We start from the raw sequence: 50,375 nt of genomic DNA on the forward strand, positions 1-50,375 counted from the left end.
GTGCGCTGACATGGCTCTCCCACATTCGGCCGTGCAGATCGCCGAACATGCCGCCGTCCTCGATCAGGATGTCCGGTGATTCCAGGTAGTACGGCAGGTGGAAGCGTTTGTTCAGGCTCCTTTCCTTCTCTTGCAGCACCTTGCGCGCTGCGCTGAAGGCGCGTGAGAGCAGCATGTCGGGCGGGCCGGTCAGGATGACGGGGCGGGACGAGACGAAAGCGCCGCCGCTTCGCACGACGACCCGCACGCTGCCTTCCTGTTCGGCGGGGCTCAGGTCGTCGCGCGGTCCGGCCGGGAACTGGATCTGCACGCCGTCCAGTTCGGTTTTCATTGAGGTGACGGTCGTCCGTCTGCGTTCGGCCCGTTCGGAAACGGCGTTCAGGAGCGCGGTCACGGCGTGCAGGGGGGTACGGGCCGGCGCCGTGCCGGTGGCGGTGAAGCGTGTCAGCGAGGGGGCCTGCTTGGTCCGTGCGCCCAGTCCGGCCGCCCGCAGGCGCGCCCAGTCCTGCGGGTCGAATTCCGCCTCGGTGCTCATGGTGAGGCTCTCCAGGCCGCCCGTGACGAGCAGGGCCAGGTCCGAGTTGAAACTGTTGATCGTGTGCTGCACGTACGACAGCCAGTCGGGGTAGAGCGCAAGGCCGTACTCCTGGCCCAGTTCGCCCATGACCAGGGCGTACAGTTGCGCGGGTGTGCCGTCCGGCGCGGTCCAGCTGGCCCGCAGCAGCCGGTTCGGTGGGAACGTCTGCCAGGGTGCGGCTGCCATGAAGCGCGCCCCGGCCTGCTGGAAGGCCCTCACGGTCGCGTCGTCGGTGTCTGTCAGGAAGGCGCGTGGGGCGTAGGCGGCCTGCTGGTCTATCAGTCCGGCCGAGACCTGCGCGGTCATCTCTGCGAACATTTCGTCGATTTCCGGCATGGCCTGCCGGTTCACCTGGATGTCCAGGTCGGTCAGGATGTCCGCCAGGACCGGGGCGAGCGCCGCGTCAGGCGTGATGATCAGGCGGGGCCGGGCGGGCGCGCTGGCGCTGGTGCCGTCCAGTATGGCGTCCAGCACCACGTCCAGCACGTCTTCCGGGGTGGCGTCGGGAATGAGTTCGGTGGTCAGGATCTGCCCGGTGACGGCGTTCAGGATCAGCGTGACGCTGGGCAGCCCCTCCTCGGGTGGCAGCAGGCCCGGTAACTCGCGGCTGGCCACGATCCACACGAGGTTAGGGTCCAGCGGGAGGGCGCGCAGGGCGTCGGGGTCGAAGGCCTCGTCTTCGAAGTTGCTGTTATCGATGTCCCTATCGTCAGCGTCGAAGAATGAGGCGACGCGCGGCGAGTCGATCCGGATGAGCGCGTCGCCCGTATCCGGATCGACGGACACGCGGGAGCCGTCCCGGTCCGGTCGTCCCTTGGCGGGCGTCCCGGTGCCTGACGCCCGCGTCTTCTTCGGGGTGGCCTTCGGGGCGCTGGTCTTCGGGGCGCTGGTCTTCTGCTTCTGGGCTACGGGAGCTTTCTCGACCAACTCGGCGGTCTCGGCGGGCGGCCAGTCGTCGTCGTTGCCGCCCTCGTAGGCGCACACGCCCATGCGGGGTGAGTTCACGACCGGAAGTTGCTCTTCCCGTGTCTGTTCGCCGTGCCGGTCGCAGTACAGCGTGGGCTGGCCGGTCAGGTCGTCGTACTCCCAGCTGTGCGCCCACCGGGCCGGGGCGCCGCACTCCTGGCAACTCAGCTCGGGCGGCAGGTTGCGGGCCAGCAGGCGCACGGTGTTCCTGGCCGTGGTGGTGACGGGTTCGCGTGCCTGGACGGTCAGTTTCAGGTTGGTGTTGCTGCCGAAATCGTAGGTGTAGTCGAAACGGTCGCCGGTGCCCAGGCCCAGTTCCTCCAGGGTCGGTTGTTTGCGTTTCCGGCGCGGCCGGAACGGGTCGAAGTCGTCGTGGTCCTCCTGCGGGCCGATGGAGAACTCACTGAGGTGCCCGCAGCATTCCAGCCAGATGCCGCGCAGGAAGCCGTCCAGGTCGTCCAGCGTGGCACTGACAGGCACCTCGACGTCCAGCCAGTACCGGGAGTTGGCCGTGACCCGCAGGCGGTAACCGTCGCGTGCTTTCACGCGGTGCAGGGGCCGCTGGGGGCAGGTGTCGTGGTGGCGGGTCATGGCGACCTTGGTGCCGGTGAAACCGCAGGCCCGGCACATCCCGCGCGACTGAGGACGACGTGCTGTCATGCGTTCAGTGTACCCGCCCGGCTGAACGCCACCTGCACCGGAGCGGCCTGCCAGCCGGGCCTCACCGGACCCTTCACATCGGACACTTCACATGATCCTCGTGGGCGCGCCTGCCTCGAACGCGATGATGCTCAGGTCGGTGATGCCCAGGGCGTGGACGGCGGCGACGGCTTCACCCACGCCGGGCAGGGCGAGGTGCGTGTGCATGTCCTGCATGGAGTCCCAGTGTTCCGTGATCAGAAAGTGGCCGGGCCGTTCCAGTACCTCGGAGACGACGTACAGCTGGCAGCCGCGTTCCTGCCGGGTGGCCTGCGCGATCCGGGTCAGCAGGGCGCGGAGTTGTCCGGCGTGTTCGGTGGGGGCGCTGAGGGTGCCGTGCGAGATGATCATGGGTGAAACCTCCTGAACGTGGGGTGCGGGTTGTGGAGTGGGTGCGGGTTTCACCCTACGCCTTTTCCTGCGCCCCTTTTCCTGGGCCCCTTTTCCCTGGTGCCGTTTCATGGGCGTGTGTTCCGGGTGTGCGTGGGCGGCGCATACTGGGCCCCATGAGGCGGGCGGCATGAAGGGTCGGCGGGTGCGGGTGGCGGGTCTGGTGCTGGGCGTGGCGGCCGCCGCGCTGGCCCTGAGTGGGTGCGCGCAGGTGCGGTACCTGACGCAGGCGGCGGGTGGGCAACTGGACCTGCTGCGGCGGGCGCGGCCAGTTGAGGCGGCCCTCGCGGACCCCACCACGCCGCCGGAGGTGCGGCGCAAGTTGCAACTGGCGTCGGACGTGCGGGCGTTCGCGGTGGCGCCCGAGGCGGCGGGCGGGCTGGGCCTGCCGGATCACGGGTCTTTCCTGAAGTTCGTGGACGTGGGCCGTCCGTTCGTGGTGTGGAACGTCTTCTCTGCGCCGGAGTTCAGCGTGACGCTGGACACGTCGTGTTTCCCGGTGGCGGGCTGCGTGGGGTACCGGGGGTACTTTGCCGAGGCGGACGCGCGGGCGTACGCGCAGGAGCGGCGCGCGGCGGGCCGGGACGTGAGCGTGGGCGGCGTGAGTGCGTACTCCACGCTGGGGTACCTGAACGACCCGCTGCTGTCCACCATGCTGGCCTACCCGGACGCCACGCTGATCCGCACGGTCATTCACGAACTGGCTCATCCGGCGCTGTACGTGCCGGGCGACACGGTGTTCAACGAGTCGTACGCCACGGCAGTCGAGGAGGAAGGCATGCGCCGCTGGCTGGCCGCGCACGGCACCCCGGAGCTGGGCGAGCAGGACCGGGCGGCGCAGGAGCGGCAGTCGGGTTTCGAAACGCTGCTGCTGTCGGGCCGCGCACGCCTGGAGGCCCTGTACGCCCGTCCGGACCTGCCTGACACCGAACGGCGCACGCAGAAAGCGGCACTACTGGCGGACCTGAACGCCCGCTACGCCACGCTGAAGGACTCGTGGGGCGGGTACGCGGGGTACGACGCGTACTTCGCGCGCGGCGTGAACAACGCCTCGCTGGGCGCCGTGGCGGCCTACGCGACGATGGTCCCGGACTTCCAGGCGTTACTGGCGCGGGTGGGCGGCCACCTCCCGGCGTTCACCGAGGGAGCGCGGGTGTGCGCGCAGAGGCCGCAACCTGACCGCGCGGCGTGCCTGCGCGGCACCGGCTGAGCGCCCATACCAGCACGGGCGGCGCCAGCACGCGCCGGGCCAGAAGAGCCAGAAGAAAGGCGCGCCGCCCCCGCATGTGAAGTCGGGGGCGGCGCGGTCTGCTCAGCAGGTCACTGCTGCGGGGGGTCAGTACTCGATGCTCTTGACCTTGTACTTCATCTGCTTGCCGTTGTCGAGGTTGACCACGAACGCCTCGCCTTTCTTGCGGCCCATCAGTTCCTTCCCGACGGGGCTGTCCTCGCTGACGCGCGGGAGGCTGCCTCCGGTGACGGCGGCTTCGGGGGCGCTGACGACCTGAACCTTCATGTCCTTCTTGGTGGTCTCGTTGCCCAGCATGACGATCGCGCCGAGTTCCACGCGGCCCTCGTTCTCGTGGTCCTCGATGACGGTGGCGCGGGCCAGGGTGTCCTCGAGTTCATCGATGCGCGCCTCGATGTTCATCTTCTCGCGCTTGGCGTCTTCCAGGCCGGTGTCCTCGGTGTCCGAGCTGGTTTCCATCTGCTCTTGCAGGATGCGGGTGGCCTCGGCAAGGCGCACCATTTCCTGATCGAGGGATTTCTGAAGGCGTTCAAAACCTTCACGTGTGAGTTTCACCTGTCTGCTCGCTTGTGCCACTCTAGGCCTCCGTTGCGCCGCCGGGTGTTCCGGCGAGGACTCATGAACTGATGGGGTTCCGCTGCTGGGCATCCGGTTCGGATTGGGGGAGAATCAGCGCGCATTCTGCCACACACCCTCCCCCCTGACAACGGCGTGTCCCAGGATCAGGCGGCGCCCGGCCGCAGCGGAGGCGGCGCCGGGCGGGCCATGCGGGCAGTCAGGAACGTGAACAGCGCCAGCAGCGCGGCCAGCAGCAGCAGGAACGACGGGACGGCCACGGCGCCCCAGCGGGCGAACAGCCCCCCCAGCAGCGCCGGGGCGATCACGCCGCCCAGCGACCCGGCCACCAGCAGGAACGGCACCAGCCGCGCCGACAGCACGCGGGTCAGCCACGCCAGGGTCGTGCCGAACACCGGGGCGAGCGCCAGCCCGGCCAGCAGGTGCGCCCCGGCCGCCAGTTCCGGGCGCAGCGCGGCGGCTGCGCACACGACCAGCGCGGCGGCGCACAGCAGCACCACCCGCGACGGTTCCCAGCGGGCCGCGAACACGCCCGTCAGGACCCGCCCGACCGTCAGCGCACCCCAGAACCCGCTGAGGATCAGGGCGGCGCCGCCCACGCCCACCTCGGTCAGGTACCGCACCGTCCACGCGCCGTACCCGGCCTCCAGGCCCACGTAGCAGGCGATCAGCGCGGCGAACAGCGCGAACTGCGGTCCCGGCCGGGCCGCGCCCGACGCGGCCACCGGCACCCCGATGTCCGGCACGCCCCACACGCGGCCCGCCACGAACGTCGCGGCGCACAGGCCCACCACCACCAGGAATGGCCCGCCCAGCCGCCCCGCCAGTTGCGTGGCGTCCACGCCGGCCGCGCCCACCCCGGTCAGGGCGGCCACCAGCAGCGGCGACACCATGCTGCCCACCCCGAACACCGCGTTCACGAGGTTCACGGGCCGCGCGCCCACGCTGGCGTACGCGGCGTTCAGGCAGGCGCTCACGCCGCCCAGACCCAGCCCGCCCACGAACGCCGCAGCGACCGCCACGGCCCATGCGGGCGCGAACACCACGCCCAGCATGCCCAGCGCCAGCACCAGCAGACTGAACGACACGCCGGCCCGCACACTGACGCGCCGCAGGGCCGCGCCCACCAGCGGCGGCGCGATCGCGGACCCCAGGAAGTGCGCGCTGGCAATCAGGCCCACCACCGCCGTGCTGACCCCGAACCGCGCCTGAAACACCGGGAACGCCGGGCCGTACATGGCCTGCAAGAGCCCCAGCGTGAAGAACGCCGCCGTTCCCACCGCCATCATGGGCAGTGAAGCCCGCGCACCCGCCTGAACCTTCCCGGAACCACTCACGCGAGGGACGCTATCACCCACAGCCGCCCGCACCACGCGGCCCACCTAGAGACACCCCTTACCCTTCCCGGATCAGGAGTGCGGCGCCATGCGGGTCGGCGGGACGCAGCAGGTCAGCGGGGCAGGGACACCAGCGAGAACAACCACTTGTTGGTCTTACCGCCAGGCGTCCACTGATAGCCGACGCTGGGGCCGAGCATGGTCGGCAGTCCGTCGATTCGCAGGAACAGGTCGCCGTACACGTAGGTGTAGTCACCCGTCCAGTTCCGCACCACGCGGCCACGCACGCCACCCAGGGTCGCGAGCGGCTCCGGCTTGGATACTGGAAGTTTGTACGTGGCGACCACCGTGGACTGTTGCAGGTCAGCGAGGTTGAAATCGCGGATGACGCTGGTCCCCATGACCAGACGTGACAGATGTGAGGCGTCAATCAGCAGGCCCGGTGCCAGCGTCAGGTTCACGCCGGGCGTGATGTCCACGCTGGCCTGCACTCCGCCCAGCATGGGGTAGGTGTACAGACGCGAAATGGTGTTCAGGCGGGCGTTTGCCACTCCGAATTTGGCGCTGTAGGCGGTGGTCATCTCGGTCCGGGTGTAGGGGGTGGTCACCTCGACCTTCTTGGCGTCTTCCTGCTGCGCAATACCGACGGTGTTCAGGATGCGGATGCGGTTCCTGTCAGTGGTGAAGGAGTACCCGGCGTACAGGTGAGAGTGGTAATCCAGACCGCTGTAGTTGCGGCCCTGCCACAGGGCACTGCCGATCACGCCGTCCCGCTGGTCATAGGTCAGTTCGGCCTTGGGGATACTGGCGAACACCCCGAGTGCGCCGCTGAGCTTCCCGTCACGTGCAGTCAGACCGTAATCCCAGTAGTCGTAGAAGGTGTTACGCAGCAGTGTCACGCGAATGTCCTTCTCTAGCGGGAGCGGCAGGTACCGCACGCCGAACCCGTCGGTGCTGGACGCCACGACCTGCGTACTGCCAAACCGCACGAGGTAGTTGGCTGGTAATTGCAGGGTACGCGCTGCGCCGGTGGTGGCCGTGTTGGGGGCTGCGGCGGCACCTTGCGCCGACGCACTTCCCTGAAGGGTGGTCAGGCCCAGTGAGAGGGTCAGGGTCAGCAGTGGAAACGCGGAGCGCAGTGAGGTCAGGGGCACGCCTCCCATCCTGCCTGTTCAACCTGATGAACGTCAAAGGGAACTGTGAGCCACGCCTCATGTGATGGGTTCCAGCCGCAGTCGGTCTCAGCGGCGGATGTTCACGATGGTGACGCCGTGGCCGCCCTGGTTGGCTTCGGCGTCGTGGAAGGATTCGACTTTCTTGTCGCTTTTCAGGTAGTCGCGCAGCAGGCGGCGCAGGACGCCCTGGCCTTTGCCGTGCACGACGCGCAGCGGGCTTTCTTTCAGGGCGTGCGCTTCGAGGATGGCGGTTCTGAGTTCCTCGACGGCTTCCTCGACGCCCATGCCGCGCAGTTGCAGTTCGTTCTGGAAGGTGCTGGCGGCGACCGCTCCGGCGAAGGCGGTGCGCGGGCCGCGCGTTCTGGGGGCCGTGACCTTGGGTTCCTGTTTGAGGCGCACGTCGCGGCGTTTGACGCCGACTTTCATGACGCCGAGTTGCACGACCAGGTCGTCGCCGCGCAGTTCGAGGACCTGTCCGGTGGCGTTGTAGGCGGGGACGTCCACGCGGCTGCCGACGCGGATGGGGTCGCCGCGTTCCTCGCGGACGATGGGGGCGGGGCGGGCTTTCTGCGCCGAGACGCGCAGTTCGCGGAGTTCCTGCATGACGCGCGGGCGGGCGCTGTCTTCCTGGGCGCGGGCGCGCAGGGTGCGGACGCGTTCGATGGCGTCGGCGTACAGGGATTCGGCTTTCTGGCTGGCCTCGGCGAGCATCTCGTTGCGGCGCAGTTCGAGGGTTTCGCGTTCCTGGCGCACGCGGCCCAGTTCGGCTTCGGCGTCGCGGCGGGCGGCGGCGGTGCCTTCGAGCTGGGCGCGCAGGTCCTCGCGTTCGCGTTCCAGGCCCTCCAGCATGCGTTCCATCAGGCCGGCGTCGGGGCCGAGGAGGTCCTCGGCGCGGCGCAGCACGTCGGCGGGCAGGCCCATGCGCTGCGCGATGGCGAGCGCGAACGACCGACCCGGCTGCCCGACCTGCAGGACGTAGGTGGGGGCCAGCGTTTCGACGTCGAAGCCCATGCTGGCGTTCTTGAGGCCGGGTGTTTCCAGCGCGAATAGCTTGAGGGGCGACAGGTGCGAGGTGATCACGCCGCGCGCGTCCTGCGTGAGGAGGCACTCGATCAGCGCCTGGGCGAGTGCGGCGCCCTCGTTGGGGTCGGTGCCGCTGCCCAGCTCGTCGACCAGGACCAGCGTGTCGGGCGCGGCGTGGCGCAGCACGTAGCGCAGGTGCTTGAGGTGCGAGGCGAAGGTGGACAGGCTCGCCTCGATGCTCTGCTCGTCGCCGATGTCCACCAGCACGTCGCGCACCACGGGGAGTCTCGCGCTGGCGGCCGCGACGTACAGGCCGCACTGGTGCATCAGGACCGCGAGGCCCAGCGTCTTGATGGTGGCGGTCTTGCCGCCCATGTTCGGGCCGGTGATCAGCAGCAGTTTCGTGTCCCCGAGCGAGAGGTCGTTCGCGACCGGATTCTCGATCAGCGGGTGGCGCACCTCGCGCAGGTCGTACCGGCCACCTTCGACCTGCTCGGGGCGGTTCAGTCGCCAGTCGCGGGCCAGCCGGGCCTTGGAGGCGATCAGGTCCAGTTCCCCGATCGTCACGAGCGTCATGGGCACGTCCGCGTCGCCTGCCAGCAGGCCCGAGAGTTCCGTCAGGATGCGGCGCACCTCGGCCTCCTCGTCGAGGATCAGACGGGTGAGTTCGTTGTTCAGCTGCGTGACGGCGGCCGGTTCCACGAAGTACGTCTGCCCGGTCGCGCTGGCGTCCACGATGATGCCCTGCACCTGCCCCACGCGGCTGGCCTGCACGGGCAGCACGTAGCGGTCGCGGCGGATGGTCACGATGTGCTCCTGAAGCACGTCCGACCATTTTTCCAGCGTGGCGGTCAGGCGTTCGCGGATGCGGCCGCGCAGCGGCTCGATGCGCTTACGCAGGTCGCGCAGGCGGGGGCTGGCGTCGTCCCGCACCGCGCCGTCCCGGTCCAGGGCGCTCAGGACGCGGCGCACCAGTTCGCTGTGATCGCCCAGCCCGACCGCCACCTCCCGCAGCGGCCCGCGCGAGTTCACGCCGATGGCCCGCTTGACGGTCATCGCGCCGTCCAGCGAGTACGCCGCGCTCAGCAGCTCCGAACCCGACAGCACCCGGCCCTCGGTGGCGCGGGCGTGCAGGTCGCGGATGTCGTGAATCCCGCCCAGGCTGAGGCTCACGCCGAACAGCGCGTCCTCGACCTCATCGAGTTCCCGCGCGATCCGCTCCGGGTCGTCCGAGGGCCGCAGCGCACGGGCGCGCTCCGCACCCAGCGACGTGGCACTGCGCTCGGCCAGCGCATCGAGAACACGGGGAAAATCAAGGGCGGACAGGGCGCGGGCATCGAAAGACATCTCAGGAAGGAGCATACCGGCCCTGCCCCCCGAACACCGTGCGCCGAGTGGCTTAGAAAGCCTTATCTCAATTCCGGCCGCACCTGTGGCCCATCTTCAGCCCTTACCCTGCACGCATGAAACTCGCCGAGGCCCTGATCGAACGCGCCGACCTGCAGAAACGCGCCGCGCAACTGGAAGAACGCCTCGTGAAGAACCTGCTGGTGCAGGAAGGCGAGGCCCCCGCCGAGGACCCACAGGCCCTGCTGCGCGAGTTCGCGGAGGTCGCCGCGCGACTGGAGGCGCTGCTGCCCCGCATTCACCGCGCGAACCTGCGCGCCACCCTCCCGGACGGCCGGACCCTGACGGACGCCCTGACCCGCCGCGACCTGCTGGACCTGCGGCTGCGGGTGCTGCGCCGCGCCGCCGCGACCGCCAGCGACCGCCCCACCCGCTACAGCAACAGCGAGGTCCGCATCCTGTCCGCCGTTCCTGCCCGCGAGTTGCAGGTGCAGGTGGACGCCCTGGCGAAGGAACGCCGGGAACTGGACACGCAGCTGCAACAGGCGAACTGGTTGACGGACCTGCCCGACTAAGCCCACACTGCCCGGTGGGGAGCGTCCGCGCGGGCGGAGACCTACCTCGCAGCGGGGAAAAGGCTGCACCCCTGAAGACGCCGGGGCGGCGTCGCCGGACCGACCGGCCCCACCGGGCACGCCCAGCACCCCGCACACCTCACCCGGCACCGCGCACCCCTCACTCCCACGGTCTCGACGCCGGGCGCTCCCCCCAGATTCCCGGCTTTACAGCCCCCCGCCAGCCTCCGCACGCCGGAGCGGCGGGGGGTTTCACTGCCGCGCGGCGTCCAGCGTCGCCATGAAGGCGCGCGGGTCGTCCACGTGCAGACTGACCGCCCCTGTCACCTGTGGCCGCCCCAGAAATCCATACAGCGTGACGGCCCGCGCAAAACGCAGCGTCACGTTCGCCCGCGCCTGACGGTGCAGGGGCAGCACGCCCGTCCCGCCGGACGCGCCCGCCTGCACCTGCGCGATGTCATCCAGGGCCACGCTGCCCGTCCAGAGCAGGCCCGCATTCAGGTGCAGCCGCTCGCCCAGCACCACGCCGCGCCCCCGGAGCGCCCGCAGCTGCCCCGCGCACCACAGCACCACCAGCGCGTTCACCAGCAGGTGCACCAGCGCCGCCCGTTCATCCCGCCCCGCCAGCATGAAATGCACGGGCACGGCCTCCATGACGCTCAGGAAGATCAGCAGCGTGAACGACGCGCCAGCCCCCGTGGATGACCGGAACGCCGTGCCACTCGGACCACGCGCCCTGCCCAGCAGGTGCGTCCACACGGCCCCCTCCCACGCCAGCCACGCGCCCAGGCCCGAGCGGGGTGTCACGCGCGACCAGGACACGATCCGCCGCTCCAGGCCATCCAGCCGCGCCGCGCCCGCCGGGAGGGGCCGCGTCAGGCCGAACGCCACCACGCCCAGCCCCACCAGCACCAGCGCCGCCGCCACCGGCCACCACCCGCGCGACAGCGGCAGCAGCAGCCACGCCACCAGCACGCCCCGCGCCAGCACCCACGCCAGCGCCTCCGGGTGCCGCTCACCCCGCAACCTCGTGCGGGACGCGATCAGCGCCGAACTCACCGTCAGGTCGAACAGCGCCAGCCCCACCAGCCAGGGCCGCACCTCCGGCGGGACCCGACCCGCCAGCAGGAACACCAGCGCCACCGTCACGCCCGGCAGCACCCACTCCGCATTCAACCGGAACCACGCCCGCCCCGCCACCGGAACTGCCAGCATCACGACCCCCCTTCAGGACGCCCGGAAACAGGCTCCTGCACGCACTTGAAGTACGCCCACCGTACCCGGCGAGGGGGACCGGATTGTCCCGCCAGTCAGTCCGGCGTACCCTCCCCTTCTCCGTGCGCGTCCCGGAGTTTGCGCCAGCGTTCGGCGACGCGGGCTTCCCAGCCCTCGCCGGTGGGGGCGTAAAGCCCCAGTTGCACGCCGTCCGGGAGGTAGTTCTGGGCGAATGAGCCTTCGGGGTCGTCGAAGTAGTACGCGTAGCCCTTCCCGTAGCCCTGCTGGCGCATGAGGGCGGTGGGGGCGTTGCGCAAATGCAGCGGAATCGGGAGGCTTTCCCCGTCGCGGACGGCGTTCAGGGCGTTCTTCCACGCCACGTACACGCTGTTGCTCTTGGGGGCGAGGGCGAGGTACACGACCGCCTGCGCCAGCGCCAGGTCGCCTTCGGGGCTGCCGAGGAATTCCACGGTGTCGCGCGCCGCGATGCAGAGGCGCAGCGCCTGCGGGTCGGCGAGGCCGATGTCCTCGGCGGCCATGCGGACCACGCGCCGCGCGACGTACAGGGGGTCGGCGCCGCCTTCGACCATGCGGGCCAGCCAGTACAGCGCGCCGTCCACGTGGCTGCCGCGCACGCTCTTGTGCAGCGCGCTGATGAGGTTGTAGAAGTCCTCGCCGTTCTTGTCCATCTGCGGCAGGTGCCGTCCGAAGGCCTCGGTGATCGCGTCGGGGGTAACGGGGTTACTGAGGGTGCTGGCGACTTCCAGGGTGCTCAGGGCGCGGCGGGCGTCCCCTTCCGCGAGGCGCGCGAGGAGGTCCAGCGCTTCCGGCTCGGCGGTCACGCCGGTCAATCCGCGCGGGTCAATCAGGGCGCGTTCCAGCAGGCCGCGCACCTCCTCGGGTTTCAGGGCTTCCAGGACCAGCGTGCGGGCGCGGGAGCGCAGGGCGGGGTTCACCTCGAAGCTGGGGTTCTCGGTGGTCGCGCCGATCAGGGTCAGCAGGCCCGATTCGACGTGCGGGAGCAGCGCGTCCTGCTGCGCCTTGTTGAAACGGTGGATCTCGTCCAGGAACAGGATGGTCTTCTGGCCCCGGCCGCGCAGGCGTTCGGCCTCGGCGGTGGCGTCCCGCACGTCCTTCACGCCCGCCGTGACCGCCGAGAGCGGAATGAAATGCGCGCCGACCTCTCCGGCCAGCAACCGGGCCAGGGTGGTCTTGCCCACGCCGGGCGGTCCCCACAGGATCAGGCTGCCCAGCCGCCCGGACCCCAGCACGCGCGTCAGGGGTTTGCCGGGGCCGAGCAGGTGCGTCTGGCCCACGACCTCCGCGACCGTGCGGGGCCGCAGGCGTTCGGCGAGGGGAGCGGGCGGGTCGAACAGCGTCACCCGCGCAGGATACGGGCGGGACGGGCAGGGAATTGGGAGGCGGTGCGCGGTACCTGCCTCCGGCTTCCGGCGTTCACGGCTGGCACAATGACCACATGGACGAACAGACCCTGCGCCACCAGATCGAACTTGCCGACCTGCCTGCCGGGGTCCACGTGACCCAGGTGCCCGGTGCGGGCGTGGTCCTGCGCGCCACGCACGGCGAGGAACGCGGCCTGGAAATCCAGCTGACCGACAACGCAGAGCGCATGTACGGCGAGGGCCCCGCCGTGGCCACCGCCCTGACCCGCCTGAAGCAGGCGGCCCAGGCTGGTCTGCCCGCCCGCCGCGCGGACGGCACCTACGAACGGCTGGTATTCATGGGCGACTGAACCGGCATCCGGGTGCGTGTCTGAACTTCGGCCTGCGCACTCAGCCATGCCCGCGCGTACTCGCCCGGCTGGCCGCGCAGGCGGGGCAGTTCGTGCGCGCCGAAGAAGGCCAGTTCCACGCCCTCGATCCCGTCGGGGGTGGGCACGCCACTCCAGGCATCCACGCGGTAGATGGCCGTGTAGAAGTGCGCCTGATGCCCGTTCGGCAGGGTTCGCAGGGGCGTGGTCAGCAGGTCCAGCAGCGTGGCCTCGTGAACGTGCAGCCGCGTCTCCTCGCAGACCTCGCGCCGCCCGGTCTGCGCAGGTGGTTCGCCCAGTTCGCACAGGCCGCCGGGCAGTGCCCGCACGTCCCGCCCGGCCAGTCGTTGCAGCAGCAGGCGGCCCTGTGGGTCGCGGATCAGGCCGCACGCACCCATCAGATTGACAGGCGCATTCCCGATCCGGGCGCGCAGGTCCGCTATGTAATCCGGCATAGACGGACAGTCTGACGGAACCGGCCGTGCCGGGGGGCCTATCCTGCCGTTCATGACGGACATTGCAGAGCGGTACATCCGGCTGGCGCACGCCATCGACGCGCACTCGGAGGGCTTCATTGACGGGTACGGGGGGCCGCAGGAGTGGGCGGTGCGGGAGGCCCGTGAGCCGCAGGCGCTGATGCTGGAGGCGTCGGCGTTGCTGGCGGACGTGGCGGGCGTGCCGGAGGACGCGCGGCGCGAGTGGTTGACGGTGCAGGTGCGGGCCATGCACACCATGACGCGTCTGCTGTCGGGCGAGGCCATCGCGTATGCCGACGAGGTGCGCGGCCTGTACGACATCGAGGCGCGCCGCGCGGACCTGAACGAGCTGGACGGGGCGCTGCGGGCGCTGGACGCCGCGCTGCCCGGCAGCGGCCCGCTGGTCGGGCGGGAGGAGGCGCTGCGTTCGCGGGTGGCGGTGCCGCGCGGGGACATCCTGCGGGTCGCGGCGCCGATCCTGGCCGAGTTGCGCTCGCGCGTGTCGGCGCGCTTCGGGCTGCCGGACGGCGAGGATTTCAGTATCGAACTGGTGAACGACCGGCCCTGGAGCGGGTACAACTGGCCGCTGGGGAACCTGAAGAGCCGCATCGACATCAACACGGACCTGCCGGTGCTGCTGCCGTCCCTGCCGGACCTGCTGGCGCACGAGGGGTACCCCGGCCATCACACCGAGCACGCCACCAAGGAGGCCGGGCTGGTGCGCGGGCGCGGCTGGCAGGAGCACGCCGTGCAGCTCATCAACGCGCCCGAGTGCGTGGTGTCCGAGGGAATCGCCGTGAACGCCCTGCGGGCCGTCATGACGCCGGACGAGACAGAGGCGTGGCTGACCGGGGAACTGGCGGCGCTGGCCGGGCTGGACGCCGACGACATCCGCGCGTTCCTGGCGGCGGCGCAGGCCCGCAGGGCGCTGGGCGGCGTGAGTGGCGAGGCCGCCATGCGCCTGCACGCCGACCACGCCCCGGAAGGCGAGGTGCTGGAGTTCCTGCGGACGTACGCCGTGGTCGGCGAGGCCCGCGCCCGGCAGTCGCTGCGGTTCATCGGGAATCCTACCTTCCGGTCGTACATCTTCACGTACTCGGTGGGCGGTGACCTGGTGCGCCGGGCCACTGAACGCGGCGGCAGCGACACCTTCGCCCACCTGCTGCGTGAACCCGTCACGCCGGGCCAGCTGGGCGCCATGGGGCAGTAATACGGACTGCCGTTTGTTTTGCTGACGATCCGGAACTTCACCCATCTCTCAACAGGAGCATGAACTGGCATGACTCAACCTGACCCCTCTGATCTTCAAGTCATCTGGGAGGTCGATGGTGATTCCGTCGAACTCATGGAGCGCCTGAACCTTGACCAGCGTCCTCGACTCAGGGTCCATGCAGGGCAGGGAACGCTCTGGGAGGCGCAAGAGAAAGGAATGGACTTTCAACTGATTGAGGATCCCAGGCATGTCTTAGACCCCCTGATCGCTTTCGTAGGAGCGGAGATCTTCACGCAGACAGACATCTTTGGGAATGACGCTCCTTGCCTGGTCGTTGGGCCGGCCTTTATAGCCGAGTTTAATCAGGAACTGCAGGACTCCTGCCATGAAGTCAGTGTGAAAGTCGCTATGTACGGCACTGCTGACGAGTTTTCAATGGACCGTGAGCAACTCCTGAAACTCGTCCGTCCCGACGTGACTCTCTATGCGGTCATGCCGCTGACCACGATCAAGGTACGGCGCGCCGTCAAAATGGATCAGCGCCTGTACGTGCCTGCTGAAGAGCGCCTTCCACCTTTTTTCCGTGTGCCGTGGAATAACAGTAGCGTCTTCGTGAGGAATGATATTCGAGAGCGCATTGAAACGAAAATGCGAGGGGCGAGGTTTAACTTTACAGCCCTGGCATTTGCCTGGTAGTTGGCTGGAATGCTGCGGGCGTTGGTCGCCAGTGCCGACTTCGCAGGCCACCTGGGATCAGACGGACTCCGATTGAACGGTCTTTGCAGCCCATTCAATCCGAGCGGATGCGAGTAGAAGCAAAACGGGTGCCGTACAACACAGGAGTGCGTGGGTTGGCGCAGGACTGCTGCCGACCTGCGCTCCCACTGCCTGCTCACCGCGCCGTGCGTACCGCCTGCTCCTTTCCTGGCTGCCGGGCGCTACACTCGCGGGGTATGCCGCTGGATTCGGGCTCTGTGCTGGTGGGTCGTTATGACCTGCTGGATCTGCTGGGCGAGGGTGGGAGCGCGCGGGTGTTCCGGGCGCTCGACACGCTGCTGGACCGCGAGGTGGCCCTGAAGGTGCAGCACTCGCACGTGCCGGACTCGGACCGCGAGCGGTTCCTGCGGGAGGTGCGGACGCTGGCGCGACTGACGCATCCGGGTGTGGTGCCGGTCCTGGACCTGGGCGTGGACCCGGAGGGTGAGCGGCCGTTCTTCACGATGCCGCTCATGACGGGCGGGCCGATCACGGCGCTGGGACCGCTGGAGGACGCGCCGGGGCCGCTGGGGCGCTTCCTGACGGCGGCGTCGTTCGTGTCGCGGGCGCTGCATTTCGTGCATGCGCGCGGCATCACGCACCGGGACCTGACGCCGGGGAACGTGCTGCTGGACGATTCGGGCCTGCCACGCATCATGGATTTCGGGCTGGTGGCGCTCAGTGAGCACACGCGGCAACTGACGCGCAGCGGCGTGACGTTGGGCACTCCGGCGTACATGGCGCCAGAGCAGGCGCGCGGGGTGGGGGTGGGGCCGCTGAGTGACCTGTACGCGCTGGGCGCGGTGCTGTACCGCGTGGCGTGCGGCAGTCCGCCGTTCGTGGGCGACAGCGACCAGAGCGTGCTGTACCAGCATGTGTACGAGGCCGCGCCGGACCCGCGTGACCTGAACCCGGCCGTGCCGGACGCGGTGGCGCGGGTGCTGGTGTCGCTGCTGGCCAAGCGGCCCGAGCACCGCCCGGAGAGCGGCGAGGCGCTCGCGCACCTGTGGGCGCTGGCGCGGCGGGACGTGTGGACGGCGCACGTGCGCGGCCAGTACCGGGGTGGGCGTACCCGCACCGGCGAGCACCCGGACGGTCCGGCGCGCGTGTCGGCGCTGCGGGAGGTCTGGAGTGTGCCGCTGCCGGGCGAGGTGACGTGGCCGGCCGCCGTGATGGGCGAGGGGGATCTGGTGGCGGTCGGCACGCGCGGCGGGCAACTGGTCCTGACGCACGCGTCGGGCCGCCCGTTCGCCACGTACGCCGCGCGGGACGAGGTGACGGCCCCCGCGACCTTCCAGGACGGGCACGTGCTGTTCGGCGCGTGGGACGGCACGCTGCGCCGCGTGGACCTGCACAGCGGCGCGGAAGTCTGGATTCACCGGGCGCGGGCGGAACTGACGGGCGCGCCCACGCTGTGGCAGGGGCAGGTGCTGGCCAGCAGCCGCGACGGGCACCTGTACGCCCTGGACGACCGCACGGGCGAATTGCGCTGGGCGTACCGGACGGGCGGGCCGGTCGCGGCCAGTCCGCTGGTGTGGGCGGGCGCGGCACTCGTCTGCGACGAGAACGGCTGGCTGCACGCGCTGGACGCCCGCAGCGGCACGCCCATGTGGAAGGTCGAGATCGGCACGGTGCACGGCACCCCGGCGCTGCTGCCGACCCGGCCGGGCGAGGCGACGCTGGTCGTGGCGACCTGGGAGGGCGAGGTGCACGCCCTGGCGCTCAGCGCGGCGGGCGGGCGGGTCACGCTGGCAGGCAGCGACCCGACCCTCTGGACGTACGACCTGGAGGACGAGGTGTGGGCGTCCCCGGCGCTGACCGGCGCGGACCGCGAGTCGGGCGTGGCGATCCTGGCCGGGTGGGGGGGCATGGTGCGGGCGCTGCGTCTGTCGGACGGCGAGGACCTGTGGTCGCACGCCATGGAGGGCCGCGTGACGGCCAGTCCGGTCATCAGTTCCGGGATGGTGTTCCTGGCGTCCGAGGCGGGGGAACTGCGGGCGCTGGACGTGCGCAGCGGCGCCGTGCGCTGGTCGCACCGCGAGGCGCACGGCGTGCAGGCCACGCCGCTGGCGGCGGACGGCACGCTGTACGTGGCGTTCATGAACGGCACGCTGCGCGCCTACCGGAACGTGCCGCTGGGGCCGCCGCTGGGCACACTGTCCCCGCTGGGCTGACCGTCCGCAGCGCTGGCCCGGCGGCGCGGGCGTTTCACGCGGCAGTGACATTTGCTTTAACACGGCGGCCTACACTGAACGCAAGACAAGGGAGTGGACGGCCCGGCCGGTCCGCTCCGCTCACCTCTGGAGGAAGTCATGCCCAATCTTGGTCCCGGTGAACTGATCGTCATTCTGCTGGTCGCGCTGGTCGTGTTCGGCCCGCGTAAACTGCCCGAACTCGGCAAGAGTCTGGGCGCGGGCCTGCGTGAATTCCGCAAGAGCACCCAGAGTCTCAAGGACGACCTCGAGGGCGGCCTGCGGGACACCACCCCGCCCGGCGCGGCCCCCGTGCAGACCATTCACGCGCCGCAGGCCGTGGCCGTCCCGGCCGCCCAGGCCGCCGTTCCCGCCGCCGACGTGCAGCCGGTGCCCGCACCCGTCAGCGCCGCACCCGTCAGCGCCGCGCAGGCCAGTGCGGTACCGGCCAGTGCGGTGCCGGCCAGTGAAGTGGTCGCCCCGGTCGGCGCCGCTCCCGCCCCGGCGGTCATCTCGACCGTCAAGGAGCCTCAGCAGGGCTGATCCGGCCTTCAGCGGTTCGTTCAGGGCGTCTCCATCTGCATGCGCGACCTTCATGCGCGGCGCGGGGGGGCGCCCTGCTGCGGCGCGGCATCTGCAACGGTTCTGTCAGGCGGGTTTGCTACGCTGGTCGGCGTGAACTTTCGCACAGTCCTTCGCGCAGTCCGTGGGGGCCGCTGATGCTGGCCCGCGCCCGCAGTGTCGCCCTAATCGGCGTGGACGCCGTCCCGGTCGAGGTCGAGGTGGACGTCTCGCCGGGCCTGCCGGCCTTCACGGTGGTGGGGTTGCCGGATCAGGCGGTCAGCGAGGCGCGCGAGCGGGTGCGGGCCGCCGTGAGGAACGCGGGGTTGCCGTTCCCGGCGGCGCGGATCACGGTGAATCTCGCCCCGGCGGACCTGCGCAAGGAGGGGCCGCTGTACGACCTGCCCATCGCGCTGGGGCTGCTGGCCGCGCAGGAGTTGCTGCCGGCGGCGGCGCTGGCCGGAACGCTGGTGGCGGGTGAACTGGCGCTGGACGGCAGCCTGCGGCCCATCGCGGGCGCGGTGAATCTGGCGTTGCTGGCCGGGCAACTGGGCCTCCCGGCGCTGCTGCCGCTGGGGAACGCACCGGAGGCGGCGCTGATCGAGGGCGTACCGGTGTTCGGGGCGCGGACCCTGGCGGAGGCGGCCCGGCACCTGGGCGGCTCTCACCCGCTGCCGGTCACGGACCCGCCCGGAGCGCAGGAGCCGGAGGACGCGCTGCTGGACCTCGCGGACCTGAAGGGGCAGGGGGCGGCGCGGCGGGCGCTGGAGATCGCCGCAGCGGGCGGGCATAACCTGCTGATGGTCGGGTCGCCCGGTAGCGGGAAGACCATGCTGGCGCGCCGCGCGCCGGGGCTGCTGCCGCCCCTGACGCGCGCCGAGGCGCTGGAGGTCACGCGGATTCACTCGGCGGCGGGCCTGCTGGCGTCGCGGGGCCGCCTGAACCTGGGCGCGCCGTTCCGCGCGCCGCACCACACGGTGTCGGACGCCGGGCTGATCGGTGGGGGCGGCGTGCCCCGGCCCGGCGAGGTCAGCCTCGCGCACCGGGGGCTGCTGTTCCTGGATGAATTCCCGGAGTTCAGCCGCAAGGCGCTGGAGACGCTGCGGCAACCGCTGGAGGACGGCACGGTCGTGATCAGCCGCGCGCGGGCGACGGTGCAGTACCCGGCGCGCTTTCAGTTGATCGCGGCCATGAATCCCTGCCCGTGCGGGCACCTGGGCGACCCGGAGAAGGCCTGCGTGTGCACGCCGTCCGAACGGATGCGGTACGCGGCGAGGCTGTCCGGGCCGCTGCTGGACCGGGTGGATATCACGGTGCGGGTGCCCCGCCTGACCGTCGAGGAACTGACCCGCGCGCCCGAACCGGAACCCACGGCGCCGGTGCGCCTGCGGGTGGCGGCGGCCCGCGAGCGGATGCTGGAGCGGCAGGGAACCCGGAATGCCGATCTGGCCGGGCAGGCGTTGCGGCAGCACGCGCCACTGGCGGCCGGTCCCGAGAATTTTGCGCGGGCCGCCGCGAAACAACTGGGCCTGACCGGGCGCGGGTACGACCGGTTGCTGCGCGTGGCGCGCACCGTCGCGGACCTCGCGGGCAGCAGCGAGATCCGCGAGGCGCACCTGGCCGAGGCGGTCACGTACCGCCCGCGCGACCTGGGCACCGGCTGACACGGACTCCGATTGAACGGGCTTGATAAGCCATTCAAACAGAATCCGTATGACGCGACCCGCATGCAGCACAGAAGTGAGCGGCACCGGAGATTCACCCCAGGTGCCGCCCACTCCTGTCTGCGTTTATTCCTCGCTTATTCCTCGCTGCTGTCGCGGTTGACGGTGCCCGTACCGTCGTCGGGGCCGCTGCCTTTCTCGATCAGGTCGGTGGGGGCGACGGCGGCGATCATGCCGGTGGTGTTGGCGTTCGCCACGGCCGGAATGACGGCCGTCTCGTCGCGGCGCATGCTTTCGCCCTCGCGGGGGTCGTTGGTCAGGTTGCCGCTCTCGCGTTCGATGTCCTCGACGCTGCGGCCCAGGGGGGTGGTGTCGTGCAGTGGGTCGGTCATGCGTTCAGTCTGCGCTGGCCTCCTTCAGGGGCGGTGAGAGGCCCGCAGGGACGCCTTCATGCGGCGCGTGCCTGGGCGGGGGTTCGGTATGCTGGCGGGCAGGGAGTCTGGCTGGCGGTGCCCGCAGTGTCCCGCACCGTCCGTCCGGACCGGCTTTACCACCGGCTTTACCAAGGAGTGACCATGACCCAGCGCCAGAGTGAACGAGCCACGCAGACCCTGCACGGCATTGGAATGACCGCCGCACCCCTCACGTCCCTGGAGCGCGACGAGGCGCTGTTCGTCCTGACGGCCGACACGCTGCTGTTTCAGGATACGGACGGGACGCGCCGCGTGACGCTGCGGGACCTGACCCGCATTCACAGCGATCAGGAGGGGACGCTGCGGGTCGAGACTCCGGCGGGCACGGCCCTGACGGCCAGTCTGCTGGGGTTCGATCCGGCGGAGGTGCAGGCGTTCTTCGGGCAGGTGCGTGACGCCACGGCCCGCGCCAAGGAGCAGCCGGTCACGCCGCTGCCGTCGGCGGACGGCCCGAAGACCTTCAGCCCGGCGCCCACCCCGACCCCCGCGCCTGCGCCCACACCTGCCCCGGCGCCCGCTCCGGCCGCGCCGGTCGTGATCTCCTCGTCGGCGTTCTCCCCCACCCGCACCCCGGACAGCCGTCCGCAGCCGGACCCCCGTCCGGTGCCGGACCTCAGTAAGCCCCGGCCGTCCGCGCCGGCGCCCGTGGCGGCCGAGCGGCAGCCGACCCCGGCGCCCGCACCTGCTCCGGCCCCATCATCTGCTCCGGCCCCATCACCTGCTCCGGCCGTGTCACCGGCGCCCGCTCCGGTGCGGGCCGGGGCGGCGGGCGTGCCCCTGCGCGGCGCGGCGTCGGCCGTGGCGGTGCTGGCGCAGCAGGCCGACGCGGTCGAGGCCCTGACGGGTCGCCTGCGCCTGCTGGGCGCGGTGCTGTTCGTGGCGTCGGTGGCGCTGGCGTTCTTCCAGTTCTCGGGCGCGCAGGCGCTGATGGCGCTGTGGACGCTGCTGGCGGGCGGCGTGGGTTCGATCGCGCTGCTGGCCCTGGCGGATATCGGGCGGCTGCTGGTGTCGCTGGCCCGCGCGTCGAGCGCGTCGAGCGGGGTGATGGATGTCGAGTGAGGCCACCGGCGCCGCGCAGGACGCGCGTGACCTGCTGATCCGCGCCGTGCAGATCGGGTCGCTGTCCGGGCAGGAGGGGCCGGTGGCCGCGTTCCTGAGCGGCTGGATGGCCGCGCGGGGCTTCGCGGCGCGGGTGGACGAGGCCGGGAACGCCGTGGGCGAGCGTGGCAGCGGGCCGCTGACCGTGGCGCTGCTGGGGCACATGGACACCGTGCCGGGCGACATTCCGGTGCACGTGGACGCCCACGGCGTGCTGCACGGGCGCGGCAGCGTGGACGCCAAGGGGCCGCTGTGCGCGTTCATGGCGGCCGTGGCGACCCTGCCGCCCGAGGCGCTGGCGGCGGCGCGCTTCGTGGTGATCGGCGCGACCGAGGAGGAAGCGCCCAGCAGCCGGGGCGCGCGGCATGTCCGCGAGGTCCTGCGGCCCGACGTGGTCCTGATCGGCGAGCCGAGCGGCTGGGAGGGCCTGACGCTGGGGTACAAGGGCCGACTGGTCGTGAAGGTCGGGGCGCAACGCGAGAACTTCCACACGGCCGGGGAGGGCAGCAGCGCCGGGGACGACCTGACCGAGGCGTGGTTCCGCGTGCGTGCCTGGGCGGCCGGGGCGGGCGAGCCGGGCGGCGTGTTCGGTGGGGTGCAGGCGACCGTGCAGGACATCATGAGCGGCACGGACGGCCTGACGCAGCGGGCGAGCGGCACCTTCGGGTTGCGCCTGCCGCCTGCCGTGAGTCCCGACGCGGCCGAGGCGACCATCCGGGAGCTGCTGGCCGACCTGGACAGCGTGACCGTCACCTTCACCGGCCATGAGAGCGCCGTGCGGCACCCCAAGGACAACGCGCTGACGCGGGCCATGCGGGTCGCGATCCGCGCGCAGGGCGGCGCGCCGGTGTTCAAGGTCAAGACCGGCACCAGCGACATGAACGTGGTGGCCGCGCACTGGCCGGTGCCCACGCTGGCCTACGGGCCGGGTGACAGCGCGCTGGATCACACGCCCGAGGAACGCCTGGACCTGGCGGAATTCGACCGTTCGGTGGCGGTGCTGCGCGGCGCCCTGACTCGCCTGGCGACCGGGGGAACCAGCCCGGCCTGAGCGGCGCGGGCGCGCGGGCGGGCGGCAGAATCAAGTGGGTGCGTCTTCTGGTTTCTCTCACGCGGCTGGCCTGCGGGCGCGGCACGCTTCCCGGTGACACATGGACCCCATCCTGATCCTGCTGATTCTGTTCGTTGCCGCGCTGGTCCTGTTCGCCACCGAGTGGCTCCCGGTTGACGTGACCGCGCTGGGCCTGCTCTCGGCGCTGCTGCTGCTGGGCCTGCTGAAACCCAAGGATGCCTTCGCGGGCTTCGGGAGCGACACGGTCCTGACACTGGCCTCGCTGTTCATCCTGACGCGGGTGCTGCTGCGCGCCGGGGTGATCGAGTGGATCGGCGTGACCCTGGCCCGCCGGTCCCGGAACGCCACGGGCACGCTGCGCGCCCTGCTGGGCACCGTGGCGGGCGTCAGCGCCTTTACCAGCAACACCGCCACGACCGCCGTGTTCCTGCCGGTCGTGGCGGGCGTGGCCCGGCGCGCCGGTCTGCCCGCCAGCCGCGCGCTGATGCCGCTGGCGTTCGCCAGCATCCTGGGCGGCACGGTCACCGTGATCGGCACGAGCACCAACCTGGTCGTGTCGGGCGCGCTGGCCAGCAGCGGGCAGCGGGCGCTGGGGTTCTTCGAACTGGCCTGGGTGGGTCTGCCCGTGGCGCTGGTGGGTCTGGCGTACCTGTTCTTCGTCGCGCCGCGCCTGCTGCCCGCGCGTGACGCACAGCTGGAAGAGTCGCTGCGGGCGTACCTGGCGGACCTGACCATCGTGGCGGGCAGTCCCCTGACCGGGCAGACCCTGCGGGAGACCGGGCTGGGCCGCGATCACGGCCTGACGGTCGTCGCCGTGCGCCGGGGCGAGCTGCCCACCCAGTACGCGCCGGGCCCGGACTACCGCGTGCAGGAGGGCGACACCCTGACCGTGGAAGGCCCCACAGAGCGCATCCTGGCAGGCCGCAGCACGCTGGGCGTGATCACCAAGAGCGAGTTGCAGTTGCAGCAGGACGGCGGCGGCGGCGGCGGCGCGGTGCGTCTGGTCGAGGCGGTCGTGATGCCCGGCTCGCCGCTGCTGGGCCGCACCCTGAAAGAAGCGCGGTTCCGGGAACGTTACGGGGCGTCCGTGCTGGCCCTGCACCGCCGCGCGCGGAACGTGGACCGCCTGAGCCGCCTGCGCATCCAGGTGGGCGACGTGCTGATGGTGCAGGGCGGCGCCGAACGCATCGACTCGCTGGGCGAGCATCTGGTCGTCATGGGCGACCTGACCGAACGGCAGCGTGACCTGAAACGCGCGCCGCTGGCGATGCTGCTGTTCGTCGGCGCGATCCTGCTGGGCGCGACCGGGGTGGTGCCGCTGGCCGTGGCGGTCGTGGCCGCCGTCGCCCTGAGCCTGATGTTCCGCCTGATCGCCCCCGAGGAAGCGTACCGCTCGGTGGAGTGGCCGGTGATCGTGCTGGTGGCCTGCATGCTGGCCTTCGGCACGGCGTTCGAGAGCAGCGGCGCGGCGAAAGTCCTGACCGGCGGCCTCTCGGGCCTGCTCGAACCGCTCGGGCCGTACGGGCTGCTGGGCGCGCTGTTCCTGGTGACGGTCCTCCTGACGCAGCCCATGAGCAACCAGGCGGCGGCGCTGGTCATGCTGCCCCTGGCGATCGGGACGGCCAAGGCGCTCGGGTACGACCCCCGGCCGTTCATCATCGGGATCACGGTGGCGGCCAGCAACTCGTTCATCACGCCGCTGGAACCGTCCTGCATGCTGGTGTACGGCCCCGGACGTTACTCGTTCATGGATTTCGTGCGGGTCGGTTCCGGCCTGACCCTGCTGACCTTCGTGGTGGCCCTGCTGATCATTCCGCGCGTCTGGCCGTTCTGACAGACACACCCTGAAGGCGGACCCGGTTCACTCCGTCCGCCTTCAGGGTGTGATCATCTGTGGCGCACGCCCACACCATTCATGTCCGGTACGGGCGGCCACCCGGTTCGTTGACAACCCGGCGGGGCGCCAGCTGGAGCCGCCCCGACCCGGCGGCTTTATAAGCCATTCAATCGGAGTCCGTGTCAGATGAACAGCGGAGCGTCGGGGTCGTCCGGGAGGGGGCGGCCCTTGCGGGCCATCAGCGCGGCCGTGGTGCCGATCCCGATGATCGCGCCCAGGGCCACCACGATCAGCGCCCAGGTCATCAGGACGTGCGATTGGTCAGGATTGCGGTCTGAAACCATGCACGCAGCATATCAGCCCCGCGCGGCGCGCACCCTGCGCGCGCAGTCGGAGGATCGGTCGGCGTCAGTCGGCAGAGGAGGCGGAACTGGCGCCGCTGGCCGCGCCGGGGGTGGCCGGGGTGGCGGCCGGCGCCTCGTTGACCGGTGCAGGTACCAGGGCGGGCGTGCGGGGCAGGCGGCTCCAGAGCGCGGCGATGGCCACGGCGCCCAGCGCGGCCAGGGTGATCAGGCCCAGGCGCGGCCCGAGCGGCCCGGCGCTGCTGATCAGGCTGCTGGCGATCAGGGCGCCGGGGGGGCCCATGCCGACCAGCACGAAGGAGTACAGGCTCATCACGCGGCCGCGCAGCGCGTCGGGAATGGTGAGTTGCACGCTGCTGTTCGCGCTGACGAGCAGGGTCAGCATGCCGAACCCGCAGGCGGCCAGGACCGGGAAGGCCAGGGCCGGGCCGGGCGTCAGGGCCAGCGCGACGGCGCTGAGGGTCAGGATGACCGCCCCGATCCGCAGGTTGCGTAGCGGGTTGGGGCGGCTGGCCTGCCACAGCGCCCCGGCCATCGCGCCGATGCCGAACGCGGCGGACAGCGCGCCGAAGGTGGCCTCGCGCGCGTCGAACACCACGCGGGCGTAGTAGGGGATGATCACGTTGAAGTTGATGGTGGTGAGGCTGAGCGCGCCGACCAGCAGCATGACGTTGCGCACGGCGGGCGTGCCGCGCACGTAGCGCAGGCCCTCGCGGACGTCCTCGGCCATGCTGCCGCGCGGTCCGGCGTCGCGGGCGGGGAAGGGCAGCGTGGCGATCACGTACAGCACCACGAAGAACGACGTGACGTTCAGGTAGAACGGCAGCGCCAGCCGCGAGATGTCCGCCGCGTTCCCGCCGGCCAGCAGGGTCACGCCCAGCGCGGCGATCACGCCGAACAGCGCCTGCCCGACCGTGCGGCTCACGTTGAACGACAGGCTGTTCAGGGCCACGGCGTTCGGCACGTCGCCCCTGGGCACGAAGTCCACGACCATGCTCTGCCGGGCGGGCATGTCGAAGGCGTTCGCGCAGCCCGACAGGAACGCGATGATCATCACCAGCGGCAGCGTGACCACGCCCAGGTGGGTGGTGACGGCCAGCGCGGTGGCGGTCATGAGCAGCGTGGTCTGCGTGAGCAGCAGCACCCGGCGGCGCGGCACGCGGTCGATGACGGCGCCCGCGAACAGCGAGAGCAGCAGGCTGGGCATGAACTGCGCGGCCGTCACCCAGCCCAGGGCGCTGCTGCTGCCGCCCGAGAGTTCCAGCACGAGGTACTGCTGCGCGGTCGCCTGCATCCACGATCCGGTCAGGGACAGCAGTTGCGAGAACCAGTAACGGCGGTAATTGGGGTGGCGCAGGGCACTGAACGTCCGGGTGCGCCACGCCTGGGCGCGGGTGATCACGTGCGTCACCATACGCCCGCCCACCGTCACGGCCAGACCCGGGCCGCCCGGCGCGGCCACCCTGACGGGACAGCCGGGCGGCCGGGTGCGCCAGGGGCCGGGCCGCGCGCCGCTTGGCAGGGGCGGGGGGCGCGTGTTACGGTGCGCTGATCAAGTTGGTTTCATGTTCGGTTCATGGGTTCGCTCATGACCGGGTGTCTGTCTGCCCGGCGTGACTGCCTTCCCTGACGGCCGCCGCTGCCCGCTGACTACTCCCCCCTGCGAGTCCCGACCCATGACCCCGCCGCCCGATCCAACCTGCGTCCCGGCCGCCCGGACCTCCGTGGCGCGCACGCTGCTGTCGCTTCTGCTGCCTCCCGCGCTGTGCCTGCCCTGCGCGCCGCTGGCTGCCGCGCAGGGCCTGACCCCTGCGGCGCCGGTGTCGGTTCCGGCAGCAGGCGACCTGCGTGGCCTGGACCGCGTGACGGTGCAGGCGGGCGACACGGCGTTCAGTCTGGCGCGCCGCGCGGGCCTCAGCGTGGAGGCCCTGCTGGCACTGAACGGCCTGAGCAGCCCGGACCTGCGGGTGGGTCAGGTGCTGCGCCTGCGCGAGACCCCGACCGCCCCGCCTGCCCACCTGACGCACGCCGTGCAGCCCGGCGAGACGCTGTACGCCCTGTCACGCCGCTACGGGGTGAGCGTGGACGCCCTGCTGGCCGGGAACGACCTGCCGCCGGGCGCGGTCCTGCGGGCCGGGCAGGTGCTGCGCCTGCCGGCCGGAGCGCACGACGGGGGAACGGGTGGGGGTGTGGTGGCCGCACCCCTTCCCGCGTCCACCAGTCCCGCGCCCACCGCGCCGGGGGTGGGCGGGTCGCCGTTCCTGCCGGTCGCGCCTGCGCAGGTCACGCCGGTCCTGCACCCCGCGCAGGAGATGCCGCGCGTGCAGCGCAGCGCCCCGGACGAACCGACGGCCGCGCAGGTCGAACCGCACATCGCGCCGCAACCCACGGACTGGCGCAGCGCGGCCCTGGCCCTGCTGGGCACGCCGTACCGCTTTGGTGGCGAGGCCGTCAGCGGCGCGGATTGCAGCGGGTTCGTGCGCCTGGTATTCACGCCGCTGGGCGTGAACCTGCCGCGCGTCAGTGCCGATCAGGCGCAGGTCGGGCAGCCGGTGGCAGACAGCGACCTGCGGCCCGGCGACCTGCTGTTCTTCGACACCGAGGGCCAGGGGCGCGTATCGCACGTCGGGATCTACCTGGGGGACGATTCGTTCGTCAGTGCCAACAGTTACCAGGGGCGGGTCAGCGTGGACCGCCTGCGCGCCGACCGGTACTGGGGACCACGGTACCTGTGGGCGCGGCGCGTGCTGGGCAGCCCGGTCGCCCTGGGCCGCTGACAGGCGACTGGCCGCGCGGGGGCGGCCGTCAGTCGTCGGTCAGTTCGTCGGTGTCGAGGATCGAGCGGTACTGTTCCAGGTTCTCGCCCTCGCCCAGTTCACGGGCGATTTTCTCGATGGCGAGGCGCACCACTTCACTCTTGCTGATCAGCCGTTCCGGGCTGGACAGTTCGTACGCCGTGCGGGTCAGCAGGGCGTCCTGCTCGTCGCTGATGACCACCTGCAGGCGTTTACGTTCCTTCTTGGGCATGCCTCTCCTGAAAGGGACCGCGCCTGAGTCTGGTTCTGGCAGGCCGTGGGCGGGGTCGTGCAGGCAGCGTAGCACGGCCTATGAGTGCCCTCAATACGGAACGGCACCCGGACCTGACCCGATCATGAGATCGCCCTGATAGGCCCTGTGTAGGGCCGACTCATCCTGAAACTCCCGTGAGCCTGTATGGTCGTTCTGGACACACGCTGAGTACGATGTGTAACATGCACCATGCCGCACCGGACCGGCGGGTCAGTTCACCCGCTCACGCGCCCGGCCTGCCAGCCAAGCCCGCCCCACCCACGCTCCACTCACTGAAAGGAAGAATCCCATGCAACTGACCCCACTGCACGTCCAGGGCGGCCGCCAACTGAGCGGAGAAATCACCGTTCAACACAGCAAGAACGCCGCGCTGCCCATCATCGTGGCCAGCCTCCTGAGCAGTGAAAAAGTCACCCTGCACGGCATTCCCCGCCTCAGTGACGTCAGCACCATCCTGGACCTGCTGGCCCACATCGGCACGCAGCACGCCTGGGTGGGCGAGAACAGCCTCGAACTGCACACCCCCGAGATCCTGAACACCGACGCGCCCTACGCGCTGGTCAGCAAGATGCGCGCCAGCTTCATCGTCATGGGCCCCATCCTGGCCCGCGCCGGGCACGCGACCGTCTCCATGCCCGGCGGCTGCGCCTGGGGACCCCGCCCCGTCGATCAGCACGTCAAGGCGCTGCGCGCCCTGGGCGCCCAGGTCAGCGAGGACGGCGGCAACTTCGAGGCGACCCGCCAGGGCAGCCTGAACGGCCAGTTCATCTTCGAACTGCTGACCGTGGGCGGCACGCACAACGCCGTCCTGGCCAGCGTCCTCGGTGACGGCGTGGTCACGCTGGAGAACGCCAGCATCGACACCGACGTGGTCGACATGATCGAATTCCTGAACAGCCTCGGGGCCGACATTCAGGGCGCCGGGACGAACACCCTGACCGTGCGCGGCGTCAGCGCCCTGCGCGGCGGCACGTACACCGTCATTCCCGACCGTATCGAGGCCGGAACGTTCATGATGCTGGCCGCCGCCACCCGCAGCCGCCTGACCCTGAACAACGTGCGCCCCGACCACCTGCGCGCCGTGACCGGCAAGTTGCAGGAGATGGGCGTGGACATCCTCGAGGACGGCAACCGCATGATCGTGGACGCCACGAACCGCGACCTGAGCCCCGTGAACATCACCACCCAGAGCTACCCCGGCTTCCCCACCGACCTGCAACCCCAGATGAGCGCCCTGCTGGCCACCGTCAAGGGCACCAGCGTCGTGCAGGACCCGGTGTACCCCGACCGCCTGACGCACGTGGCCGAACTGACCCGCATGGGCGCGAACATCACCGTCAGCGGTTACACCCAGGTCATTCAGGGCGGCCCGCTGCACGCCGCGCCCGTCAAGGCCGCCGACCTGCGCGCCGGGGCCGCGCTGTTCATCGCGGGCCTCACCTGCGAGGGCGACACCATCATCGACGGCGTGCAGTACCTGAACCGCGGCTACGAACGCCTTGCCGAGCGCCTGCGCGGCATCGGCGGGAACGTCACCCAGAACGAACCGAGCCTCGCGCTCGCCATGGACTGATACGGATTCCGATTGAATGGCTTATAAAGCCGTTCAATCCGAGCGAAACGAGTGGGAGAAAAACGGGTTCCGGACGTGGAGTTAACAGATCGGTGGTGTTCCGATCTGTCAGCGAAACAGACGGCAGTCCGTATGATCGGACCCGCGAAAGCGGCCGAACGTCCCGCCACCTGACCGTGGCGGGGCGTTTGCCATAATGACCGCATGACACGGACCCCTCATGTCGGAAGTCGCGGGCACACGCTGGAACTCCGGGAACGGATCGTGACGGCCGTGCGTGAGGGCCACTCCCGGCACAGCGTGGCCCGCGCCTTCGCCGTCGATCCCGATACCGTCCGGCGGTACCTCGCACTGGCCGAGCAGGGCAGGCTGCACTACGTGGGAAGCTCCAGCGGCCGCCCGCGCCGCGTGACCGCCCAGCACGAGGAGCACCTGCTGCGTCAGCTCGACGAGCACCCGAACGCCACCCTGACCGAACACGCCCGCCTGCTTCAGGAAGCCACGGGCCTGACCGTCAGTTTCAAGACGGTGGACCGGGTGTTCGCGCGGCGCGGCGTGACCCGTGACCGCACCGCCGGACGGCAGAAACCCGCTTAACACGGACTCCGGACAACACGGACTCCGGATCAGACGGACTGCATCATACGGATTCCGTCTGTTTCGCCGACAGATCGGAACACCACCGATCTGCCCGCTCCACGCCCGGAATCCGTTTTTCTCCTACTCGCATCCGCTCGGATTGAAAGGACTTTGCAGCCCTTTCAACCGGAGTCCGTATCAGACCTCGCCGCCCCAGTCCGCTCCGTGGACGCGCCACGCGGCCTCGATGTGCGTCAGGACGTCCAGCGGCAGTGGTCCCTCCTGCACGGTGCGGACGTTGCGTTCCAGGTTCTCGCTGCTGGCGGTGCCCACGATGGCGCTGTGCACGCCCGGCGCGTGGGCGCTGAAGCGCAGCGCGAACTGCGTCCAGTCCAGCCCGGCGGCCTCGCGCACGGCGTTCAGGTTCAGGATGCCCAGCCGCTCCCAGTACGGCTCGGCGTACTCACCGACCGGACGTTCGCTGAAGCGCCACGCGGCGTTCGCGATGGGTCGCTTGGCGATCACGCCCAGTCCGGCGCTGTGCGCGGCGGGCAGCACCTGATGGCGGCTCCACTGATCGGCGAGGTTCACGCTGGTTTCCAGGCTGCCGAACCGGCCGGACTGCGCCGCCCAGGCCAGCGCCTCGTTCTCGCCGCTGTACGCCGCCACGCGGATCAGTCCGGCCGTGCGGGCGTCGTCCAGCGCGCCCAGCAGGTCCTCGCGGCGCAGCGTGTCGGCGGGGCAGGAGTGCAGGTGGAAGATGTCGATCCAGTCGCAGCGCAGCCGCGTCAGGGCCTGCTCGATACCCAGGCGGATGGCCTGCGGGGTCCAGTCGTCGGCGCCGTCCGCGCCGTACCCGCCCTTGCTGCTCAGGATGAAGTCGTGCCGCCGGTACGCGAGGTGCCGCCCGATGCGTTCCTCGCTGAGGCCGTACCCGCGCGCCGTGTCGATCAGGGTCACGCCCCGGTCCACCGCGCGGTTCAGCAGCGTGCCCACGTGCTCCTCGGTCAGCGCGGCGTCCCCGATCTGTCCGGCCCCCAGGCCCAGCGCACTGACCCGCAGGCCGGTCGTTCCGAAGTCCCGTTGCTCCATGCCCGGCATTCTGCACCCGCCAGCGTCAGGGGACGCTCAGTTCCGCCCGGCCTTCCTCCTGCGCGCGGAACTGCAACTCGTACAGGTCGCGGTACAGGCCGCCCTGCGCGATCAGTTGCGCGTGCGGGCCGTCCTCGACGACGCGGCCCGCGTCCATCACCACGATCCGGTCAGCGTTCCGGATGGTGCTCAGGCGGTGCGCGATCACGAACGTCGTGCGGCCCTGCATCAGCCGTTCCAGCGCCGCCTGCACCAGCGCCTCGGACTCGTTGTCCAGCGCGCTGGTCGCCTCGTCCAGAATCAGGATGCGGGGGTCCTTGAGAACCGCGCGGGCAATCGCCACGCGCTGCCGCTGCCCGCCACTCAGTTTCACGCCCCGCTCGCCCACCACGGTGTCGTACCCCTGCGGGAAGGCCATGATGAACTCGTGCGCGTTCGCCGCGCGGGCCGCCGCCTCGACCTCCTCGGGCCGCGCGCCGGGACGGCCATACAGGATGTTCTCGCGCACCGTCCCGCTGAACAGCAGCGTCTCCTGCGGCACCAGCCCCACCTGCGCCCGCAGGTCCGCCAGCGCGTACTCGCGCACGTCCCGCCCATCCACGCGCAGCGCGCCGCCCGTCACGTCCCAGAAACGGGGAATCAGGTTCACCAGCGTCGTCTTCCCCGCCCCGCTCGGCCCGACCAGCGCCACGACCTGCCCCGCCGGGACATCCAGGTTCAGGGCGCGCAACACCACGGCCCGCTCGGTATCACCCTCGTACGCGAACTCCACCCCGTCGAACGTCACGCGGCCCTCCGCGCGGGTCAGTGGGGCGGGCTGCGCGGGCTGCGGCAGGTCACTGCGTTCATCCAGCAGCTCGAAAATCCGGCCCGACGCGCCCAGCGCCTCCTGAAACTGATTGAACACACCCGTCAGGGCCGCCACCGTCCCCCCCACCTGCAACGCGTAGATCAGGAACGTCACCAGGTTCCCCGGCGTGAGACTCCCGGCCATCACCTGCCGCCCCCCGTACCACAACACCACCGCCAGCGCCCCGAACGTCAGGAAACTCATGACGCCCGCCATCAGCGCCTGCAACTGCGCGCGCCGCAACGCCGCCCGGAAACTCGCCAGCACCCCCTCCCCGTACCGGCCCCGCTCCACGCCCTCCGCCGTGAAACTCTGCACGACCCGCACCCCGCTGATCGCCTCCTCGGCACTGGCGTTCGCGCCCGCCACGGCGTCCTGCACCTCGCGGCTCACGCGGCGGATACGCCGCCCGATCGTCACGGCCGTCCCGATCACCAGCGGAATCACCGCCAGCGTCAACAGACTCAGGCGCGCACTCGTACTGATCAGCAGAATCACCGCGCCCACCAGACTCACCGACTGCGCCGCCGCCTGCGCCAGCGCCGTACTCGTCACCGTCTGCACCGTCCCCACGTCCGCCGTCAGGCGACTCGTCAGGTCACCCGTCTTGTGATCCCCGAAAAAACGCGGCGAGAGCGTCAGCAGATGCGAGAACAACGCCCGCCGCAGATCCGCCACCACACCCGCCCCCACCCGCGAAAGCAGGTACGACTGCGCCGCCCCGAACACCGCCGACAACGCAAAAATCCCCAGCAGCAACAGCACCGTCCGGTCCAGCTGAGACGTATCCGACGACCCCACCCGCAGGAACGACGCGTCAATCAACCGCCCGAACAACGCCGGGAACACCAGATTCAACCCGCTGGACACCAGCGTCGCCACCACACCCACCACGAACAACGCCCGGTACGGCCGCGCGAACGCCAGGAGCCGCATCAACTGACGCGGATCACGCCTCACACGCGGACCCTCCGGACTCAGGGGCGAAGCAGAGCGGCCAGGACGGGAGAACATGACCACAGGGTACGCGGGAAGCAGGAGGACAATAGGGAAGTGGGCAGGGCGACACCGCTGCTTCGCAGGACACAGCTGCTTCGCAGGGGACCCCTCAGTCAGCTTCGCTGACAGCTCCCCTCAAGGGGAGCCTTGAAGGCGAGCGTCATCGCCACCAGGCCCGTCGTGCGCGTAGCGCGCGGGGCGAACGCAACGGGTGCGAAGGATGGCGTGTGAGGCGTGGCCGTCCCCGCCCCACACCCACCACGAACGCCCGAGAAATACCTGCCCAGTGCCAACGCAAGCCCCCCCGCCCCCCTGGGGGAGGGGGCTGGGGGGTGGGGAACCTTGCAGCAATCAGCCAATCAGGCCAGCGCCGTTTCCGGAGCCACGTAAGGCAGCTCGAACGCGTCTGCCACACCCTGGTAGGTCAGTTTGCCCTGGTGGGTGTTCAGGCCGAGCATCAGGGCAGGGTTGCGGTGCAGGGCGTTCACGCCGTGATCGGCGAGCAGCAGGGCGTACGGGAGGGTCTGGTTGGTCAGCGCGAAGGTGCTGGTGCGGGGGACGGCGCCGGGCATGTTGGCGACGCCGTAGTGGATGACGCCGTCGACGACGTAGGTGGGGTCGTCGTGGGTGGTGGCGTGGATGGTTTCGACGCAGCCGCCCTGATCGACGGCGACGTCGACGATGACGCTGCCTTCGGGCATGAGGGGGAGCATGTCGCGGGTGACGAGGTGAGGGGCTTTGGCGCCGGGGATGAGGACGCCGCCGATGAGGAGGTCGGTGGTGGGGAGCAGGTCGCGGATGTTGGCTTCGCTGCTCATCATGGTGGTGATCTTGCCGAAGAAGACGTCGTCGAGGTACGCGAGGCGGCGCTGGCTCACGTCGAGGATGGTGACCTTGGCGCCGAGGCCCATGGCCATCTTGGCGGCGTTGGTGCCCACCACCCCGCCGCCGATGATGGTGACGTGGCCGGGTTGCACGCCGGGGACGCCGCCGAGGAGGACGCCGCGTCCGCCGACGGGTTTCTGGAGGTGGTACGCGCCGGCCTGGACGCTGAGTCGGCCCGCGACCTCGCTCATGGGGGTCAGCAGCGGCAGGCTGCCGTCGCCCGTCTGGACGGTTTCGTAGGCGACGCCGGTGGTGCCTGCCTGGAGCAGGGCGTCGGTGAGGGGGCGGTCGGCGGCGAGGTGCAGGTACGTGAACAGCAGGAGGTCGGGGCGGAGGTAGTGGTATTCGCTCTGGATGGGTTCCTTGACCTTCACGACCATCTCGGCGGCCCAGGCTTCGTCAGCGGTGCCGAGGGTGGCGCCGGCGGTGACGTAGTCCTGATCGGCGATGCCGCTGCCGAGGCCGGCGCCGTGCTGGACGGTGACGGTGTGGCCGCGCCGGACGAGGGTGGCGACGCCGCCGGGGGTGAGGGCGACGCGGTTTTCCTTGACCTTGATTTCTTTCGGTAGTCCGATGTGCATGGGTGTGACCTCGTTGTCCGCGCAGGTGTCTCCTGCCGGTGGTGTGCTGCTGTGTTGAGCGCAAGATTAGCAGTTCGTGCCCGGCGTTCGATTGCCCGCAGGGGCGCAGGCGGGTCGGTTATCGCAATTTTATTGCTGGTTTTGTGTCAGAATGAGATTGTTTATGTCTCAGACTGTTCTTGATGCGCTGGACCGGCAGATTCTCGGCATCCTTCAGCGGGACGCCCGCATTCCGAACACGGAACTCGCCGACGAGATCGGCCTGACGCCCGCCCCGACGCTGCGCCGCGTGCGCCGCCTGGAGGAGGAAGGGGTGATTCAGCGGTACGTGGCGCTGCTGGACCCGAAACTGGTGGGGCGTGAACTGATGGTGATCGTGCGCGTCACGCTGGACAAGCAGACCAAGGTGGGCTTCGAGGAGTTCGCGCTGAAGATGCAGGAACGCCCGGAGGTGCTGGAATGCTTCCTGTGCCTGGGCGACATCGATTACCTGCTCAAGGTGTGCGTGCCGGACCTGGACGCGTACCAGCATTTCCTGGTGAACACCCTGGCCGCCATTCCCGGCGTGCGGAACACGGCGAGTACCATCGTGGTCAAGCAGGAGAAGCACACGACCAGCCTCCCGCTGGAATGACGGAAACCGGGGCGAGGGGCGGCGTTTCATACGGATTCCGTTTATTTCGTTAACAGATCGGAACACCACCGATCTGTCAACTCCACGTCCGGAACCCGCTTCTGCTCCTACTCGCTTCGCTCGGACCCAGCGGCTTTGTAAGCCATTCAATCGGAGTCCGTATCAGGACGATCTCATGGGCGCTATGGAACACTGCGGGTATGCCCTTTCATTCCCTGAACGGTCGTTCCCTGACCTGCGCGGCGCTGCTGGGTGCCGTCCTGTCCGCCTGCGCTCCGGCGACCACCCGCACCGCCGCGCCCGTCACAGCTCCGGCGGCCACGCCTGCGCCTGTCACGCCGACCCCGGCCGCGCCGACCCCCGCAGCGCCGACCCCCACTGCGCCCGCCGTGTCGTTCGAGGTCATGCCGTTCCTGTCGGACACCCCGGTCCGCAGCTTCCAGGCTGCGCCGCCCATGACCATCGACCCGGCCCGCCAGTACCGGGCGATCCTGAAGACCTCGCAGGGTGAGGTGACGCTGGACCTGAACGCCAAGGCGTCCCCGGTCGCCGTGAACAACTTCGTGTTCCTGGCCCGCAACCACTTCTATGACGGCACGCGCTTTCACCGGGTGATCGACGGGTTCATGGCGCAGGGCGGCGATCCGTTCAGCGCGGACCTCGCCAAGCAGGGCGTGTGGGGGACCGGGACGCCCGGCTACAACTTCAGCGCCGAGATCATGAACGGCCTGCGTTTCGACCGGGCCGGGGTGCTGGGCATGGCGAGGTCGCAGAGCCTGAGTTCGCAGGGCAGCCAGTTCTTCATCACGGTCGCCCCGGCGGACTTCCTGAGCGGACAGTACACGGCGTTCGGGCAGGTGCTGGCCGGTCAGGACGTGCTGGACAGACTGAACCGCACGTACTCGGGCAGCGGTCCCATTCCGGGCGCGGTGGCCGAGGCACTGATCAGCGTGCAGATTCTCCAGTCCCGCTGAGGGCCGCGCCTCCCGCCGTATCGTGCGCGCCCGCACCGTCTGCCGGGCGGGGGGCTCTACACTGACGGGTATGCGTTCCCGTTCCCTGCCTCCCGTCCTGCTTCCACTCGTGGCCGCCGGGGTGGCGGCGTGGTACCTGCGGAGCGTGTACCGTTTCCGTGACCCGGTGCGCCTGCCGCAGGCCGGGCCGGGCGACGTGCTGAGTCCCGCCGACGGAACCGTGAGTTTCGTGCGGCGCGTGCAGGGCGGGCAGGTGGATCAGGTCAGCGTGCCGGAACTGCTGAACGGCCCGGACAGCGCACCGGACAGCGGGCCGCAGAACGGACCCGGCGGCTGGCTGATCGGGGTGTTCGTGGGGCCGCTGGACGTGCACTACGCGTACCAGCCGGTATCGGGAACCGTGACGCGCGTGGCGCGGCGGGACGCCCCGGCAGGCAACGCGGCGCTGGGCGGGACGGGCGCGGCACTGGGATTCCTGGCGGGCCGCCCGGCAGACCTGCTCGGCACGCGCGGCACGCTGGAGAATGCCCGCCTGAGCAGCGTGACGACCACACCCTTCGGGAACGTGACCCTGACGCTGGTGGCGCCCGGCGGCGGCCTGCGCGGCACGACCTACCAGCAGGAGGGCGACGAGGCCCGCGCGGGCTTCAAGGCGGCGTTCATGCAGGAGGGCGGGCTGGTCCTGCTGCACCTGCCGGCCGCGTTCACGCCGTCGGTGGGGGTGGGTGACCGGGTGACGGGCGCGCAGACCGTGGTCGCCTCGGCCCGCAACTGAGGGTAGGCCGCAGGTCCGGCCGCGCGGCACGCCGCCCGCAACTCTGCCGCTGACTCTTTTTCACTTCACGCCCGGTTGCACCGCAGGGAGGAACACCACCGTTGACGCAGGACCGACACACACTCCAGCCGGAAAGTCCGGTCGAGCGCGCCGCGCAGCGCACGGGCGAACGGCTGGTCGCCGACCGTCGCGTGCGGGCCGTCGCGCAGGCCGGCGGATACGGCACGGAATTCGCGTGGGCCGGGAGCGTCCCGACATTCGTGACCTTCGAGCGGGGCGTGACCGAGGCGCACACCGACACCCGCGCCGGTATCACCGTGGAACGTTACCCCTTCGAGAAGATGGAGGCGTGGCGGGACTGGGAGACGGCCCGCACCGAGGCGCCACTGGCACTGCTGGCCACCAGCCGCGTCACGTACGACCCGACCGGCGGGTACGGCCGCATCCAGCGGACCCTGTGGAACCTCAGTGACGCGCAGCGGGCCGCGCACCGCGCCGACCTGCTGAACGAGGCGGCCGGGCAGTTGCAGGCCGCGCGGGCCGCGCACACCGGCCCCGGCCACGGCGTGCAGGAGCAACTGCTGGCCCTGGCCGACGCCCGCAGCGCCGCCCTGAACCTGCTGTACCCGGCGCTGCTGACCCGGCTGCACCTGTGGCCGGAGTTCGAGATTCGCCTGCCGCACGCGTGGCGGGCGTCGGCGGGCCTGCGGTTCCCGAAAGCCGTGTACCGCCTGGAAGCCCTGTACGGGTTCGGCGGTGAGGACGAGGCCCGCCGGGTGCTGCTGGCCACGCGCGGCCTGGGGCTGGTCGAGCAGGAACGCCGGGCCCGCGCCGCCTTCCAGGCCGGGTACTACGACGGCGCCGTGCGGTACCTGCGCGACGAGGCGGCCCGCACGCACCGCGCCGACCTGAGCGGCTGGATGCACCTGACGCCCGCCCGCCGCGAGAAGCTGGGCACGCTGCTGGGCGTGACCCGCGCGCCGCTGGGTCCGGCCGCGCTGAGCCTCGCGCAGGAACTGCTGGACGCGGTGCGCGAAGGCGAGTAGAGGGGTTGATGGAGGAAGGTTGATGGGTGATGGATGACCCCTCAGCACACAGAGCAGGGCGAGCCAGTGGATCGGCTCGCCCTGCTCTGTGTTGTTGGGGTTACGCGCTGGGCGTGTCGGTGTCGATGACGCTGCCGGTGCGGACGGTGATGGTGCGTTTCTGCGCGGCCTCGCTGCGGGGCACCTTGAGGGTCAGGGTGCCGTGTTGCAGGTCGGCCTCGACGCGGCTCAGGTCGTAGCGGGCGGGAATATTGAAAGTGCGGGCCAGGGTGCCGTGGGCGCGTTCGACGCGGTGGGCGGTGCGGCCCTCCTGGCGGGTGTAGGGGCGGGTGGCCTGCACGGTCAGGGTGTGGTTCTCGGCTTCGATCTGCAGGGTGTCGGGGGTGACGCCGGGCAGGTCGAGCGTGAGTTCCAGGCCGTGGTCGTCCTCGTGCACGTCAACGGGCGGGGCGTAGCGGGCCGGGGCGCCGGCGGTCTGGCCGAGGGCGCGGTCCATGCGCTGGGCGAGTTCTTCGATGTCGCGGAAGGGGTCGAATCGCATCATGGGGGTTCCTCCTGGGGGCTGGAAGCGCACGCACCTTTCAGAAAATCTGAGTGCCTTGCGCTCAACTGCAATCATGGTAAAACCTGAGTGCTGTCGTGTCAAGTTTAATGCGCTCTGAATCCGCCCTCCGGACTGGACACCCCTCCCCCACCCCCTGACACGCCCGCGCGCGCGGTGTTACACTTCGTCAGGCCGCACGCGGCGACTGCCCGCGCCCCGGCACTCCCAACCCAATTCGTCCTTTCCCGGCAGTCCAGTGAGGCTGCACCCGCCCCGTGAGGCAGGAGAAGGAGCACCATGTCCACACCCACGCACCGTCAGCCCACGCTGAACGGCCCTTTTTTTATGGACCCCCGGTCCACGCACCCCACCACGGTGAACGCATGACCCCCAAGGCCGTCATCCTCACCGCCGACGAGGTCCGCCGCGCCCTGACCCGCATCGCGCACGAGATCATCGAACGCAACAAGGGCGCCGAGAACCTCGCCCTGATCGGCGTGCACACCCGCGGCATCCCCCTGGCCCGGCGACTGGCCGAGAAGCTCAGCACCCTCGAAGGCGTGGACGTCCCCACCGGCATGCTGGACATCACCCTGTACCGCGACGACCTGAGTGAGGTCGCGCAGCAGCCCATCATCCGCGAGACGCAGGTGCCGTTCGACCTGCGCGACCGCCGCGTGATCCTGGTAGACGACGTGCTGTACACCGGCCGCACCGTCCGCGCCGCGCTGGACGCCCTGATCGACCTCGGCCGCCCCGCCGGGATCCAGCTGGCCGTCCTCGTGGACCGCGGGCACCGCGAACTGCCGATCCGCGCGGACTACGTCGGCAAGAACCTCCCCACCGCCGCCAGCGAGGTCGTGAAGGTCAAGTTGCAGGAAACCGACGAGGTGGACAGCGTCGAACTGTGGGACATGGAGGCGCTGCGATGAACGCACCGACCAGCATGGGCGCCCGCCCACCCCACCTCCTGGACTTCCAGGACTGGACGCCCGAACGCCTGGGCGCCATCCTCGACAACGCCGACACCATGCTCCAGGTGCTCGACCGGCCCGTGAAGAAGGTCCCGGCCCTCCAGGGCCTGACGGTCTGCAACGCGTTCTTCGAGAACAGCACCCGCACCCGCACCTCCTTCGAACTGGCCGCCCGCCGCATGAGCGCTGATGTCCTCACGTTCGCGGCCGGGGCCAGCAGCGTCAGCAAGGGCGAAAGCTTACGTGACACGCTGGAAGTCCTGACCTCCTACAAGGTCGACGCGTACATCGTCCGCCACCACGCCGCCGGCGCCGCGCACCTCGTCGCGCGCTACAGCGGCAAACCCGTCATCAACGCCGGGGACGGCCGCCGCGCCCACCCCACCCAGGCACTCCTCGACGCGTACACCATCCGCCAGGAATACGGCAGCCTGGAAGGCAAGAAAGTCGCCATCCTCGGCGACGTCCGCCACAGCCGCGTCGCACGCAGCAACGCAGAACTGCTGCCCAAACTGGGCGCGCAGGTCGTCCTGTGCGGCCCCGCCACCCTCCTCCCCCCCGGCCTCGCCAGCATGCCCGGCGTGACCCTCACCACCGACCCCAAGGAAGCCGTGCGCGGCGCCCACGCCGTCATGGCCCTGCGCCTCCAGCGCGAACGCATGAGCGGCGGGTTCCTCGGCAGCCTCCAGGAATACGCCGACACCTACCAGGTCAACGACACCCTGCTGAAAGAAGCCGAGAGCAGCGCCATCGTCCTGCACCCCGGCCCCATGAACCGCGACCTGGAAATCAGCAGCGACGCCGCCGACGGCCCCCAGAGCCGCATCCTGAAACAGGTCGAGAACGGACAGGCCATCCGCATGAGCGTCCTCTACCACCTGCTCGTCGGACGGAACTGAAGAGGCTCTGAGGCCTGAGATGTGAGGAAGGCCCACGATCCCCACTCACACCTCGGAGCCCACAGTTCACAGCCCCTCATCAAGGGAGGACGCATGATCACCCTCGTCACACCTCTGGGCATCTCATGCTGACGGCGGCCCGTGGGGCGGCCCTGCTGCTCGCCCTGGTGAGTCAGGTCGCGCTGGCCTGTGAGCCGGACCCTAACCCGGCACTGCTCATCCGCAGGATGTTCGGTGCGGTGCCGTGCGCCCCGGCCCGTGCAGGCGTCGAGGTCAGCTGCCAACGACTGCCTCAGCCATTCGGGACCTTCCCGGATCTGGAGAGGTTCAGATGGCCGGAGGGTGGGGTGGGCGTCTTGCGCAGCGACGGCGTGCGCATCACGAGCCTGCCGTACGGGCGGGGTGTGCTGGCGCGCGTCGAGACGTGGACGCCCGCCGGAGAGCACCTCGTGACGATGTTCGAGGATCAGCTGAGCCTTGGATCAGATCGTTGCCCGGAGCTGCCATCGCCGATGTTCAGCGATTGCCGTGTCGTGCCCAGCACATACGTCGATGAGGTCGTGGTGTTCACACTGCGGCGCAGTTTCTTCCCGTTCAAGGCGGGGGTGGCCTATGCCTTCGTCAATTTCTGGTGTGGCGGATACATCACCGAGTGGAAATGACCCTCGGGTTCACAGGAGGACACATGATCACGATTACGAATATCAAGCGCGTCGGGTCGGAGAAGACCGAAAGCGTCACCATCGAGGGCGGCCTGATCAAGGGCTGGAACCTCCCGACAGATCAGCAGGGGGAGGGTCAGATCATCGACGGGCAGGGCGGCACGGTCGCGCCCGCGCTGATCGAGCTGCACGCGCACCTGCGCGAGCCGGGGCAGACGGAGAAGGAGGACCTCGCCAGTGGGCTGGCGGCGGCGGCGGCCGGTGGGTACGGCACGGTGGTCAGCATGCCGAACACCAGCCCCGTGGTGGATGATCCGGCGATCGTGCGCAGCCTGATCGAGAAGGCCGGCAGCCTGGGCTTCGCGCGCCTGCGTCCGGCGGCGGCGCTGACGAAGGGGCAGAAGGGCGAGGAACTGGCTGAACTGACCTACCTGAAAGAGGCGGGGGCGGCCATGTTCACGGATGACGGGCGCACGAACGAGAACGCCCGCACGCTGCGCCTGGGCCTGGAGACGGCCGGGAGCCTGGGCATGGTGATCAGCGTGCACGCCGAGGACGCCACCCTGCGCGCGGACGGCGTGATGAACGAGGGGCCGGTCAGCGAGGCGCTGGGCCTGCCGGGCAACCCGGCGGCGGCCGAGGCGGCGCGCGTGGCGCGGGATATCGAGATCGTGGCGGGCCTGCACGCGCAGGGCGTTCCGGCGCGGCTGCACATCCAGCACCTGAGCACGGCGCGCGCGCTGGATCTGGTGCGCGCGGCGAAGGCGCAGGGCCTACCCGTGACCTGCGAGGTCTGCCCGCACCACCTGACCCTGACGGACGAGGCGCTGCGCTCCTTCGACGCGATCTACAAGGTCGCGCCGCCCCTGCGCACCCAGGCGGACGCCGATCACCTGCTGGACGGCCTGCGGGACGGCAGCGTGGACTGCCTCGCGACGGATCACGCGCCGCACACCCGCGCCGAGAAGGAACGGGACCTGCTGGACGCCCCCAGCGGCATCGCGTACATCGAGCTGGCGTTCCCGCTCATGTACACCCGCTTTGGCGAGACGCTGGGCCTGGAGCGCATCCTGGACCTGATGACCGCCGCCCCGGCGCGCGTGATGGGCTGGCAGGAACCCACCCTGGACGCGGGCGCGAAGGCCGATCTGGTCGTCCTCGACCTGAGCACCGAACGCCCCGTGAACCCCGCCGAGTTCAGGAGCAAGGCGAAATTCACGCCCTGGGCGGGCGAGACCCTGAAGGGCTGGCCGGTGCTGACTGTCGTGGACGGCCGGGTCGCGTACCAGCGGAACTGAAGGTCTGCACCGCAGGAACGCACCGGGAGGGCAGACCTCTTCCGGTGCGTTCATACGGGTTCCGTTTATTTCGTTGACAACCCGGCGCCCTTCCGGGTGCAGGGCGAAGCAGACGGAATTCGTGTGCGGAGCAGAGAAAGGACGTTACAGCGGCAATGGAGAGGTTCCCGCTTTTGCCTGGAGTCCCGCACTGTCAGCTTCAATGTCCTGACGGTTTCAATGTCCTGACGGTCCGTTCAGAACCAGCGGCGCCTGTTGCGGCGGCCCACGGCGCGCTGCGCTCCGGCGAGCAGCGTGTCGATCACGCGGTCGCGTTTGCGTGCGGTCGCGTAGCGGCCCTGTTTCTTCTGCTGCTGGCGGGCCTTGATCAGGAGTTCCAGCACGACGGGTGCGGCGGCCAGGATCAGGCCGAACTTACCGGAGGTGCCCTTCACGCGGGTACGGTTCTTCATACCCATCAGTACGACCCGTACGCCGCCAGAGTTGCCTTAACCCGGGCCGGTGATCCGGGCCAGGGCGTGTCCGGCATGAGGAAACGCCGGGCCGGGCGGGCCGGGAACGCGCTAGGCTGGGGCATGACGACAACAGGTGACCGGGTGGAAGAACTTCGCGGGCAGCTCGTGGCGTGGCGGCGGCATCTGCACATGCACCCCGAGGTGGGGTTCGAGGAGCACCAGACGGCCGCGTTCATCGAGGCGGAACTGAAGAAGATGCCGGGCCTGAGTGTCTCGCGGCCCACGGCGACCAGCGTGCTGGCCGTCCTGAAAGGCCGCCTGCCGGGCCGCACCGTGCTGCTGCGCGCGGACATCGACGCGCTGCCCATCCATGAGGAGAACACCTTCGAGTTCGCCTCTCAGACCCCTGGCGTGATGCACGCCTGCGGGCACGACGGGCACACGGCGATCCTGCTGGGCGTGGCGGCGCTGCTGTCGGCAGACGCGGCGCACGTGCCGGGCGAGGTCCGCATGATCTTCCAGCATGCCGAGGAGATCGGGCCGGGCGGCGCCGAGGAACTGGTCATGAACACCCCGCTGATGGACGGCGTGGACGTCGTCACGGGCCTGCACCTGAACAGCCAGCTGCCCGCCGGGGTGGTCGCGGTCAAGCCGGGGGCGTTCATGGCCGCGCCGGACATGCTGGAACTCACGATCCGGGGGCGGGGCGGGCACGGCGCGCACCCGGAGGAGGCCGTGGACCCCATCGCGGTGGGCGCGCAGGTCGTGACGAACCTCCAGCATGTCGTGAGCCGCATGGTGGCCGCGCAGGACGCACTGGTGGTCAGCATCACGAAATTCACGAGCGGCACCACCCACAACGTCATTCCCGACACGGCGGAACTGATGGGCACGGTCCGGACCTTCGACCCGGCGCTGCGGGAGCGGGCGCCGCAGCTGATCGAGCGGGTCATCAAGGGCGTGTGCGACGCGCACGGCGCGACGTACGACCTGCGCTACGAGTTCGGGTACCGTCCGCTGATCAACACGGACTGGGTGGCCGCGCAACTGAAGGACATCGCGCTGGACGTGGTCGGCGCGGACCTGTACCGGGACGCGAAACCCACCATGGGCGGCGAGGATTTCAGCGCGTACCTGGAAAAAGCGCCCGGCGCGTACTTCAACGTCGGTTCCGGCAGTGACGCTCAGGACAGCCGCTGGCCGCACCACCACCCGCGTTTCACGATCGACGAGGCCAGCCTGGAAACCGGGGTGCGGATGCTGCACGCCGCCGCGCTGCGCCTGACCGTCCCGGAGTGACCGTGCTGCCCGAAACGCTTGCCAAGGAGATCATCGCGGACCACCAGCGCCGCCCGCGTCACACCGGGCCGCTGGACGACGTGGAGGGCGTCACGCTGGACAATCCGGGCTGCGGGGATCAGGTGACCGTCTGGGCCGACGTGCAGGAGGGCCGGATCGCGGCCCTGACCTTCACCGGGAAGGGCTGCGCGATCAGTCAGAGCAGCGCCAGCCTGATGACGGTCGCCCTGACCGGCAAGACCCTGCCCGAGGCGCAGGCGCTGGCCGGGCAGTTCCGCGCGATGGTCATGGGCGAGGAACCGGGCGACCCGCACCTGGGCGACCTGCTGGCCCTCGCGGGTGTCAGTCGCCTGCACGCCCGGCGCCGGTGCGCACTCCTGGCGTGGCGGGCGCTGGAGCAGACCCTCGGAACGTCCACAACGGGCTGAAAATGGGCTGATACGGGTTCCGGTTGTTTCCTTCTCGCTTCGCTCGGCCCCAGCGATTTTGTAAGCCATTCAATCGGAGTCCGTATGAGCCGCACCCTTACGGGTTGGCGCCGGTGACCGGGGACTGCGCCGGGGCGTCCGGGCAACCCAGCACCCGCACGAACACGTCGGTCAGGGTGGGGTCGAACTGCGTGCCCGCGCCGTCCCGCAGGATGACGGTGGCCTGCTCGGGCGGCATGGCGTCCTTGTACGGGCGGGCGCTGGTCAGGGCGTCGTACACGTCGCACAGCGCGAAGATGCGGGCCAGCAGCGGAATCTGCTCTCCGGCCAGCCGGTCGGGGTAGCCTGCGCCGTCCCAGCGTTCATGGTGGTGGCGGACCACCTGATGCGCCTGCGGGTGCAGGAACGGAATGCGGGCCACGAGCTGGGCGCCCAGCGGCGCGTGCTGCTCGACCACGGCCCGTTCGTCTGCGCTCAGGCGGCCGGGTTTGAGCAGCACGGCGTCCGGAATGCACAGCTTGCCGATGTCGTGCAGGGCCGCGCCGTGCCGCAGGGCGGTGCGTTCCTCGTCCGGCAGGTTCAGCGCCTCGGCCATGCGTAGCGCGAGGTCCTGCACGCGCGCCGTGTGGCCCTGCGTCTCGAAATCCCGCGCTTCCAGGGCCACGCCCAGGGTGTTCAGGGAGGCTTCCAGGGTGGCGCGCAGGTCGTTTAGGTGCGCGCTGCGTTCCATGACGCGCGTGCCGACGCTGGCCAGCATGGACGCCAGCGCCTCGTCGCTGGCCTGGAACGGCCAGTGCAGGGGCCGCAGCAGGCACAGCACGCCCAGCGGCTCCTGACGGCGCGACAGCAGCGGCACGGCCATCAGGGCGCGGCGGGAGTCGTCCAGGTGCGGCGGGCGGTACGCTTCGGGCACGTCCATCAGGTCGGCCACGCGGATGATCTGCGCACCCTGAAGCGCCCGCCAGGACACGCCCTCACCCCGGCGCAGATCGACGGGCAGGCGGTCCCAGTCGGCGTTGATTCCGGCGCGGGCGGCACTGACCAGCATGTCGGTCGCCGGGTCGTAGCGCAGCAGGATGGAGTAACTGGTGCGCATCAGGTCGTGCGCGGTGTCGGTCAGGTGCGAGGCGATCTCCTCGTCGGTCAGGCTGCGGCTCAGGTCGCCGTGCAGCAGCGCCAGCTGATCGAGTTCCCGCCAGCGTTCCTGAAGTTGCAGCAGCGCCGCGACCTGCTGCGCGAACGTGGAGGCGTCCTCGATGACCTGCGGCGTGAACACCGACGCCGACGTGAACGAGTCGAGGTTCAGGTGCGCGACGACCTCGCCGCCCAGCATGACCGGCACGCACAGGTTCGCGCGCAACTGCTCACGCCTGCCCAGCCGCTCGAAGGTGCTGGCGTGACCCATGGCCATGCCGCCATTCGCGGCGTCCCACACGGGTTGAATCTCTGCGGCACGCAGGACGCGCGGGCGGCCGGACAGCCACGCCTGCGAGCCACGCCCGTACCACGCGACCTGCGACGGTTCGCTCAGGTACGCGCCGCGCAGGCCGTCCGGGTAGCCGTCCACGGCGCACACCCGGAAGCGTTTGCCCTCGCGGATGTTCAGGCTGGCGGCGTCCACGCCCTCCACGGTCGTGACGGCCAGTCGCAGCAGTTCCTGCCAGTCGGTGTCGGTCAGGGCGCGCCGTTCCGAGAGCAGCCGCATGGTGGTCCGCTGCGCCTGCCACAGCGAGTAGCGGGGGCGGATCTCGGCGTCGGTTTCCGGCGTCTCGGTGGCGGGGCGGCCCTGCTGGAACGTGCCGACCACCACGCGGTTGCGGCCGTTCGTCTTGGCGAGGTACAGCGCCTCGTCGGCGCGGTGCATCAGTTCACCGGACGATTCGTGCAGCAGCCGCGTGACCAGCCCGGCCGAGAGCGTCAGGCCCGACCAGGGCAGCTCGCCGGGTTCCGCGAGGCGGGCCTGCACGCGCTCCACCAGCGCCCGCGCCTGCGTCTCGCCGCCCACGTTCAGCAGCAGCGCGAACTCCTCGCCGCTCAGGCGGTACGCGGCGTCCGGCGCGACGTCACGCATGACCTGCCCGATGTACCGCAGCGCCCGGTCCCCGGCGGCCATGCCGTGCCGTTCGTTCAACGACCGGAACTCGTCCACGTCCAGCAGCACCAGTTGCGCGCCCACGTCCAGCCGCGCCAGATCCTGATCGAAACGGTAACGGTTGCCCAGGCGGGTCAGGTCGTCGGTGTTCACCTGCCGCCGCAGTTCCGCCTGCGCGCGCAGCAGGCCCAGTCGGGTGTGCAGCAGCAGTTGCACCAGCCACGACGCCCCCGTGTGCAGCGCCAGCATCAGCAGGTACGTGGGCAGCGCCGACAGGCCCGGCGGTAACGGAATGAAGAACAGCGGCAACCCCACCCCCAGGTACGGCAGCGGCAGGTGCCACGGCCGGGGCTGGTACAGCGGCGCGCGCAGATTCCGGCGCAGCAGCGCCGACAGGCCCAGCACACTCAGGGTGTTCAGCAGGTTCACCACGCCGCCCACATCGGATTCCAGCAGACGCAACACCACCACCGGCAACGCCACCAGCGCCCCGCCGCCCAGCCCGTAGCGCAGGGTCAGCATGGCGATCGGCACGTACCGCAGGTCGATTTTCAGCGGCCCGAACGACTCGGTGTTCAGGACCAGCAGCACCGACGCCGCCGCCGCCACCGCCAGCCGCAACGCGTGATCCGCCACTCGGTCCCGCGCGGGCCACTCCCGGTAGGTCAGGCTGAACAGGAACGCGCAGGTCAGCAGCAGGCACAGATTCAGCAACACGGCACGTTCCCCCCACCTGCCACAGTACCGGCCCCCGACTTACATCCTTCTTGCGGCCCGCACCACTGGGGCTTCATGAGACGCGGCCCACATCCCACACGGCACAGACCGCGCCGGGACTTGACGTCAACCGGCGCGGTCAGGAGGAAGCGTGCCTCAGCGGGAACGCAGGGTGCCCTGCACGGCGCTCATGAACTCCGCGCGGGTACGCGGGTCGCTCTTGAACAGGCCGCGCATGGCGCTGGTGCTGGTGCTGCTGTTCTGCTTCTGCACGCCACGCATCGCCATGCACAGGTGCACGCCTTCCATAACGACTGCCACGCCCTTGGGCGCCAGCAGTTCCTGCACGGCGTCCGCCACCTGCGTCGTGATGCGCTCCTGCACCTGCAGGCGGCGCGAGTACAGGTCCACGATCCGCGCGAACTTACTCAGGCCCAGAATCTGCCCGTCCGGAATGTACGCGATGTGCGCCCGGCCGTAGAAGGGCAGCATGTGGTGCTCGCACATGGAGTAGAACTCGATGTCCTTCACGATCACCATCTCGCTACCGTCGGCGGCGAACACGGCGTCACCCACCGCCTCGTGCAGCGTCTTCTGGTACCCGGCGGTCAGGAACCCCCAGGCTTTCGCCACGCGGTGCGGCGTTTTCAGCAGGCCCTCACGGTCAGGGTCCTCCCCGATGGCGCTCAGCCAGTCGTGGGTCAGGGCGCTCAGGCCCGGCACTTCCTGCTTCTCATCAGCGGCGCTGATCACTGTTTCTACGGTCAAGGGCGTTGCTCCTTCTCACGCGCTTCCCGCTCCGGGGGCGTGAACATGAATGCCGCGAGTGTAGGCCGGGGCCCCTCGCGGCAACTGTCAAAAAAGATTCAGGAACCCCTCACGGCCAGCGCGGTCATGGGGGAACCCCCACCCGGCGTCCGGGTTACTTCCAGCTGACCTCGCCGTACGTCTGCTCGCGCGCGGGGCCGGCCGAGAAGATCACCACGGGGCAGTTCACGGTCTCCTCGATCAGGTCCAGGTACGCCTGCGCCTCTCTGGCCAGGGTCGCGCGGCTGTCGGCGCCCTCGGTGGTCGCCCAGCCCTTCATGCGTTTCATGACCGGCTGGCCGTCCGCGTCGTAACCCACGCAGACCGGCACCTCGTCCAGGCCCGCCAGGACGTCCATCTTGTTGATGACCAGCCCGTCCAGGCCGTTCACGTCCACCGCGTACTTCAGCAGGTGCAGGTCCAGCCAGCCGACCCGGCGGGCGCGGCCGGTCGTCGTGCCGTACTCGTCCCAGGGTTTGCTGCCGTCGCCGCGCAGACGCAGGATGCCCGCCTCGTCATGCACCTCGGTCAGGAACGGCCCGTGCCCGACGCGGGTGTTGAAGGCCTTCGCCACGCCGTACACCTTGTGAATGGCCTTGTGGTTCACGCCCGCCCCCACCAGAATGCCGCCCACCGTGGGGTGGCTGCTGGTCACGAACGGGTACGTGCCGTAGTTCAGGTCCAGCAGGGTCGCCTGCGCGCCCTCGAACAGCACGTTGCGGCCGTCACGGATCGCGGCGCGCAGCTGCTCGCCTGTGTCCTGAATGAACGGCGCGAGCGCCTCGCGGGTCGGGGCGAGGGACTCCATCGCCACGTCCACGCCCGTCCAGCCTGCGTCGCGGGTGCTGTTCGGCTTGGCTTCCAGCAGCCGCTCGATCCGCTCGCGCAGCACGCCGTCGTCCAGCAGATCACCGAAGCGGATGCCCACGCGGCGCGCCCGGTCCGCGTACGCCGGGCCGATCCCGCGCCCCGTGGTGCCCACGAAGTCCTTCCGGCCATCCACGAACTTGTGGTGCGGCAGCACCAGGTGCGCCCGGTCACTGATCCGCAGGTCCGGGTTCAGGCCACCCGCGATCAGGTTGCGGCGTTCCTCCATGAACTTGTCCGCGTCGATGACCATCCCGTCACCCAGCACGCTGACCGTCCCGTCATGCAGCACGCCGCTGGGCAGCAGGTTCAACTTGAACGTCTGCCCCTTCGCCGTGACCGTATGCCCGGCGTTCGCGCCGCCCTGATACCGCACCACGAACTCGGCTTCCGGCGCCAGGAAATCCGTGATCTTCCCCTTGCCTTCATCGCCCCACTGAGCGCCAACAATCGCAATTCCAGGCATTCAAGCCCTCCACGCCACGCGCACAGACTTGCTCCCCTTACCCGCACCCCACCAGGGGGCCAGAGCAAAAAAAACACGGCGCGCAGCACCGTAACTCAGTGTACGGGAAACGGCAGGCCACCCGGCGGGACTTGTTTACCAGAGACGGACAGCCCTAGGGTCTGTGCAACTGAACTCATGAGGCGGACGTAAGCTGAGAGTTTGTCGTACCGCACTGATTTGACGGACACCCAGTGGAACGCACTCCAACCCCATCTCCCTGGCAATCCCAAGCGTGGTCACCCGTACTCTGAACTGGTGAACTGGATAGAGTTTGGTGGAGGGTAAGTTCAGTGTGATCCACACTGGAGGACAGAATGTCCGTACCCAAGCAGAAATTCACCGCTGAGTTCAAACGAGAAGCCGTCTGGCTGGTCCGGCGAATGTGCTGCTTATTTCGGAAAACTTGAACAGCTTGTGGGCCCCGCGTTGGCCGAGCACACGGCATCTCAGTAACACGTACACAGGAGTACAGTCCTTCACCAATCTCGTGAGTCTTGGCGCGTGTTTGAAACGGATGCTCAGGACCAGGGGGCAAGGGACCAGACGTCGGCGAGCTGCCAGGAGAGCGCCTGCGTAGCCTCCCAGTGGCGCTGCCGTACCCCCGGATCGTTCGTCTCAGCAGGTCTCGCCCCACAGGACACGTCCTCGTCCGGCAGCGTCAGCCATACCCCTTTTCCGACTGGTTCGCACTGGGCAAAGCCCTGAAACGCATGCTTAGGGAGAACGGCCCTTTGCTCTGGGCCGATGAAGGTACTGTCTGCGACCATCGTCGTGATGTCAGGCAAGCAAAGTTGCCCAGGTTCAGCGGCGTACACATCTCCGAGCACGACGGCGTGTACGGGCTGGGTGGCTTCTAGGAAGGCACGGATGACGGGCCAAGCCGGATGGGATGAGCGCAAGGCGGAGTCATGCTTGGCGCCATCGAAGCAGATCTGGGCGATGACGAAATGATCTCTGATTGCAGAGGAGAGAAGCTGTTGAGCCTCGTCCATAAATTCGACAGTGACGTCTGATCGATGAATGTCTGGCCTCCCGAGGGTAAAGAAGAACACGTTTGGGGGTCCACCCTCACCAGGAATCCATTCAGGAGCACGTGGGCTGACTGACATCTTTCAGTTTTAGAAAAGGACGTCCAGCACGGCTTCTGACCTCAGAATGAGGGTG

46 protein-coding genes (1 of these 46 cut by a window edge) are annotated in these 50,375 nt (G+C 69.9%); 24 read left to right on the plus strand and 22 right to left on the minus strand.

Going from position 1 to position 50,375, the window contains the following annotated elements:
• On the minus strand, positions 1–2,203 hold the 5' portion of the coding sequence (locus IEY70_RS06770; protein WP_229777703.1) for a DUF6930 domain-containing protein. Its footprint begins 167 nt before the window's first position; only the first 2,203 of its 2,370 coding nucleotides appear in the window; its start codon is at positions 2,201–2,203; its stop codon lies beyond the left edge, outside the window.
• Positions 2,204–2,290: 87 nt separating this feature from the next.
• A complete protein-coding gene (locus IEY70_RS06775) occupies positions 2,291–2,593 on the minus strand; it encodes a putative quinol monooxygenase (protein WP_189064242.1) in 303 nt (100 codons plus the stop codon).
• A 169-nt stretch (positions 2,594–2,762) separates the two neighbouring features.
• On the opposite strand from IEY70_RS06775, the gene IEY70_RS06780 reads away from it, so the two are divergent.
• Positions 2,763–3,842: an aminopeptidase gene (locus IEY70_RS06780; RefSeq protein WP_189064243.1), complete on the plus strand. Its 1,080-nt coding sequence runs from the start codon at positions 2,763–2,765 to the stop codon at positions 3,840–3,842.
• Between the two features lie 126 nt (positions 3,843–3,968).
• On the opposite strand, the gene IEY70_RS06785 is transcribed toward IEY70_RS06780, so the two are convergent.
• The 4 genes from IEY70_RS06785 to IEY70_RS06800 all read right to left on the minus strand — a co-directional run bounded on the left by IEY70_RS06785 (position 3,969) and on the right by IEY70_RS06800 (position 9,339).
• Positions 3,969–4,457 carry a GreA/GreB family elongation factor gene (locus IEY70_RS06785; protein WP_229777705.1) on the minus strand — a complete coding sequence of 163 codons (489 nt, stop codon included), beginning with the start codon at positions 4,455–4,457 and terminating at the stop codon, positions 3,969–3,971.
• Positions 4,458–4,603: 146 nt separating this feature from the next.
• Positions 4,604–5,794 carry an MFS transporter gene (locus IEY70_RS06790; protein WP_229777707.1) on the minus strand — a complete coding sequence of 397 codons (1,191 nt, stop codon included), beginning with the start codon at positions 5,792–5,794 and terminating at the stop codon, positions 4,604–4,606.
• Positions 5,795–5,907: 113 nt separating this feature from the next.
• Complete coding sequence (locus IEY70_RS06795; protein WP_189064245.1) at positions 5,908–6,948, minus strand: hypothetical protein; 1,041 nt, start codon at positions 6,946–6,948, stop codon at positions 5,908–5,910.
• Between the two features lie 87 nt (positions 6,949–7,035).
• Positions 7,036–9,339 (minus strand): endonuclease MutS2, encoded by a 2,304-nt coding sequence (locus IEY70_RS06800; RefSeq protein WP_189064246.1) that lies wholly within the window; start codon positions 9,337–9,339, stop codon positions 7,036–7,038.
• 116 nt (positions 9,340–9,455) lie between these two features.
• Here IEY70_RS06800 and IEY70_RS06805 point away from each other — a divergent pair, with 116 nt between their 5' ends.
• Positions 9,456–9,914, plus strand: a complete 459-nt coding sequence (locus tag IEY70_RS06805; protein WP_189064247.1) for a DIP1984 family protein — start codon at positions 9,456–9,458, stop codon at positions 9,912–9,914.
• A gap of 252 nt (positions 9,915–10,166) precedes the next feature.
• On the opposite strand, the gene IEY70_RS06810 is transcribed toward IEY70_RS06805, so the two are convergent.
• Both IEY70_RS06810 and IEY70_RS06815 read right to left on the minus strand, forming a co-directional pair.
• Positions 10,167–11,129 carry a hypothetical protein gene (locus tag IEY70_RS06810; protein WP_189064248.1) on the minus strand — a complete coding sequence of 321 codons (963 nt, stop codon included), beginning with the start codon at positions 11,127–11,129 and terminating at the stop codon, positions 10,167–10,169.
• A gap of 95 nt (positions 11,130–11,224) precedes the next feature.
• Complete coding sequence (locus IEY70_RS06815; RefSeq protein ID WP_189064249.1) at positions 11,225–12,511, minus strand: replication-associated recombination protein A; 1,287 nt, start codon at positions 12,509–12,511, stop codon at positions 11,225–11,227.
• 95 nt (positions 12,512–12,606) lie between these two features.
• On the opposite strand from IEY70_RS06815, the gene IEY70_RS06820 reads away from it, so the two are divergent.
• Positions 12,607–12,882 (plus strand): hypothetical protein, encoded by a 276-nt coding sequence (locus IEY70_RS06820; protein ID WP_189064250.1) that lies wholly within the window; start codon positions 12,607–12,609, stop codon positions 12,880–12,882.
• Here the strand turns inward: IEY70_RS06820 and IEY70_RS06825 are convergent.
• Complete coding sequence (locus IEY70_RS06825) at positions 12,852–13,355, minus strand: NUDIX domain-containing protein (protein WP_229777709.1); 504 nt, start codon at positions 13,353–13,355, stop codon at positions 12,852–12,854. The two genes, IEY70_RS06820 and IEY70_RS06825, sit on opposite strands and share 31 nt — an antisense overlap.
• Before the next feature lie 52 nt (positions 13,356–13,407).
• Here IEY70_RS06825 and IEY70_RS06830 point away from each other — a divergent pair, with 52 nt between their 5' ends.
• The 5 genes from IEY70_RS06830 to IEY70_RS06850 all read left to right on the plus strand — a co-directional run bounded on the left by IEY70_RS06830 (position 13,408) and on the right by IEY70_RS06850 (position 19,762).
• Entirely contained in the window at positions 13,408–14,586 is a 1,179-nt protein-coding gene (locus tag IEY70_RS06830) for a DUF885 domain-containing protein (RefSeq protein ID WP_189064252.1), read from the plus strand.
• A gap of 69 nt (positions 14,587–14,655) precedes the next feature.
• Positions 14,656–15,285, plus strand: a complete 630-nt coding sequence (locus IEY70_RS06835; protein WP_189064253.1) for a hypothetical protein — start codon at positions 14,656–14,658, stop codon at positions 15,283–15,285.
• A 257-nt stretch (positions 15,286–15,542) separates the two neighbouring features.
• Positions 15,543–17,519, plus strand: coding sequence for a serine/threonine-protein kinase (locus IEY70_RS06840; protein WP_189064254.1), 1,977 nt, complete (start codon positions 15,543–15,545; stop codon positions 17,517–17,519).
• 138 nt (positions 17,520–17,657) lie between these two features.
• Positions 17,658–18,080, plus strand: a complete 423-nt coding sequence (locus IEY70_RS21370) for a twin-arginine translocase TatA/TatE family subunit (protein WP_189064255.1) — start codon at positions 17,658–17,660, stop codon at positions 18,078–18,080.
• Positions 18,081–18,256: 176 nt separating this feature from the next.
• Positions 18,257–19,762 carry a YifB family Mg chelatase-like AAA ATPase gene (locus tag IEY70_RS06850; RefSeq protein WP_189064256.1) on the plus strand — a complete coding sequence of 502 codons (1,506 nt, stop codon included), beginning with the start codon at positions 18,257–18,259 and terminating at the stop codon, positions 19,760–19,762.
• A 137-nt stretch (positions 19,763–19,899) separates the two neighbouring features.
• Here the strand turns inward: IEY70_RS06850 and IEY70_RS06855 are convergent, their stop codons facing one another.
• Entirely contained in the window at positions 19,900–20,154 is a 255-nt protein-coding gene (locus IEY70_RS06855) for a hypothetical protein (protein ID WP_189064257.1), read from the minus strand.
• 183 nt (positions 20,155–20,337) lie between these two features.
• Between IEY70_RS06855 and IEY70_RS21275 the strand changes: the two genes are divergently transcribed.
• The 3 genes from IEY70_RS21275 (at position 20,338) to IEY70_RS06870 (ending at position 24,239) form a co-directional block, all read left to right on the plus strand.
• Complete coding sequence (locus IEY70_RS21275) at positions 20,338–21,294, plus strand: hypothetical protein (protein ID WP_189064258.1); 957 nt, start codon at positions 20,338–20,340, stop codon at positions 21,292–21,294.
• Complete coding sequence (locus IEY70_RS06865; protein WP_189064259.1) at positions 21,284–22,384, plus strand: [LysW]-lysine hydrolase; 1,101 nt, start codon at positions 21,284–21,286, stop codon at positions 22,382–22,384. The genes IEY70_RS21275 and IEY70_RS06865 overlap by 11 nt, the downstream gene beginning before the upstream one ends.
• Before the next feature lie 100 nt (positions 22,385–22,484).
• Positions 22,485–24,239, plus strand: coding sequence for an SLC13 family permease (locus IEY70_RS06870; RefSeq protein WP_189064260.1), 1,755 nt, complete (start codon positions 22,485–22,487; stop codon positions 24,237–24,239).
• 185 nt (positions 24,240–24,424) lie between these two features.
• Here IEY70_RS06870 and IEY70_RS06875 read toward each other — a convergent pair whose 3' ends face one another.
• Positions 24,425–24,586, minus strand: coding sequence for a hypothetical protein (locus tag IEY70_RS06875; RefSeq protein WP_189064298.1), 162 nt, complete (start codon positions 24,584–24,586; stop codon positions 24,425–24,427).
• Between the two features lie 64 nt (positions 24,587–24,650).
• Positions 24,651–26,006, minus strand: a complete 1,356-nt coding sequence (locus IEY70_RS06880; protein ID WP_229777710.1) for an MFS transporter — start codon at positions 26,004–26,006, stop codon at positions 24,651–24,653.
• 274 nt (positions 26,007–26,280) lie between these two features.
• On the opposite strand from IEY70_RS06880, the gene IEY70_RS06885 reads away from it, so the two are divergent.
• A complete protein-coding gene (locus IEY70_RS06885; protein WP_189064262.1) occupies positions 26,281–27,381 on the plus strand; it encodes a C40 family peptidase in 1,101 nt (366 codons plus the stop codon).
• Positions 27,382–27,409: 28 nt separating this feature from the next.
• Here IEY70_RS06885 and IEY70_RS06890 read toward each other — a convergent pair whose 3' ends face one another.
• Positions 27,410–27,631, minus strand: coding sequence for a transcriptional regulator (locus tag IEY70_RS06890; protein ID WP_189064263.1), 222 nt, complete (start codon positions 27,629–27,631; stop codon positions 27,410–27,412).
• 331 nt (positions 27,632–27,962) lie between these two features.
• Between IEY70_RS06890 and murA the strand changes: the two genes are divergently transcribed.
• Together murA and IEY70_RS06900 are read left to right on the plus strand one after the other, a co-directional pair.
• Complete coding sequence (gene murA / locus IEY70_RS06895; RefSeq protein WP_189064264.1) at positions 27,963–29,246, plus strand: UDP-N-acetylglucosamine 1-carboxyvinyltransferase; 1,284 nt, start codon at positions 27,963–27,965, stop codon at positions 29,244–29,246.
• A 204-nt stretch (positions 29,247–29,450) separates the two neighbouring features.
• A complete protein-coding gene (locus IEY70_RS06900; RefSeq protein ID WP_189064265.1) occupies positions 29,451–29,843 on the plus strand; it encodes a helix-turn-helix domain-containing protein in 393 nt (130 codons plus the stop codon).
• A 180-nt stretch (positions 29,844–30,023) separates the two neighbouring features.
• Here IEY70_RS06900 and IEY70_RS06905 read toward each other — a convergent pair whose 3' ends face one another.
• The 3 genes from IEY70_RS06905 to ald form a co-directional block, all read right to left on the minus strand.
• Complete coding sequence (locus IEY70_RS06905; protein WP_189064266.1) at positions 30,024–30,917, minus strand: aldo/keto reductase; 894 nt, start codon at positions 30,915–30,917, stop codon at positions 30,024–30,026.
• A gap of 25 nt (positions 30,918–30,942) precedes the next feature.
• Positions 30,943–32,703 (minus strand): ABC transporter ATP-binding protein, encoded by a 1,761-nt coding sequence (locus tag IEY70_RS06910; RefSeq protein ID WP_189064297.1) that lies wholly within the window; start codon positions 32,701–32,703, stop codon positions 30,943–30,945.
• 422 nt (positions 32,704–33,125) lie between these two features.
• Positions 33,126–34,232 (minus strand): alanine dehydrogenase, encoded by a 1,107-nt coding sequence (gene ald, locus IEY70_RS06915; protein ID WP_189064267.1) that lies wholly within the window; start codon positions 34,230–34,232, stop codon positions 33,126–33,128.
• A 163-nt stretch (positions 34,233–34,395) separates the two neighbouring features.
• Between ald and IEY70_RS06920 the strand changes: the two genes are divergently transcribed.
• The 4 genes from IEY70_RS06920 to IEY70_RS06935 all read left to right on the plus strand — a co-directional run bounded on the left by IEY70_RS06920 (position 34,396) and on the right by IEY70_RS06935 (position 37,661).
• On the plus strand, positions 34,396–34,866 hold the full coding sequence (locus IEY70_RS06920; RefSeq protein ID WP_189064268.1) for an Lrp/AsnC family transcriptional regulator: 471 nt from the start codon (positions 34,396–34,398) through the stop codon (positions 34,864–34,866).
• A 200-nt stretch (positions 34,867–35,066) separates the two neighbouring features.
• Positions 35,067–35,840, plus strand: a complete 774-nt coding sequence (locus IEY70_RS06925) for a peptidylprolyl isomerase (RefSeq protein WP_189064269.1) — start codon at positions 35,067–35,069, stop codon at positions 35,838–35,840.
• Between the two features lie 70 nt (positions 35,841–35,910).
• On the plus strand, positions 35,911–36,615 hold the full coding sequence (locus tag IEY70_RS06930; protein ID WP_189064270.1) for a phosphatidylserine decarboxylase: 705 nt from the start codon (positions 35,911–35,913) through the stop codon (positions 36,613–36,615).
• A gap of 101 nt (positions 36,616–36,716) precedes the next feature.
• A complete protein-coding gene (locus IEY70_RS06935; protein WP_189064271.1) occupies positions 36,717–37,661 on the plus strand; it encodes a hypothetical protein in 945 nt (314 codons plus the stop codon).
• Between the two features lie 100 nt (positions 37,662–37,761).
• Here IEY70_RS06935 and IEY70_RS06940 read toward each other — a convergent pair whose 3' ends face one another.
• Positions 37,762–38,205, minus strand: coding sequence for an Hsp20/alpha crystallin family protein (locus tag IEY70_RS06940; RefSeq protein WP_189064272.1), 444 nt, complete (start codon positions 38,203–38,205; stop codon positions 37,762–37,764).
• 383 nt (positions 38,206–38,588) lie between these two features.
• Between IEY70_RS06940 and pyrR the strand changes: the two genes are divergently transcribed.
• From pyrR to IEY70_RS06960, 4 genes are all read left to right on the plus strand, one after another.
• A complete protein-coding gene (gene pyrR / locus IEY70_RS06945) occupies positions 38,589–39,137 on the plus strand; it encodes a bifunctional pyr operon transcriptional regulator/uracil phosphoribosyltransferase PyrR (RefSeq protein ID WP_189064273.1) in 549 nt (182 codons plus the stop codon).
• Positions 39,134–40,078, plus strand: a complete 945-nt coding sequence (locus tag IEY70_RS06950) for an aspartate carbamoyltransferase catalytic subunit (RefSeq protein WP_189064274.1) — start codon at positions 39,134–39,136, stop codon at positions 40,076–40,078. The genes pyrR and IEY70_RS06950 overlap by 4 nt, the downstream gene beginning before the upstream one ends.
• Before the next feature lie 125 nt (positions 40,079–40,203).
• Positions 40,204–40,740: a hypothetical protein gene (locus IEY70_RS06955; protein WP_189064275.1), complete on the plus strand. Its 537-nt coding sequence runs from the start codon at positions 40,204–40,206 to the stop codon at positions 40,738–40,740.
• Between the two features lie 23 nt (positions 40,741–40,763).
• A complete protein-coding gene (locus IEY70_RS06960) occupies positions 40,764–42,038 on the plus strand; it encodes a dihydroorotase (protein ID WP_189064276.1) in 1,275 nt (424 codons plus the stop codon).
• A gap of 236 nt (positions 42,039–42,274) precedes the next feature.
• Here the strand turns inward: IEY70_RS06960 and IEY70_RS06965 are convergent, their stop codons facing one another.
• The gene (locus IEY70_RS06965; protein ID WP_189064277.1) at positions 42,275–42,490 is read right to left on the minus strand and encodes a hypothetical protein; all 216 of its coding nucleotides are present in this window, start codon (positions 42,488–42,490) and stop codon (positions 42,275–42,277) included.
• Between the two features lie 123 nt (positions 42,491–42,613).
• Between IEY70_RS06965 and IEY70_RS06970 the strand changes: the two genes are divergently transcribed.
• Both IEY70_RS06970 and sufU read left to right on the plus strand, forming a co-directional pair.
• A complete protein-coding gene (locus tag IEY70_RS06970; protein WP_189064278.1) occupies positions 42,614–43,792 on the plus strand; it encodes a M20 family metallopeptidase in 1,179 nt (392 codons plus the stop codon).
• 2 nt (positions 43,793–43,794) lie between these two features.
• On the plus strand, positions 43,795–44,220 hold the full coding sequence (gene sufU, locus IEY70_RS06975) for a Fe-S cluster assembly sulfur transfer protein SufU (RefSeq protein WP_229777712.1): 426 nt from the start codon (positions 43,795–43,797) through the stop codon (positions 44,218–44,220).
• A gap of 97 nt (positions 44,221–44,317) precedes the next feature.
• On the opposite strand, the gene IEY70_RS06980 is transcribed toward sufU, so the two are convergent.
• From IEY70_RS06980 to IEY70_RS06995, 4 genes are all read right to left on the minus strand, one after another.
• On the minus strand, positions 44,318–47,029 hold the full coding sequence (locus IEY70_RS06980; protein WP_189064280.1) for an HD domain-containing phosphohydrolase: 2,712 nt from the start codon (positions 47,027–47,029) through the stop codon (positions 44,318–44,320).
• 156 nt (positions 47,030–47,185) lie between these two features.
• Positions 47,186–47,797 carry a GTP cyclohydrolase I FolE gene (folE, locus tag IEY70_RS06985; protein ID WP_189064281.1) on the minus strand — a complete coding sequence of 204 codons (612 nt, stop codon included), beginning with the start codon at positions 47,795–47,797 and terminating at the stop codon, positions 47,186–47,188.
• A 154-nt stretch (positions 47,798–47,951) separates the two neighbouring features.
• On the minus strand, positions 47,952–49,169 hold the full coding sequence (locus tag IEY70_RS06990; protein ID WP_189064282.1) for an adenylosuccinate synthase: 1,218 nt from the start codon (positions 49,167–49,169) through the stop codon (positions 47,952–47,954).
• A 560-nt stretch (positions 49,170–49,729) separates the two neighbouring features.
• Positions 49,730–50,263: a hypothetical protein gene (locus tag IEY70_RS06995; protein WP_189064283.1), complete on the minus strand. Its 534-nt coding sequence runs from the start codon at positions 50,261–50,263 to the stop codon at positions 49,730–49,732.
• Between the last annotated feature and the right edge of the window lie 112 nt (positions 50,264–50,375).

The sequence above is a fragment of the Deinococcus seoulensis genome, assembly GCF_014648115.1.
Taxonomy (GTDB): domain Bacteria; phylum Deinococcota; class Deinococci; order Deinococcales; family Deinococcaceae; genus Deinococcus; species Deinococcus seoulensis.

Excerpts from the sequence above, each read along its gene's own strand:
- IEY70_RS06835 (WP_189064253.1), top strand. The coding sequence starts at position 14,656 with ATGACTCAACCTGACCCCTCTGATCTTCAAGTCATCTGGGAGGTCGAT.
- IEY70_RS06780 (WP_189064243.1), top strand. The coding sequence starts at position 2,763 with ATGAAGGGTCGGCGGGTGCGGGTGGCGGGTCTGGTGCTGGGCGTGGCG.
- IEY70_RS06965 (WP_189064277.1), bottom strand. The coding sequence starts at position 42,490 with ATGAAGAACCGTACCCGCGTGAAGGGCACCTCCGGTAAGTTCGGCCTG.
- IEY70_RS06920 (WP_189064268.1), top strand. The coding sequence starts at position 34,396 with ATGTCTCAGACTGTTCTTGATGCGCTGGACCGGCAGATTCTCGGCATC.
- IEY70_RS06960 (WP_189064276.1), top strand. The coding sequence starts at position 40,764 with ATGATCACGATTACGAATATCAAGCGCGTCGGGTCGGAGAAGACCGAA.
- IEY70_RS06925 (WP_189064269.1), top strand. The coding sequence starts at position 35,067 with ATGCCCTTTCATTCCCTGAACGGTCGTTCCCTGACCTGCGCGGCGCTG.
- IEY70_RS06905 (WP_189064266.1), bottom strand. The coding sequence starts at position 30,917 with ATGGAGCAACGGGACTTCGGAACGACCGGCCTGCGGGTCAGTGCGCTG.
- pyrR (WP_189064273.1), top strand. The coding sequence starts at position 38,589 with ATGACCCCCAAGGCCGTCATCCTCACCGCCGACGAGGTCCGCCGCGCC.
- IEY70_RS21275 (WP_189064258.1), top strand. The coding sequence starts at position 20,338 with ATGACCCAGCGCCAGAGTGAACGAGCCACGCAGACCCTGCACGGCATT.
- IEY70_RS06930 (WP_189064270.1), top strand. The coding sequence starts at position 35,911 with ATGCGTTCCCGTTCCCTGCCTCCCGTCCTGCTTCCACTCGTGGCCGCC.
- IEY70_RS06885 (WP_189064262.1), top strand. The coding sequence starts at position 26,281 with ATGACCCCGCCGCCCGATCCAACCTGCGTCCCGGCCGCCCGGACCTCC.
- IEY70_RS06840 (WP_189064254.1), top strand. The coding sequence starts at position 15,543 with ATGCCGCTGGATTCGGGCTCTGTGCTGGTGGGTCGTTATGACCTGCTG.
- IEY70_RS06855 (WP_189064257.1), bottom strand. The coding sequence starts at position 20,154 with ATGACCGACCCACTGCACGACACCACCCCCCTGGGCCGCAGCGTCGAG.
- IEY70_RS06850 (WP_189064256.1), top strand. The coding sequence starts at position 18,257 with ATGCTGGCCCGCGCCCGCAGTGTCGCCCTAATCGGCGTGGACGCCGTC.
- IEY70_RS06805 (WP_189064247.1), top strand. The coding sequence starts at position 9,456 with ATGAAACTCGCCGAGGCCCTGATCGAACGCGCCGACCTGCAGAAACGC.
- IEY70_RS06870 (WP_189064260.1), top strand. The coding sequence starts at position 22,485 with ATGGACCCCATCCTGATCCTGCTGATTCTGTTCGTTGCCGCGCTGGTC.
- IEY70_RS06830 (WP_189064252.1), top strand. The coding sequence starts at position 13,408 with ATGACGGACATTGCAGAGCGGTACATCCGGCTGGCGCACGCCATCGAC.
- IEY70_RS06800 (WP_189064246.1), bottom strand. The coding sequence starts at position 9,339 with ATGTCTTTCGATGCCCGCGCCCTGTCCGCCCTTGATTTTCCCCGTGTT.
- IEY70_RS06820 (WP_189064250.1), top strand. The coding sequence starts at position 12,607 with ATGGACGAACAGACCCTGCGCCACCAGATCGAACTTGCCGACCTGCCT.
- IEY70_RS06890 (WP_189064263.1), bottom strand. The coding sequence starts at position 27,631 with ATGCCCAAGAAGGAACGTAAACGCCTGCAGGTGGTCATCAGCGACGAG.
- IEY70_RS06825 (WP_229777709.1), bottom strand. The coding sequence starts at position 13,355 with ATGCCGGATTACATAGCGGACCTGCGCGCCCGGATCGGGAATGCGCCT.
- murA (WP_189064264.1), top strand. The coding sequence starts at position 27,963 with ATGCAACTGACCCCACTGCACGTCCAGGGCGGCCGCCAACTGAGCGGA.
- IEY70_RS21370 (WP_189064255.1), top strand. The coding sequence starts at position 17,658 with ATGCCCAATCTTGGTCCCGGTGAACTGATCGTCATTCTGCTGGTCGCG.
- IEY70_RS06810 (WP_189064248.1), bottom strand. The coding sequence starts at position 11,129 with ATGCTGGCAGTTCCGGTGGCGGGGCGGGCGTGGTTCCGGTTGAATGCG.
- IEY70_RS06955 (WP_189064275.1), top strand. The coding sequence starts at position 40,204 with ATGCTGACGGCGGCCCGTGGGGCGGCCCTGCTGCTCGCCCTGGTGAGT.
- ald (WP_189064267.1), bottom strand. The coding sequence starts at position 34,232 with ATGCACATCGGACTACCGAAAGAAATCAAGGTCAAGGAAAACCGCGTC.
- IEY70_RS06990 (WP_189064282.1), bottom strand. The coding sequence starts at position 49,169 with ATGCCTGGAATTGCGATTGTTGGCGCTCAGTGGGGCGATGAAGGCAAG.
- IEY70_RS06865 (WP_189064259.1), top strand. The coding sequence starts at position 21,284 with ATGTCGAGTGAGGCCACCGGCGCCGCGCAGGACGCGCGTGACCTGCTG.
- IEY70_RS06970 (WP_189064278.1), top strand. The coding sequence starts at position 42,614 with ATGACGACAACAGGTGACCGGGTGGAAGAACTTCGCGGGCAGCTCGTG.
- IEY70_RS06940 (WP_189064272.1), bottom strand. The coding sequence starts at position 38,205 with ATGATGCGATTCGACCCCTTCCGCGACATCGAAGAACTCGCCCAGCGC.
- IEY70_RS06910 (WP_189064297.1), bottom strand. The coding sequence starts at position 32,703 with ATGCGGCTCCTGGCGTTCGCGCGGCCGTACCGGGCGTTGTTCGTGGTG.
- IEY70_RS06875 (WP_189064298.1), bottom strand. The coding sequence starts at position 24,586 with ATGGTTTCAGACCGCAATCCTGACCAATCGCACGTCCTGATGACCTGG.
- IEY70_RS06775 (WP_189064242.1), bottom strand. The coding sequence starts at position 2,593 with ATGATCATCTCGCACGGCACCCTCAGCGCCCCCACCGAACACGCCGGA.
- IEY70_RS06900 (WP_189064265.1), top strand. The coding sequence starts at position 29,451 with ATGACACGGACCCCTCATGTCGGAAGTCGCGGGCACACGCTGGAACTC.
- IEY70_RS06950 (WP_189064274.1), top strand. The coding sequence starts at position 39,134 with ATGAACGCACCGACCAGCATGGGCGCCCGCCCACCCCACCTCCTGGAC.